Source organism: Dyadobacter subterraneus (assembly GCF_015221875.1).
Classification (GTDB): domain Bacteria; phylum Bacteroidota; class Bacteroidia; order Cytophagales; family Spirosomataceae; genus Dyadobacter; species Dyadobacter subterraneus.
The window spans coordinates 2,479,870-2,537,540 of record NZ_JACYGY010000001.1 but is presented as its reverse complement, the minus strand read 5'-3'; the positions used below and the strand labels follow the sequence as shown (position 1 = coordinate 2,537,540).

Annotated in this window: 41 protein-coding genes (2 of these 41 only partly in view); 19 read left to right on the top strand and 22 right to left on the bottom strand. The window is 40.2% G+C overall.

Annotation, left to right across the window (positions count from 1 at the left end):
- Positions 1-857 carry the 5' portion of a helix-hairpin-helix domain-containing protein gene (locus IEE83_RS10455; RefSeq protein ID WP_194120532.1) on the bottom strand. Its footprint begins 853 nt before the window's first position, so the window shows 857 of its 1,710 coding nt (coding positions 1-857); it begins with the start codon at positions 855-857; its stop codon lies beyond the left edge, outside the window.
- A 208-nt stretch (positions 858-1,065) separates the two neighbouring features.
- Between IEE83_RS10455 and IEE83_RS10450 the strand changes: the two genes are divergently transcribed.
- The 4 genes from IEE83_RS10450 to IEE83_RS10435 all read left to right on the top strand — a co-directional run bounded on the left by IEE83_RS10450 (position 1,066) and on the right by IEE83_RS10435 (position 5,853).
- Entirely contained in the window at positions 1,066-2,166 is a 1,101-nt protein-coding gene (locus tag IEE83_RS10450) for a Gfo/Idh/MocA family protein (RefSeq protein WP_194120531.1), read from the top strand.
- A gap of 39 nt (positions 2,167-2,205) precedes the next feature.
- The gene (locus IEE83_RS10445; protein WP_194120530.1) at positions 2,206-3,486 is read left to right on the top strand and encodes an AGE family epimerase/isomerase; all 1,281 of its coding nucleotides are present in this window, start codon (positions 2,206-2,208) and stop codon (positions 3,484-3,486) included.
- Positions 3,487-3,798: 312 nt separating this feature from the next.
- The gene (locus tag IEE83_RS10440; RefSeq protein WP_194120529.1) at positions 3,799-3,996 is read left to right on the top strand and encodes a CsbD family protein; all 198 of its coding nucleotides are present in this window, start codon (positions 3,799-3,801) and stop codon (positions 3,994-3,996) included.
- Positions 3,997-4,860: 864 nt separating this feature from the next.
- Complete coding sequence (locus IEE83_RS10435; RefSeq protein ID WP_194120528.1) at positions 4,861-5,853, top strand: 3-hydroxyacyl-CoA dehydrogenase family protein; 993 nt, start codon at positions 4,861-4,863, stop codon at positions 5,851-5,853.
- 77 nt (positions 5,854-5,930) lie between these two features.
- Here IEE83_RS10435 and IEE83_RS10430 read toward each other — a convergent pair whose 3' ends face one another.
- Both IEE83_RS10430 and IEE83_RS10425 read right to left on the bottom strand, forming a co-directional pair.
- Positions 5,931-7,169, bottom strand: a complete 1,239-nt coding sequence (locus tag IEE83_RS10430) for an alpha/beta hydrolase family protein (RefSeq protein WP_194120527.1) — start codon at positions 7,167-7,169, stop codon at positions 5,931-5,933.
- Between the two features lie 4 nt (positions 7,170-7,173).
- Complete coding sequence (locus IEE83_RS10425; RefSeq protein ID WP_194120526.1) at positions 7,174-8,517, bottom strand: right-handed parallel beta-helix repeat-containing protein; 1,344 nt, start codon at positions 8,515-8,517, stop codon at positions 7,174-7,176.
- A gap of 296 nt (positions 8,518-8,813) precedes the next feature.
- Here IEE83_RS10425 and IEE83_RS10420 point away from each other — a divergent pair, with 296 nt between their 5' ends.
- Entirely contained in the window at positions 8,814-10,139 is a 1,326-nt protein-coding gene (locus IEE83_RS10420) for a cytochrome ubiquinol oxidase subunit I (RefSeq protein WP_194120525.1), read from the top strand.
- A gap of 55 nt (positions 10,140-10,194) precedes the next feature.
- Positions 10,195-11,214 carry a cytochrome d ubiquinol oxidase subunit II gene (locus IEE83_RS10415; RefSeq protein WP_194120524.1) on the top strand — a complete coding sequence of 340 codons (1,020 nt, stop codon included), beginning with the start codon at positions 10,195-10,197 and terminating at the stop codon, positions 11,212-11,214.
- A gap of 120 nt (positions 11,215-11,334) precedes the next feature.
- Here the strand turns inward: IEE83_RS10415 and IEE83_RS10410 are convergent, their stop codons facing one another.
- Both IEE83_RS10410 and IEE83_RS10405 read right to left on the bottom strand, forming a co-directional pair.
- Complete coding sequence (locus IEE83_RS10410; RefSeq protein ID WP_194120523.1) at positions 11,335-11,907, bottom strand: NADPH-dependent FMN reductase; 573 nt, start codon at positions 11,905-11,907, stop codon at positions 11,335-11,337.
- A 22-nt stretch (positions 11,908-11,929) separates the two neighbouring features.
- Entirely contained in the window at positions 11,930-12,502 is a 573-nt protein-coding gene (locus IEE83_RS10405) for a YceI family protein (RefSeq protein WP_194120522.1), read from the bottom strand.
- A 286-nt stretch (positions 12,503-12,788) separates the two neighbouring features.
- On the opposite strand from IEE83_RS10405, the gene IEE83_RS10400 reads away from it, so the two are divergent.
- From IEE83_RS10400 to IEE83_RS10370, 7 genes are all read left to right on the top strand, one after another.
- Positions 12,789-13,367, top strand: a complete 579-nt coding sequence (locus IEE83_RS10400) for an RNA polymerase sigma factor (protein ID WP_194120521.1) — start codon at positions 12,789-12,791, stop codon at positions 13,365-13,367.
- 128 nt (positions 13,368-13,495) lie between these two features.
- Positions 13,496-14,581 (top strand): FecR family protein, encoded by a 1,086-nt coding sequence (locus IEE83_RS10395; RefSeq protein WP_194120520.1) that lies wholly within the window; start codon positions 13,496-13,498, stop codon positions 14,579-14,581.
- Positions 14,582-14,770: 189 nt separating this feature from the next.
- The gene (locus IEE83_RS10390; RefSeq protein WP_228101762.1) at positions 14,771-18,223 is read left to right on the top strand and encodes a TonB-dependent receptor; all 3,453 of its coding nucleotides are present in this window, start codon (positions 14,771-14,773) and stop codon (positions 18,221-18,223) included.
- 40 nt (positions 18,224-18,263) lie between these two features.
- Entirely contained in the window at positions 18,264-19,997 is a 1,734-nt protein-coding gene (locus tag IEE83_RS10385; protein WP_194120519.1) for a RagB/SusD family nutrient uptake outer membrane protein, read from the top strand.
- A 174-nt stretch (positions 19,998-20,171) separates the two neighbouring features.
- Entirely contained in the window at positions 20,172-22,409 is a 2,238-nt protein-coding gene (locus IEE83_RS10380) for an outer membrane protein assembly factor BamB family protein (RefSeq protein ID WP_194120518.1), read from the top strand.
- A gap of 85 nt (positions 22,410-22,494) precedes the next feature.
- Positions 22,495-23,865: an enolase C-terminal domain-like protein gene (locus tag IEE83_RS10375; protein WP_228101761.1), complete on the top strand. Its 1,371-nt coding sequence runs from the start codon at positions 22,495-22,497 to the stop codon at positions 23,863-23,865.
- A 148-nt stretch (positions 23,866-24,013) separates the two neighbouring features.
- Positions 24,014-25,924 carry a hypothetical protein gene (locus IEE83_RS10370; protein WP_194120517.1) on the top strand — a complete coding sequence of 637 codons (1,911 nt, stop codon included), beginning with the start codon at positions 24,014-24,016 and terminating at the stop codon, positions 25,922-25,924.
- Here the strand turns inward: IEE83_RS10370 and IEE83_RS10365 are convergent, their stop codons facing one another.
- Both IEE83_RS10365 and IEE83_RS10360 read right to left on the bottom strand, forming a co-directional pair.
- The gene (locus IEE83_RS10365; protein ID WP_194120516.1) at positions 25,925-26,320 is read right to left on the bottom strand and encodes an OsmC family protein; all 396 of its coding nucleotides are present in this window, start codon (positions 26,318-26,320) and stop codon (positions 25,925-25,927) included. It lies immediately after the preceding gene.
- Positions 26,320-27,213: a pirin family protein gene (locus IEE83_RS10360; protein ID WP_194120515.1), complete on the bottom strand. Its 894-nt coding sequence runs from the start codon at positions 27,211-27,213 to the stop codon at positions 26,320-26,322. The genes IEE83_RS10365 and IEE83_RS10360 overlap by 1 nt, the downstream gene beginning before the upstream one ends.
- A gap of 108 nt (positions 27,214-27,321) precedes the next feature.
- Here IEE83_RS10360 and IEE83_RS10355 point away from each other — a divergent pair, with 108 nt between their 5' ends.
- Both IEE83_RS10355 and IEE83_RS10350 read left to right on the top strand, forming a co-directional pair.
- Positions 27,322-28,209, top strand: a complete 888-nt coding sequence (locus IEE83_RS10355) for an AraC family transcriptional regulator (protein ID WP_194120514.1) — start codon at positions 27,322-27,324, stop codon at positions 28,207-28,209.
- 15 nt (positions 28,210-28,224) lie between these two features.
- Positions 28,225-28,485, top strand: coding sequence for an AbrB/MazE/SpoVT family DNA-binding domain-containing protein (locus IEE83_RS10350; RefSeq protein ID WP_194120513.1), 261 nt, complete (start codon positions 28,225-28,227; stop codon positions 28,483-28,485).
- A 4-nt stretch (positions 28,486-28,489) separates the two neighbouring features.
- On the opposite strand, the gene IEE83_RS10345 is transcribed toward IEE83_RS10350, so the two are convergent.
- Genes IEE83_RS10345 through IEE83_RS10335 form a run of 3 tightly spaced genes read right to left on the bottom strand, consistent with a single transcriptional unit; the run spans position 28,490 to position 32,514 of the window.
- Positions 28,490-30,079: an MFS transporter gene (locus tag IEE83_RS10345; RefSeq protein ID WP_194120512.1), complete on the bottom strand. Its 1,590-nt coding sequence runs from the start codon at positions 30,077-30,079 to the stop codon at positions 28,490-28,492.
- A 4-nt stretch (positions 30,080-30,083) separates the two neighbouring features.
- Positions 30,084-31,148, bottom strand: a complete 1,065-nt coding sequence (locus tag IEE83_RS10340; protein WP_194120511.1) for an HlyD family secretion protein — start codon at positions 31,146-31,148, stop codon at positions 30,084-30,086.
- Between the two features lie 4 nt (positions 31,149-31,152).
- A complete protein-coding gene (locus IEE83_RS10335) occupies positions 31,153-32,514 on the bottom strand; it encodes a TolC family protein (RefSeq protein ID WP_194120510.1) in 1,362 nt (453 codons plus the stop codon).
- A gap of 67 nt (positions 32,515-32,581) precedes the next feature.
- Between IEE83_RS10335 and IEE83_RS10330 the strand changes: the two genes are divergently transcribed.
- Positions 32,582-33,364 carry a helix-turn-helix domain-containing protein gene (locus tag IEE83_RS10330; RefSeq protein WP_194120509.1) on the top strand — a complete coding sequence of 261 codons (783 nt, stop codon included), beginning with the start codon at positions 32,582-32,584 and terminating at the stop codon, positions 33,362-33,364.
- A 79-nt stretch (positions 33,365-33,443) separates the two neighbouring features.
- On the opposite strand, the gene IEE83_RS10325 is transcribed toward IEE83_RS10330, so the two are convergent.
- Complete coding sequence (locus IEE83_RS10325) at positions 33,444-33,824, bottom strand: DUF983 domain-containing protein (protein ID WP_228101760.1); 381 nt, start codon at positions 33,822-33,824, stop codon at positions 33,444-33,446.
- A gap of 494 nt (positions 33,825-34,318) precedes the next feature.
- Between IEE83_RS10325 and IEE83_RS10320 the strand changes: the two genes are divergently transcribed.
- Both IEE83_RS10320 and IEE83_RS10315 read left to right on the top strand, forming a co-directional pair.
- Positions 34,319-35,074, top strand: coding sequence for an SDR family oxidoreductase (locus IEE83_RS10320; protein WP_194120508.1), 756 nt, complete (start codon positions 34,319-34,321; stop codon positions 35,072-35,074).
- A 75-nt stretch (positions 35,075-35,149) separates the two neighbouring features.
- Positions 35,150-35,731: a TetR/AcrR family transcriptional regulator gene (locus IEE83_RS10315; RefSeq protein WP_194120507.1), complete on the top strand. Its 582-nt coding sequence runs from the start codon at positions 35,150-35,152 to the stop codon at positions 35,729-35,731.
- Between the two features lie 43 nt (positions 35,732-35,774).
- On the opposite strand, the gene IEE83_RS10310 is transcribed toward IEE83_RS10315, so the two are convergent.
- Together IEE83_RS10310 and IEE83_RS10305 are read right to left on the bottom strand one after the other, a co-directional pair.
- Positions 35,775-37,442, bottom strand: a complete 1,668-nt coding sequence (locus IEE83_RS10310) for a serine hydrolase domain-containing protein (RefSeq protein ID WP_194120506.1) — start codon at positions 37,440-37,442, stop codon at positions 35,775-35,777.
- Between the two features lie 104 nt (positions 37,443-37,546).
- Positions 37,547-37,939: a hypothetical protein gene (locus IEE83_RS10305; RefSeq protein WP_194120505.1), complete on the bottom strand. Its 393-nt coding sequence runs from the start codon at positions 37,937-37,939 to the stop codon at positions 37,547-37,549.
- Between the two features lie 153 nt (positions 37,940-38,092).
- Here IEE83_RS10305 and IEE83_RS10300 point away from each other — a divergent pair, with 153 nt between their 5' ends.
- Positions 38,093-39,124 carry a hypothetical protein gene (locus tag IEE83_RS10300; RefSeq protein ID WP_194120504.1) on the top strand — a complete coding sequence of 344 codons (1,032 nt, stop codon included), beginning with the start codon at positions 38,093-38,095 and terminating at the stop codon, positions 39,122-39,124.
- A 57-nt stretch (positions 39,125-39,181) separates the two neighbouring features.
- On the opposite strand, the gene IEE83_RS10295 is transcribed toward IEE83_RS10300, so the two are convergent.
- The 9 genes from IEE83_RS10295 to IEE83_RS10255 form a co-directional block, all read right to left on the bottom strand.
- Complete coding sequence (locus tag IEE83_RS10295) at positions 39,182-42,973, bottom strand: metallophosphoesterase (RefSeq protein WP_194120503.1); 3,792 nt, start codon at positions 42,971-42,973, stop codon at positions 39,182-39,184.
- A gap of 26 nt (positions 42,974-42,999) precedes the next feature.
- On the bottom strand, positions 43,000-43,860 hold the full coding sequence (locus IEE83_RS10290; RefSeq protein WP_194120502.1) for an SdiA-regulated domain-containing protein: 861 nt from the start codon (positions 43,858-43,860) through the stop codon (positions 43,000-43,002).
- Between the two features lie 69 nt (positions 43,861-43,929).
- Entirely contained in the window at positions 43,930-45,162 is a 1,233-nt protein-coding gene (locus tag IEE83_RS10285; protein WP_194120501.1) for a Pycsar system effector family protein, read from the bottom strand.
- Between the two features lie 42 nt (positions 45,163-45,204).
- Positions 45,205-47,568: a GAF domain-containing protein gene (locus IEE83_RS10280; RefSeq protein WP_194120500.1), complete on the bottom strand. Its 2,364-nt coding sequence runs from the start codon at positions 47,566-47,568 to the stop codon at positions 45,205-45,207.
- A 185-nt stretch (positions 47,569-47,753) separates the two neighbouring features.
- Positions 47,754-49,034: an NAD(P)/FAD-dependent oxidoreductase gene (locus tag IEE83_RS10275; protein ID WP_194120499.1), complete on the bottom strand. Its 1,281-nt coding sequence runs from the start codon at positions 49,032-49,034 to the stop codon at positions 47,754-47,756.
- A 309-nt stretch (positions 49,035-49,343) separates the two neighbouring features.
- Complete coding sequence (locus IEE83_RS32915) at positions 49,344-50,291, bottom strand: DUF7674 family protein (protein ID WP_228101759.1); 948 nt, start codon at positions 50,289-50,291, stop codon at positions 49,344-49,346.
- A 224-nt stretch (positions 50,292-50,515) separates the two neighbouring features.
- Positions 50,516-52,894, bottom strand: coding sequence for an ABC transporter permease (locus IEE83_RS10265; protein WP_194120498.1), 2,379 nt, complete (start codon positions 52,892-52,894; stop codon positions 50,516-50,518).
- A 53-nt stretch (positions 52,895-52,947) separates the two neighbouring features.
- On the bottom strand, positions 52,948-55,389 hold the full coding sequence (locus IEE83_RS10260) for an ABC transporter permease (RefSeq protein WP_194120497.1): 2,442 nt from the start codon (positions 55,387-55,389) through the stop codon (positions 52,948-52,950).
- A 60-nt stretch (positions 55,390-55,449) separates the two neighbouring features.
- Positions 55,450-57,671 carry the 3' portion of an ABC transporter permease gene (locus IEE83_RS10255; RefSeq protein ID WP_194120496.1) on the bottom strand. It continues 163 nt past the right edge of the window, so 2,222 of the gene's 2,385 nt are visible here — the last part of the coding sequence; its start codon lies beyond the right edge, outside the window; the stop codon is at positions 55,450-55,452.

Genomic DNA, 57,671 nt, shown 5'->3' with positions numbered 1-57,671 from the left:
TCGCTATCAAAAAGCTCATATTTCGTTTGTCTCCACAACGAAGTCCCCGAGACTGTAACTTTATTTAAATGTTCAGCAGAAGCAGTTTCAAGAAAAAGCTCATTGACAAGATTTTCAGGCTTCACAGCCAATACTTCTATATCAACCGCAATATCCTGCACCTTTCCGCGCCATATAAAAGGAGAAGAAATTTTTTCATTAGGGATTAAAAATTCGAAAGCATTCAGAGCCTGATGTACCAGCAAAGGCGATTCTGTGCCAACCAGGATACGAATGGTTTCAACAATTTCAGCTTTACGCCTGACGTCACCCGCGATTTCAACCTGGTCAAAACTTTTTTTCAATTCTTCTGAAAGAAACTGGGCAACCGACTCGGCTTTATCCATCCGCAGCTTTCCTGCCTGATCTTTCAGAAATGCCAGTGATTCAAGTATCTTTTGTTCTGTACTTCCTCCAAAACCTTTTACTTTGGCAATTTTACCACTCTGGCAGGCCAGTTCAAGTTCATGTAAATTGTCAATACCAAGCTCCCGCCAAAGAACAGCAATTTTTTTAGCACCAATTCCCTTGATACTGAACATTTCAAGTACACCAATTGGCGTATTTTCGAGCAGTTCTTCCAACTCTTTAAAAGTACCACGCTGAACTATTTCGATAATTTTCGCCGCCGTACTTTTTCCAATTCCTTGCAGTTTTGTTAATTCTTCAAGTGAAAGGGCTGCTATTTCGCCATCCTTATATTTATCCAGATAGAAACCGGCCACGCCGTAACTTTTCACCTTGAAAGGATCAGCTCCGTGCAGTTCAAGTAATTTGGCAGTCAGTTCTAGTATCTCAACAATTTCGGCGTTGCTCATGGTATGCTAAATTTATATAATCTGCGAATTACGAAGTAACATCGAGCAAATGCAAATAAGATGTGACTGATTTTGAATTTTCCAGTTAATTAGCAGCTCACCAATTCAAATATTTTCTAATCATTATAAAGGAAATTGAGCCTGCCAGTTACTCCCAAAATTATAGTAGTTATTACCAAACATTGACTTAAATAGAAAAAACTTAAACATGGATACGAAAATTATCACTCCCTTTTCACGCCGCAACTTTCTTGCTGCCGGCGCTGGTATTATCACCGCGTCCATTTTTTCACCTTTCAGTATTGCTTTGGGAAAACCAAAAGAACGCCTGGGCATAGCATTAGTCGGACTGGGTTATTACAGCACCGATTTGCTTGCTCCCGCACTTCAAAAAACCAAAAATTGCTACCTCGCCGGCATCGTAACGGGTACGCCCGACAAGGCTGAAACCTGGAAAAAAAAGTACAATATTCCAGATAAAAATATTTATAATTATAAAAACTTCGATTCGATAGCCAATAACCCGGATATTGACGTAGTATACATAGTACTTCCGCCATCAATGCATAAGGAATTTGTAATCCGCGCAGCAAAGGCTGGAAAACACGTTTTCTGTGAAAAACCGATGGCACTGAATGTGCAGGAATGCGAGGAAATGATCAAAGTTTGTAAGGATAACAAACGCAGTTTGTCCATTGGTTATCGCTGCCAGCATGATCCGAACACGCAGGAATATATGCGCATTGCAAAGGAAAAAGCACTCGGAAATGTGCAGCTGATTTCATGTGCGGCCGGTTATAAGGAAAGTCGTGCCGACAACTGGAAAGTGAAAAAATCCATGGGCGGCGGCGCGATGTATGATATGGGGGTTTATGCGTTGCAAGGAGCCCGCCTGGCAGCAGGTGCGGAACCGATATCCGTGACGGCAGAAATTGTAATAAACCGTCCGGAAATATTTAAGGATGCAGATGAAATTACACATTTCCAGTTACAATTTCCCGGCGGTACAGTAGCAAATTGTACGGGTAGCCACGGCATCAGTACAAATTTCCTGAAAGTGAATTACGACAAAGGAACGCTGTATATGGATTCGTTTTCAGCATACACAGGAAATAAAGGGTATAGTACGCTTGGTGAAATTAATTTCCCGGTTGATAATCAGCAAGCTAAACAAATGGATGAAGATGCGCTGGCCATCATGCAAAGCAAGCCTGTGCTGGTTCCGGGAGAAGAAGGTATGCGAGATATCCGTATCGTTCAGGCAATATACCAGGCAGCACAAACAGGCAAAAGCGTAAAAATTGGATAACATTATTTAAACATAAAACCTGAAATCATTTAACCGCACATGAATGTAGAACAGCTTAAACAGTACCGCGACGAAGCGACTCAACATCTTACCACTGAATTACTTCCTTTTTGGGAAACCCGGTGTGTTGATAAAGAAAACGGCGGTTTCATTACCCATTTTGATTTTGAAGGAAAAGATTCGGGCGAAGACGAAAAATCTTTAATTGCCCAGACCAGGACAGTATTTACATTTTCATCTGCACACCGGGCAGGTTACGGTGAAGGCAGATATGCAGCCATTGCAAAACATGGTGTTGATTTTTTAATTGACAAAATGTGGGACAACGAATACGGCGGTTTCTACTGGCTTATGGACAGGAAAGGAAATGTCAAAATCGATGAAAAAATCGTTTACGGACTTAGCTTCGCGATTTACAGTTTAAGTGAATATACATTGGCAACGGGTGATGCCAGAGGTTTGGAATATGCTGAAAAAGTTTTTGACCTGCTTCAAATCCATGGTGCGGATACTTTTTATGGTGGATATTTTGAAATGTTTACCCGCACATGGGAATTAAAAGGCCCTGGTGCTGCCGGCGGTGATAGAAAAACGCTGGATGCGCATATGCATTTAATGGAGGCTTTCACCACTTTATATGAGGCAAGCGGAAAAGAGGTTCATCGCAGAAAGCTAGTTGAAATTATTCAGCTGCTGATCACCAAAATCATGCATCCGGTTTACGGCACGGGTATTCCGCAATTCTGGGCAGACTGGTCTGTGGCACCGCAAATTAAATTTGACATTATCTGGGGCTGGGACAGATTTTCGGAAGATGGGCTAAAAAGTTCGGCGGAAGACAATACAAGTTATGGCCATAATGTTGAATTTGCCTGGCTGTTGATGCATGCGCTGGATATTGCCGGTATCCCTTACGACGATTATCAAACTCAATTATTGAAATCTTTTGATCATGCGATTGCCTATGGTATAGACTGGGAATTCGGCGGCGTATATGTGGAAGGCTCTCATGCAGGAGAAGTTTACGACCGTGAAAAAGAATTCTGGCAACAGGCAGAAGTGTTAATCGGTATGCTGGATGCTTACCGGATTTATGGTGACGAAAAATACCTGAAAGCTTACGACGCGACACATCGTTTTGTTTTTGATAAAATGATCAATCATGAAGTCGGCGAGTGGCTTCCTTTGCTTACCCGCCAGGGAGAGCCAATCTGGAAACATATGAGTCACTCGTGGAAAGTTAATTATCATTCAGTTCGCTCGATGGTTCAAAGTATTGTCAGATTAAACAAATTACTGAAAAAAGCGGATCAGGAATAGTGGGTAAAATGGGCATCATTTTAAAATTCTAATGCACAGTTTTGGGAAAACAATGCTCAGAAAAACGATCCTGTTTTAGATATTTAAACAAAGCGAAAAGCTGATTTGGAATGGAAATATTCATTCTAAATCAGCTTTTCGCTTTGTTATTATATTGATAATCAAGACTATTAATTGAATAAAATTTAAGACTATACCATTTATCAATAGGACTGTACGGAGATAAAGCTTTGACCTGGCACAATTTATTTAAGATTAATAGAAATTACCTGAATAAAAAAGCATCAATTTTAAACTTAAACCAAGAAAGATATGAGCGCCTTCACACAACAAGTAAAAGGAAACTGGACAGAGCTTAAAGGTAAGTTCAAACAGCAATATGCCGATCTTACAGACGACGATTTATTATACGAAGAAGGAAAAGAAGACGAACTTTTAGGAAAACTTCAAAAGAAACTGGGTAAAACCCGTGAAGAAGTTGAGACAGAAGTAAACGACTGGTCCAAATAAATTTTAAAATTAAGGTTCAAATAAATGCCTGGGAGATGTTTTCTTCCGGGCATTTTTTTGTGATGATTTCAAAATTTTGCAAATTCCAAAATCGGCCATACCTATGGCATTTTAAATTCGAAGAATCATATTTAGAAAATCAATTATTAGTGGGCAATACATTAAATTTCAAAACATTAATATCAATCCACTCCAATTGTCTTTGCCACGGCCGGCCTTATGGCCCCTGAATTCATTCCGGGGAAATCAAACCAATTCGCTCAGCAAAAAATGCCATAGGCATGACCGACATTGTAGCCCCGGAATTCATTCCGGGGAAATCAAACCAATTCGCTCAGCAAAAAATGCCGTAGGCATGACCGACATTGTAGCCCCGGATTCATTCCGGGGAAATCAAACCAATTCGCTCAACAAAAAATGCCGTAGGCATGACCGACATTGTAGTCCCGGAATTCCATTCCGGGGGGAAGCAAACCAATTCGCTCAGCAAGAAATGCCGTAGGCATGACCGACATTGTAGCCCCGGAATTCATTCCGGGAAATCAAACCAATTCGCTCAGCAAGAAATGCCGTAGGCATGACCGACATTCTAGTCCCGGAATTCATTCCGGGGAAATCAAACCAATTCGCTCAGCAAGAAATGCCGTAGGCATGACCGACATTCTAGCCCCGGAATTCCATTCCGGGGGAAACAAACCAATTTACGACTTACAAAATGCCGTAGACATGGCCGATTTTCTATTTTCCAAATGCCATCTCTTTCGAAAAAAAATCTCCCATTGTCGCAAAACAAATTTGTAATGAATAACTTTAAGAACCACTCCTAGTCAGGAGGTTTTATCCAAACTTTATCCTAAACCTTATATGAATACCAATGAAATTCCGGTTGCTGTTGTCGGCCTTGGCCTGATGGGTTGCAGTATTGCCACTTGCCTCCTGATTGCCGGTCACCCAGTTGTCGCCTTAGCTCCGATTAGTAACGATCTTTTGTTTGCGAAAAAGCGAATTATTGACCATTTGGACAAAGCCGTAAAAAATGAAATCATTCCGCATACGACCGACTACTATTTAGCCAATTTGCTGATCACGGAAGATTATTCAGAATTATACGCAAGCAAACTTGTCATCGAATGCACGATTGAAGACATCGATATCAAAGAATCCGTCTATAAAAAAGTCGAGGCGGTTATTGCATCGGACGCGCTTTTGGTAAGTAATACTTCTGCTATTCCTATCAGTAAACTTCAAAAACTCACGCTGCATCCGGAACGTTTTCTTGGTCTTCACTGGACAGAACCTGCACATACAACCCGTTTTCTGGAAGTGATTTGTGGTGATGACAGCAACATTTCATATGGAGAATATTTATATGAACTTTCTCACCAATGGGGAAAAGAACCCATCCTGGTACGCAAAGACATTGCAGGTTTCATCACCAACCGACTGATGTACGCCATGTACCGTGAAGCGATAAATCTGGTTGAAAATGGATATGCGACGGTTGAAGATGTTGACAGATCTTGCAGAAACAATGCTGGCTATTTCATGACTTTTGTCGGTATTTTCCGTTGGATGGATTTAACAGGAGTTGCCGCATATCATACAGTGATGAAAAATTTGTTACCGACCTTGCACAACAGTCCGGAAGTACCTGAATTAATTTCTAAAATTGTTGAAGAAGGAGGCCGCGGCATTTCAAATTCAAAAGGTTTTTATGATTATGAACCTGGCGAAGCAGAAATGTGGGAAAAGACTTTTTCTGAATTTAATTATGAGATTCGGGAAATCGCCTTACGTTATCCGGCTGATATCGTTAAGCAGAAATTGAAACAACAGCAGCAACAGCAAAATCAGTAATTTTAATAAGCTATTAAAGAAGTAATGTCCATAGGTAATATCACCCTTTTAGGATTATTGCCATGGACGTTACTACTTCATTTAATAATAAATTCACTGGACGCCGAAATATTTCGGTGATCTTTTAAATAGAAAAATCCATACTTAAATCCTTCTTTTGGGACAGGACAGAAAAGTGTTTTTGTCTTAGGATCAATCTGCACTTTCTTGCTGCTCCAAACACGGGTTTCATTTAATGAAGTGGTATCGTTTGAGTAATAAAAATCAGCAGTCCAGATTGAAACCGGTGAAGAATAGGAAACATTCAGGACTGAATCTTTTTGTACAATCTGTTTCACTTTGGGCAAAGAAGGTGCATGATCGATCACACTTTCAAAAAAATAACGGATCTCATGCGGTTCCCAACCCGCTTCGTGGCCGTGATTCATATTAGGAATCAAACACATTGATCTCTGCGCCTCAGGAATAAGTTTATAAGTTTTATCGTACGGAACAACATTGTAAAATCTGTCTTTATTCCCGTTGACAAACAAAAATTGCGGTTTCGCGTAAGCCAAATAAGAAGACGGATCGAAATATTTCGTCCATTTTTTTCTAACCGCCGGCGACAGTTTTTCGAGAGGCACTTTAAATATATCTGATTCATCATAAAACGCACAGCCATAAACCGGAGCCGCTGCTTTGAAACGATTGTCCAGACTTCCCACCAGACAAGTAAGATAACCGCCCCAGCTTATTCCGGTCAAACATGTTTTGGAAATTTCCACTTCCGGAAAACTTAACAGCAGCGAATGGGCTAGTATTGCATTGGCCACGGCTTGGTAAGTCCACATATTTTTAAAATCACTACCCGTTTCAAGTTTTTGAAATTTATCCAGATCGCCCTGTTCCGGCCCAGGCATTGTGTAGGCTTTTACATCATCCTGTTTTCCTGAAAAATCCATTGCAATTGCCGCATATCCCTCGGCAGCCCATTTTTCAACCCATTCTTTAAAAGCCTTTCCGCCGCCTCCATGCAGCAAAACCACACCCGGAAACTTTGTTTTACTTTGTGGTTTACCAAGAATCAGATCCGGATTTGAGTAATAAGCAAAAACCTGCGTGGGTTTTCCATTATAATCCACTCCTTTATAAAATAGCGAATAGACATTTCCAGTTTTGTTTATCCATTCAATTTCAGGCGCTTTACTCAAAGTTTTCAGATCCCAGAGCAAAGTATCAACTTTGATAACCTTGTCGTCAATAACAGGAACCGATTTTTTTTGAGCATATACAAACTGAATGCTCAACACAACAAAGAAAATAAGCTTTTTCATGATATTACGGAAGATTTATTTCTATGAATTCATCGAAAATTTTGTTGTTTGTATTAGTAATTTCTTCCTTGGAAACCTTGTCAATTTTAATTGCGTCAGCAGGAATATGATAAATCTTGTTACCCGAAATCGATATTTGTCTGACATTGGAAAGATGAATTCCTCTCCCCTGCTTTTCTATTTCTCCTGTATGATGAATTATGTTATTGCTGATAGAAATTTGCCTGGAATTAGCAGTTTCAACTTTATCATTTCCGATTAAAGAAACCGCGCTTGCTCCAACATAACTGACCAAACAATTGGCTATTGTATCGTTTTTATTATAACCGGACAACATGATTGCATTTCCGCCTAAATCAGTAAAACTGCAACCTTTAATCGCGCAAGTCTCAGTACCATTTAAAAGCAAGGCGCCTCCTCTGTAAACATTCCAATCGCTGCCCGAAACGGCCTCTTTACTTTCCATAAATGAGCGTTCATTATGCCTGAATTCCAGGTTTTCCAGAATTACATTTCGAACCGGATGTTGTGCGGAACCTTGCAATTCGATACTATTTTTCAGATTTGAAACTTCAATCATTGCCTTTGATAAATTTGTATTTTTACTAGGAAGGAAATACAAAAAATGGAGTGATCTATCAAAATACCATTCTCCTGGTTTATCCAGTTCCGCAAAAATGTTTTCAACAAAATGAATGGATTTATCGGGATGAACCGGCTTATTGAATTGCCATCCACCGTCAAGTTCCACATTATCAGTATCATCGACACCTGTGATTTTATAATGCAGACTTCCCTTTTTATTTTCATCAAGCGCATGCACATAACCGCCAAACGGATTTCCCCAGCTTAAAACCCGGACATAATAAGTTGCATCCTCAGCGGTACCATTAAAAATTCCTGCCGTTGTATCCGCATTTGGATATCTCGCCATGGTTTGTAAAATGCCGTCGACATATAATCTTTCAAAAGAAATATCGGGAGGTACACTGGTCCTGTATATTCCATTTTTGAATAACTGCCAGTCCGGATTTAACTTTCTTCCTGCGCTTATGACTACTTTTTCTTTTCCAAAAGGCTTTATTTCAAGTTTTTCCGGAAGTTTCCCATTGGCTTTGATCACAATAGTTTCTGGCAAATAATAAGTACCATTTCTCAATTGAATACTTACTGCTTTCCCGGTAAAAGCTTCACTCGCCAGTAACGCTTTCTTCAAAGTTTTAAATGGTTTGTCAATTGTCCCGGTATTTTTATCCTGCCCATTTGGCGAAACATATATTTTTTGAACCTGACAAATCGCAGGCAAAGTCACAAGTAAAAAGTAAAAAATTAGACGAAAACGCAGCATTAACCAGATAATTTCAATTCAGGATTTATTCTATTTTTTTCAGATCAGCAAATCCATCCAATCACTTTATTTTAAAAGAAGTTATCCATTTTTCTTACTGCAAAAGCTGTATTAAATGTTGGTTTTTTTCATCAAATAAGTGGTTCTTCTGGTCAGAGTTGAGTAGCTTTGAAGCGATTCCTGTAAGTGACAATGATCTGTTTTTATGTTAATCAAAAATATAAAATTATAAAGATTTACTTTTTAACAGTCACAGGAATGTTTCTTAGTTTTACTCACCTTATTGCATCTCAAATATGGATAATTTCCTGGCTGCAAGATCCCAAATGGCCCTTTCTTTGGGCTTCCACATTATATTTTCATGTATCGGGATGGTCATGCCGTTTTTTATGGCAGTGGCACATTACTATTATTTAAAAACAGATAAAATTGTTTACAAAAATGTAACGAAAGCGTGGAGCAAGGGCGTTGCTATTTTCTTTGCAACCGGCGCGGTTTCAGGTACGGTATTGTCCTTTGAACTGGGACTTCTCTGGCCTAAATTCATGGAACATGCAGGGCCAATTTTCGGTATGCCTTTCTCTCTGGAAGGAACTGCTTTTTTTATTGAAGCCATCGCCCTTGGATTCTTTTTATATGGCTGGGACCGGTTCAACAAATGGTTTCACTGGTTTACAGGAGTTATTGTCGGTGTGAGTGGACTAGCTTCCGGAATCCTGGTTGTGGCTGCAAATGCCTGGATGAATAGTCCGGCCGGTTTTGATTTTGTTGACGGACAATATATCAATGTTGACCCGATAAAAGCGATGTTCAACAAAGCCTGGTTTTCACAATCGCTGCATATGTCGCTGGCTGCTTTTGCGGCTACTGGGTTTGCTGTCGCCGGTGTTCATGCGCTGATGATTATCAGGAGACAAAATGTCTATTTCCATACCAAATCATTTACTATTGCGGCTGTTTTTGGATGTGTAGCCGCCGTTCTTCAACCGTTAAGCGGAGATATTTCTGCAAAAGATGTAGCAAAAAGACAGCCGGCAAAACTGGCCGCGATGGAAGCACATTTCTTCACAGAAAAATCAGCCGGATTGGTTATAGGTGGAATTCCTGATCCAAAAAACAAAAAAGTAGATTACGGAATCAAGATACCTGGTCTGCTCAGTTTCATGGCGCATGGTGATTTTAGCTCAGAAGTTACAGGTCTTGATAAATTTCCGGAGAAAAATCAGCCGCCGGTTCCTGTTACACATTATGCTTTCCAAATTATGGTCGGTTTGGGAATGGCCATGATGGCGGTTTCATTTTTATATTTTTTCGCGCTTTGGAAAAAGAAAACCTGGCTCCAAAGTGACTGGCTCCTCAAACTTTTCGTAGCAGCCACTCCGCTAGGATTTCTGGCAGTTGAAGCCGGTTGGACGGTTACAGAAGTTGGTCGCCAGCCTTGGATTATTTACAATGTTATGCGCACAGCGGATGCGGTGACGCCTATGCCGGGGATTGGATACTCCTTTTATATGTTTACACTCATGTACTTTTCGCTCGCAGCCATCGTAATTTTCATGTTATACCGCCAAATCAAAATGGTACCCAAGCTCTACGATTTACCAGAAGGAGCACAAAAATAGACAGACACTCCACCATTCTACCATTCCAAAATTCAATCACTCACTCATTAACAACATGTTATACGTAGTCATCATATATCTCTGGACTTCCATTCTGCTTTATCTGCTGCTGGGCGGAGCAGATTTTGGAGCGGGCATTATTGAGCTTTTTACTTCGAAAGCCAATAAAATTCAGACCAGAAAAACGCTCTACGAAGCCATTGGTCCGATTTGGGAAGCTAATCATATGTGGCTGATCATTGCCATTGTAATATTGTTTGTCGGTTTTCCGGTCATTTACAGCACCATGTCAGTTTATCTGCATATTCCTTTAACGATTATGCTTTTAGGAATTATCGCCCGTGGAACGGCTTTTACTTTCAGACATTACGATGCCGTGAAAGACGATATGCAGGATCTTTATAACCCGATTTTTGCCTATTCAAGTTTTGTCACGCCCTTTTTTCTAGGCATTATTGCGGGAAGTGCAGTATCGGGGCATATTGATTTGAAAGCTGATAATTTTTTAGACGCTTACATTTTTAGCTGGCTGCACTGGTTTTCAGTTTCTGTCGGTTTGTTTACAGTAGCCATTTGTGGTTTTTTGGCAGCCGTTTTTCTGATTGGGGAAACTGATAATGAACATGACAGGTTACGTTTTATCCGCAAGGCTAAGGCTTTTAATATTGCCGCTGTCATTTGCGGTTCACTGGTTTTTGTTTCTTCGCTGATAGAAGATATTCCTTTGATCGATTGGGTATTTGGCAATATTGTCGGCATCATCGCTATCACCGCAGCTACGCTTTCCCTGGCAGTGCTCTGGTATCTGATGTACAAAGGCAAAGCAAATATCCTTCGTATTCTGGCTGGATTTCAGGTTACCATGATTCTTTTAACGACCACCTATCGTCATTATCCCAACATTGTAATTTTGAAAAATGGTGGATATCTTTCACTGATCGAACATAGCGGTCATGAAAAAACAATTGAGGCGCTTGCCATGGCATTATTGATTGGAAGTATTTTTATTCTGCCAGCTTTATTTTATCTCATTTACAGCTTTCAAAAGAAGAAAGTCGATTATGCGACGGATTAATATTTCAATTTGACTAAAAAATGTAACGATTATAAAACCAGAAAAGTCAGGCTTGAAAGCCTGACTTTTTTGATGATACTATTGGAAGAAGATTTTTAACAAAAACGAACCATTGTAATTTCAGCCTTTATCTTCCTTAATAATTTTAAGCCCTTTTGTCCATCTCAACAATTCTTTGAGCATAGCCTCAGCTGCTTTATACGATGATTCTCCCGGCGAAAACACACCTTCATCGGTGATATGCTGCGTAAACATCGGGAAATTTACCGCATCGTAAATAGGTACAATTTTAAAAGTAGAAAGATCCCCTTTCAAACTATTGGCTGATCTTGTGCCTCCTGATAAACCGCCATAACTGACAATCCCTGCTGCTTTGTATCCCCATTCATGATAAAGATATTCCAGCGCATTTCGCAACGGTGCGGGATAATTGAAGTCATATTCAGCCGTTACAAAAATAAAAGCATCGGCTTCTTCAATGGTTGCGCTCCATTTTTTGGAATGGGCATGTTCATATTTTTTCATCACCGGATGGTTGGCTTCATCCATCATCGGCAATTTTATTTCCCCAAGATCAAGGAGTTCAACATTGAAATCCGGGTGCTTTTTGGCAACCTCGGTAATCCAGGCCGCCACCAGCGGACCTTTTCTTCCGGGCCGCACTGTTGACGAAATAATTTTCAAATTGTACATAAATAAGGCTTAACGTTACAAATTATTGCTGTCCAAATTCACCATCTGCTGTGATACTAACCTCTTCACTTAACATAGGAGGAGCAAATTTTGTACCGAGCGCAAAATCAGCACGTTTGATCGTACCAGTTGCGCGAAATCCTGCAACAGGCTTTTTGTTCATCGGATTGGTAACCGTTCCACGGTACCAAAGTTCCAGGGTTACCGGTTTGGTAACGCCGTGAAGCGTAAGGTCGCCGGTTAATTGATATTTATCATTTCCTGTCTTTTTAACCGAAGTGCTTTTGAAACTCAGTTCAGGATTAGCCGTCGCATCGAAAAAGTCAGCCGATTTAAGGTGGTCATTTCTTTTGTCAATACCAGTGTTGATGGATGCTGTTTTGCCGGTCAATTCAAAAACCGCGTCACTGAAATCAGGTTTGGATGATTTAATGGTCGCATCAAAATCAGTAAAAGCTCCTGAAACTGTGGATACGCCCATATGCGTAATGTCAAATTTAAGCTGCGAATGTGCCTTATCAGATTTCCATGTAGTTTGTGCAAAACCGGCAAGCGAAAAAACTGACAACAAGAGAACAAGGGAAATTCTTTTCATAATGACATGAAGTTTAATTGTTTTGATTAGGTGATAAATTTAAATAAAAGCCTGTTAACAATTTATTACTATTCCATCTGATATAAATTGAAAATGATTCATTTCGCGATGCAAAGTACAAAAAGAAGATGTTTCATGTAATGTAACATTTTACTTCTCAAACATTTAAATTATAAATCTTAGACGAGTAAAATTAAAGTTACCTACCCTTTTATTTTGTAATAATTTAAAGGAAATGTTTTGACAAAGTAAGATGCAGAGTTTTTAAATTTATTCTAATAAAGTGATGGAAAAGGATACGTTGCTCTGGCAAAGATTTAAAGAGGGAGACCGCACGGCCTTTGAATCAATGATTAGAATATATTATCGGCCATTATTTGAGTATGGCAGAAAAATCATGCATGATCCTGATATGCTAAAAGACTGCATACATGATCTTTTCACTTCACTTTGGGAGAGAAGAGCTTCTATTGGAAATACAGATCATATCAAACCCTATCTTTTAACAAGCCTGCGCAACCGGATTTTTAAAGAAAAACAAAGATCTGATTTGCTTGTTACCATAGAAGACTGGCAGGAAGAGGCAATAATGTCGGAGGATGCTGTGGATATAAAGATTATTTCAACAGATGCTACCTTAGAAAATGAGCACAGGATACATCACATTATGCACACACTTACCCGTCGCCAGCAGGAAATCATCCATCTTAAATTTTACGAAAATCTGTCCAACGACGAAATAGCTGTCGTCATGGCAATATCCCGTCCTGCGGTTTCAAATCTGCTTCACCAATCGTTAAAATTGTTTCGGGAAAAATGGCTCTCCCTGCTTTGCATGATTATTATTCTATTCTTACTGTTCTGATAATCAAACATATAACTTCACCTTCAATTTATTTTTCATTTTTATTAAATTTTTTCAAGATTTTTTGATGATATCCGGGTACAATTGAGATTATACTAATGTAAGCTCGTTGTTTTTTGTGCTCTGATATGAAAGAATATAAAAATTACAATCTTGAAGATTTTCTACTCGACGATTCTTTTAGAAATTGGGTACTCGGTGAGGATGTACGCCTGGATGAACTCTGGATCGATATCAGCCAGCGATATCCCGAGAAACAAGCCATCATTTTACAGGCCAAGGACCTGATTCTGACCTGGCGCAAACAAAATTCTGCACTTACCAACGACGAAATCGAATTTCAGATTTCACGTATTCTAAAAAGTACCGAACAGGAGTCAATACCAGAATATAAAGTTGCAACCGTGAACTGGAAATGGTGGACGGCGGCAGCAACTGTTGTTTTAGCCTTGGGAATCGGCTGGCTGACCTGGCGGGGAATAAAACCTTCTCCACAACCTTTTACATACAACGCCTATGTGACGGAGAATCCCGTTCCGTTGAAGGAAATCGTAAATACAACGGATAAATCCTTGAAAATAACTTTGCCAGATAGCAGCATTATTGAATTGACACCAAAAAGCAAGATCAGTTATGCTCAGCCTTTTGTCATAAATAAAAAAAGAGAAGTTTTTCTTTCCGGAGAAGCCTTTTTCAGAGTAACCAAGGATGTGCAGAACCCATTTTTTGTTTACGCCAACGGACTTCTCACACGCGTGGTCGGTACCTGTTTTTTAGTAAAAGCATCTGGCGAAAATGTTGAAGTACTGGTAAGAAGCGGCCGTGTGTCGGTGGTTGCCATGAAAGATGTCAACAATCAGAAAAAACGAAATACCGAATTACTGCTCACACCGAATCAACAGGCTACTTTCTCTGCCAAAGACAATCTGATATCAAAATCCATTATTGAAATCCCGCTTGCACTGGTTAAGATTGATGCAAAACCAGATTTCAATTTTGAAAACAAGCCCATTTCATCTGTTTTTTCAACACTTGAAAAGGTATATGGAATTCCTTTTGTCTATGATAATACCATTATGAATAAATGTTTCCTCAGAGTAAAATTAAATGACGAGCCTTTCTTTACCAAGCTGGATATCATCTGCCAGACAATCGGCGCCAGTTACCGGATTAGCGACGGACAGGTAATTATCACCAGTGAAGGCTGCCAGTAACACCATCCTTTTTTAACCCTTTAACCACTTAAATCTATGCAAGAAAAATAATCCTTTTAAAGAAAATCCGATAATGGGTTCAGCATTACCGGATTTGTAACTCCCTGATTTCCAAGCAAGGCATGATGCTCCAGAACATGGAGCCAGAGAGAGCTTTGTGATTTGTCGTACCCAAAACCATCGAAATTTATGAAAAAAAATAGTATTCCGCTAAATTATTTAGTGACAGCGATGAAAGTTACCCTGGTACCCTTTTTAGTCTCGCTTTTATTTACCGGCCTTTCCTTTGCCAAGGATGGGTTGGCACAGGAACTTTTGAAGCGTCCCATTTCCATTAAGGCGGATGAGGAAGAATTAAAAACCGTTCTTAGTTCCATCGAAAAAACAACAAAGGTAAGATTTTCATATATCCCTTCTCTTGTCCAAAAGCAGAAGGTCAGTATTTCCGCAAATAACCAGCGACTGGACGCGGTATTGGAAAAACTGCTTATTCCTTTACAAATCAAATATACAGTATCCGGAAACTACATTATACTAAACAAAAAAACCGCCGTAGCACCCGTACGTGCTGATAATCTGGAAACACTGGCTCCACTGCCCTATCTGCATTCCCGCGAGGTTTTCCTAAAAGGAACAATAGCTTCTGCGGACACAAAGGAACCACTTCCCGGAGTCAGTATTGTGTTGAAAGGGACATCGCAGGGAACCACAGCCGATGCCACAGGAAATTTCGAGATTACAGTTCCCGGCCCGGAATCAGTTCTTGTTTTCAGTTTTGTAGGTTATGAATCGCAGGAAATTCTGGTTGGAAACCGTTCCAGTTTGCAGGTTTTGCTGAAATCGGATGTAAAGGCATTGTCCGAAGTTGTCGTGGTAGGTTATGGTACTCAAAAGCGTTCAGATCTGACAGGTTCAGTGTCGTCTGTGAAGGCTGAGGACGTCAAAAATCTTCCTGTACGAAGTGTTACCGAAGCACTGCAAGGTCGTGCGGCTGGTGTGCAGGTTACAAGAAATGATGGCGCGCCTGGTTCAAGTTCGGACATTGTTATACGTGGTGTTGGTTCTATCGGAGGTATGTCGCCTTTGTATATCGTGGATGGAATCCGGATGTCGGCCGGAAGCAATTTTAATATGCAGGATATTGAATCCATTGAAATCCTGAAAGATGCCAGTGCGGCAGCTATTTATGGAGCCCAGGCAGCTGGTGGCGTTGTTTTGGTTACAACGAAGCGTGGAAAAACGCTGGATAAAATGACAATTAATTTTAATGCCTATTACGGTGTCCGAAAGCCGTTGAATCTTTATAATATGCTGAATACAGCAGATTACATCAAAGCGAAATCGGCATTCGGTGTGGCTACCAGCAGTTGGGGTGATCCAAGTACGCTTCCTGACAACGACTGGGTTAAAGATCTGTATAACAATGCAAAAGAACAAAGTTATTCTCTTTCCATGTCTGGGGCAACGGCCAAAACCAACTATTATTTATCGGCAAATTACCAACGTGAAGGCGGTACGATGATCGATAACTATTTCGAACGTTACGGTCTTCGCTCCAATACTGATTTCAAAATCAGCAGGAAACTGAAAGTCGGCGAAACTTTGTATGCCTGGGCTACAAAAACCAATCCGATGGTAAGTAATACGTTTCCTTTCCGTTCTGCACCCGTTGTTGGCATTTACGATCCGACCAATACGTACGGCGGCTGGGCTAAAACCGGAACATTTTTTACCGGTCCAAACCTTGTGGGCCAGGAATATCAGAACCATATGCAAAATGGAACTTACGCTCTGGAAGGAAATTTATATGCCGATCTGGAAATTATTAAAGGTCTAAATCTCCGTTCAACCGTTGGGCTCTCCTATTACAACGATAATAATTACAGATTCAATGAAGCTTACGATTATGGTACGGTCGCAAACCACACAGCTTTTTTAAGCAAAGACAACAACAGTACCAAAAACCTTACCGCCAACTTTGTACTTACCTATACAAAAAATTTTGGTAAACATGAAGTGAAAGCCATGGCGGGTTATGAAGCGTACAAGTCTGATAAAAGTTCATTGCATGCAGAGGCACGTGGATTTCCTTATGTGACGTACAATCTTGGACTTACTAATAACCCAAGCAGCTATGTAGCAAGCGGAGGTGATCTGCCGCAGACGCGTCTGCTTTCTCAATTCGGCCGTCTTAACTACGCATTTGCTGATAAGTACCTGGTGACCGCCACAATTCGCCGCGATGGTTCCGACCGTTTTGGCCCTACCAATAAATTTGGTGTCTTCCCCTCAGCTTCTGTTGGCTGGAAAATGAATGAAGAAGCTTTTATCCGCGACAACCTGACTTATGTTTCTAACCTTAAAGTAAGAGCAAGTTATGGTAAACTGGGAAGTACCAGCAATATTCCGCAATATACCTATCAGGCTTCTTATGGAGGTTCGGGCGGAACAAACGCGCAGGGATTACCAGATGGAACACGGTCGAAAGGTTACTCACTGACAGCCCAGCTTGCTAACCAGAATATCAAATGGGAATCAGTGCTTCAGACAGACATCGGTTTGGACGTAGGCTTTTTGAAAAATGCCCTGAATGTTACTGTTGACTGGTATAGCCGCCAGACTCAAGACATGATTTACCAGGTTCCGGTGCCAAGTTCAGCAGGTTTCAGTACGACATCGGTTTTCACAAACATAGGTAAAATGAGTAATAAAGGGCTTGAAATTGCTGCCGATTATCGTGGTAAAAAAGGTGCTTTTACATATGGAATTACGGTTAACACCTCTTTCAACAGAAACCTTGTCAAGAAACTAGACGGCACAAATAACAATCCGATCAATGACGGTTCTGCCGGGGATTATCTGGAAAGTGTCGTAGCTCGTACGCAGGCCGGACAGCCAATGAGCCAGTTTTATGGTTATAAAGTAGAAGGAATTTTCAAAACAGATGCAGAAGTTCAGGCACTTAATGAAAAGGCACAGCAGGCAGCAGGCGGCGCAAGCGGGGTATATTATCAGGCAGCGGCAACTGGTGCGGGAGATCTTCATTTTAAAGATGTAAACGGCGACGGAAAAATAACCACTGCCGACAAAACTTTCATTGGAAATCCATGGCCCAAAATGACCTATGGTCTTACGCTGAACGCAGGCTGGAAAGGATTTGAAGTCACTGCATTATTTCAGGGCGTACAAGGTGTAGATGTTTTCAATGGTAATAAATATTACACACAGTTTTTTGTGGGTGATTACAACACTACCAAGGATATTTTCAACACGTCATTTTTCAATGGTAACGGCTTAACCAACCAGCCACGAATCGGATACAAAGCGCCCGACGGAACTTATGTGCGTGACCCTAACTCGAACTATACGCGTATTTCTTCCTTTGCCATTGAAAACGGATCTTTCTTAAAACTGAGAAATTTACAGATCGGTTATAACATTCCCAAAAGCGCACTTCAGGCTTTGCACATTTCGGATCTGAAAATATACCTGCAAGGACAAAATCTGCTGACTTTCACAAAGTATTCAGGACTTGATCCTGAGGTACTAGGCCGGAATGGTACTACCGGAAGAGGTATTGATGCGATCTACTCTTATCCACGGACGGCGCTCTACTCTCTGGGTATCAATTTGACTTTTTAAGGGGCCAGTATTATAAGTAACCGAAAACGATATTTCCAAAATGAAAATAATACAAAAGCTTTTCCTCTTTGCCTTTCTGATAGGTTTGGCATCCTGCTCTGACGATTTTGTAAACGTTGATAACGCCGGAGCCATTTCTGTAGCCAGTTATCCAAACTCGGTTTCTGACCTTGAACAGCTGCTTACAGGTGTTTATGGAACCCAGCATGCATCTGGTATGTATGGTCATCATATGCTCGTGAAACATACCTGGATGTGGGATCACACGGCCGATCTTAGCTGGCAGGGATCACCGGACTGGATCGGACTTTCCCAGAATAATTCAGTTTCCAGTTATCCCTTCCTGCAAAATACGTGGACTGATGCGTGGCGTGGCGTTCAACGCTGCAACACACTTTTGGCTGCTATTGAAACGTACAGAGCCAAAGCATCCGCAACCGATATCCCGAATGTAGATTTGATCAAAGGACAAACCCTTTTCCTTCGTGCATTTTTCTATTTCCATCTCACAACCGCCTGGGGCGAAACCTTTATCGTAAATGGTGCAGGGGGAGAAAAAATGGGCGTTCCCATCCTGACTACTACCTCAGCAAGTTTGGCTGAAACACAGGTTTCCCGAAATACGGTCAAAGAATGCTGGGATTTTATTATCAGTGATCTTAAAGCTTCTGAAACACTTCTTGCTGGAAAAACCTGGACGAACACGGCCGACAAACATAAAGTAAGCATCTGGGCAGTAAAAGCATTCCTTTCCAAGGTGTATGTTTTTACGCAGGACTGGGCAGATGCCAAAACCTACCTGAACGATGTAATTACCAACAGTGGAAAATCGCTTGTCCCTTTTGATACTTACAAAACGATGTTCAACGGACAAAATGAATTCAATGCAGAATCCTTGTATGAATTGAATTTCAATGTTGATTTGACTTATACCGGTACGAATGATTTGTCGATGGGTTGCAGTATCGGGATGGTTATAGCGCCAACATACGTTGGACCAACCGGGGCCGCAGCGGCTTCTGCCTGGTCAAATGTATTTCCGCATGCAAAAAATCTTACGCGTTTTGGATTTAATCTTGGACACTATTTTCCTGCTGGTGTAACAACGGCAAACATTGCCAATGTTGATCAGTCTTATATAACCAGATCCATTGCTGCCCGTAATGCCAAAACAGTCGATCCGAGGTTGTGGGTAGCCTGTCAGCAGCCGTATGTGGATTCCATGGTTGTTAATGGTGTTAAAAAACCAATTTCACACTATCTTGATATTACAGAAACGGACATGGAAGCATGGAGTTTCCGGAAATACACAAATATTACCGGAACGGAGGCTGAGGTGAATATGGCCAATGGCAATAATATCCTCTGGCTGCGCATGGCGGACATGTATTTGCTTTATGCTGAAACACTTACGCATACGGGTGACAATGCCACGGCCTTGGAATATATCAATAAAGTCCACCGGCGAGCATATAATTTGCCAGTCAATACTCCATCAGCCGTGGATTATGCCAGTCTCACCGCCGCCACAAAAGCGACCGATGATGTCCTCAAAAACGACCCTTTGAAATACGAGCGATGGGCAGAATTGTTTGGAGAAGCCGGATGGTGGTATGACGTATGCCGGTGGAAAATCGGTCCAAAGGAAGCTGCATATTATCAAAAAATTCGTGGTGGAAATATCCAGTGGAACGATGCCAGCGACTATGCACAGCCAATTCCGATCAACGAACTTAATGCGAATGTAAATATGAAGCAAAATCCTGGTTATTAAATAAATAAAGAAACCAGATCAGCCGTCAGCCTGATCTGGTTTCAAATTTAAAAATCAAAATTGTAACTGTTATTTCCTGTGGTAATAAACTAACCCAAAGCAGCTTAAGTATATTTTTTGATTTAATAAGGGAGCACTTTATTAACCCGGAAATGAATAAATGATAATTGTTTTATGACCCATTTTTTTGTTAATGTTCGTGGAAAAAATTATCAAAACTTATCACTGCTCATAGTTGGTATACTTTGTCTGTCAGCTATTTGCATTTCATTTGTAAGTGAGGATAAAATAATTACCGAAGGTGAAACTGGTAACAACTGGCCCAGTTATGGAGGAAACAAAGCTGGAAACCGTTACTCCCCTCTTGATCAGATTAACACTCAAAATGTTGCTTCGCTTAAAGTTGCCTGGCAATATGACGCGGTCAAAAGACAGCAAGGAAGTCCTGCACCAAAACGGCAGATGGAAATCCAGTGTCAACCTATTGTAATCGACGGTGTTTTATACGGAACTACTCCCAATCTGAATCTTTTTGCATTAAAAGCAGATACCGGTGAGGAACTCTGGAGATTTGATCCCTTCAAAGACAAAACACCAAGATTCCATGTAAGTCGCGGGGTGATGTACTGGGCAAGTGGTAACGACAAACGCATTTTGTATACCGCTGGCCCCCAACTTTTTGCACTTAATGCTGCCACAGGAAAACCGGTTGAAAGTTTTGGAGAAAACGGTATCGTTGATCTGCGGGAAGGCACTTCTGACAATCTTGACAGGGATAAAAGTAAAATGTCGGTTGATGCTACCAGTCCGGGTGTGATCTATAAAGATGTACTTGTAATTGGTTCTAGGGTATCCGAGTATGGTGACGCTGCTCCTGGAAGTATTCGTGGTTTCGATATTAAAACCGGAAAATTGAAATGGGTTTTTCATACCATTCCCCAGCCGGGAGAAAAAGGTTATGAAACATGGCCAAAGGATGCCTGGAAAAAAATGGGCGGTGCCAACAACTGGGCCGGTATGGTGTTGGATGAAAAAAGAGGCGCGGTCTATTTTGGAACGGGCTCACCATCCGTTGATTTTTATGGTGTGGACAGAGAAGGAAAAAATCTTTACGCCAACTGCGTGATTTCTTTGAATGCAGAAACCGGGAAATTAAACTGGTATTATCAAACGGTTCATCATGATTTATGGGACCGGGATATTTCCTGTCAGCCGAATCTGGTTCGGGTCAAAAACAAAGGGAAATTGGTTGATGCAGTGGCTCAGGCTACAAAAGACGGTTTGTTATTTCTGTTTGACCGTGATACCGGACTTCCCTTATTTCCAGTAGAAGAACGTTCTGCGGCCGCGAATTATAAACTTCCCGGCGAACATCCTTGGCCGACGCAACCTTATCCTACAAAACCGGCACCTTTTTCCCGTCAGGTTTTTACCGAAAATGAAATCACAAATATTTCTCCCGAAGCAACTGCTTTTGTCAAAGCAAAATTTGATCAGAGCCGTTCCGGAAATAAATATATGCCACCAAGTAAAGAAGGAACGCTGTATCTGGGCATTGGTGGTGGCGCTGAATGGGGAGGAAATGCGGCCGATCCTGATGGAATTCTTTACCAAAATGGAAACGAAATGGTTTGGGATTTAAAAATGCTCGATTATAAAGTACCAAATGCGGATGAAGGAATTACCGGAAAGTCTCTTTACATGCGCAATTGTGCCGCCTGTCACCGCGCAGACCGCATGGGAAGCGGACAGGAATATCCAAATCTGGTCAGTATTGGAAGTCGTCTTTCGAAAGAAGATATTAATACAATTATCAAAAGCGGTCGAGGCAGAATGCCATCTTTTCAGCATATTCCAGACAAAGAGCGTGAAGCAATTGTCAATTTCCTGCTTGATATTGATAACAAAACTGTTGCCTCCACAGATAATCACAGCGCGACAGCTGCACCGGAAATGGCAACCAAAAAATCTGATTTTCCATACATTCCGCCTTATATCAACAACGGCTGGACGAGATTTTTTGACCAGAATGGTTACCCGGCTATCAAACCGCCATGGGGAACCCTGAATGCCATTGATCTTAATACAGGTGAATATTTGTGGAGAGTTCCTCTCGGAGAATTTCCGGAACTTACGAAAAAAGGTATTCCCATAACCGGTACTGAAAATTATGGCGGGCCAATCGTCACAGCCGGCGGACTGGTTTTTATCGCTGCGACCAAAGATGAAAGAATCCGTGCTTTTGACAAGAAAACAGGAAAATTGGTCTGGGAATATCAGCTTCCTGCCGGTGGTTTTGCAACGCCCATTACTTATCAGGTTAATGGAAAACAATATGTGGTGATCGCAGCCGGAGGTGCTAAAAACGGACATAAACCGGGTGGTTCCTACATTGCTTTTGCATTACCTTAAATTCATTCAAAAAATCATTGAACAAATAATAACTAAAACATAACTTTTGGACCAACCTTTCGCCAAACCAATAAACCCATTACTGATGTTTAAAAACAAAAAAGATAATTCCGATTTTAACCGCCGTGATACCCTGCGAATGATTGCAGCGGGATCAACAGCTGGATTATTAAGTCTGTTTGGAGAAAATTCACAGGCCCACGCAAGAGAGCATTACAGCACTCCGGCTTATCAAAAAGGTCTGGCTCCGATCAAAATAAAAAGCGTAAAAGCGATTGCAACCGCTCCGCAAGGCTCTAACTTAATTGTGGTAAAAGTTGAAACCACCGAACCTGGTTTGTACGGATTGGGCTGCGCCACTTTTACGCAACGTGCTGTTTCTGTGGTAACTGCTATCAATACATATTTGAATGAATTTTGTACCGGCAAGGATGTCGACAATATTGAAGATATGTGGCAATCGACCTATGTAAGTTCATATTGGAGAAATGGCCCTGTGTTGAATAATGCATTAAGCGGACTGGATGAAGCACTCTGGGATATAAAAGGAAAACGCGCCAACATGCCTGTCTATCAATTACTTGGCGGAAAAGTGCGTTTTGCAATTCCATGTTATACGCATGCCAATGGAAATTCGCCGGAAGCAACGGCCGATAATGCTCAGGAAATTATGGATAAAGGTTTTAAATATGTACGGATTCAGCAGGGCGGATATGGAGCCGTTGGCAGCACGGAACAAAAGCCGGATTTCAAAGCCGCTGGTTTTGGTGGAGAAGGTGACAGTTTTATGAATGAGCGCGCTTACCTGAAATCAGTTCCAAAACTTTTTGAAGTAGTACGCAAAAAATGTGGCGATGAAGTGGAACTGCTTCATGACGTGCATGAAAGGGTTCAGCCGATGGATGCGATCAACATGATCAAAGCCGTCGAAGAATACCGTCCATTTTTCATCGAAGATCCGTTTTCTCCGGAAAATATGGGCTGGTTCAAACAACTTCGCCAGAGCACAACCGTACCGATCGCGATGGGAGAATTGTTTAACAATGTCAACGAATTCCGCGATCCGATGGCCAACCAGCTATTTGATTACATCCGCTGTCACGTTTCGCAGATTGGTGGTATTACGCCTGCTATGAAAGTGGCGCGGCTGGGAGAATGGTTTAATGTAAAAACGGCCTGGCACGGTCCAGGTGATGTTTCTCCGGTTGGACATGCCGCTCACGCGCACATTGACCTGGCCATCTGGAATTTCGGAATTCAGGAAGCAGTAAGTTTTAACGATAAAACCCAGGCCATTTTCTCCGGTTGCCCGACAATGAAAAACGGCTATATGTCTGTGAATGAAGCGCCGGGACTAGGCGTTGATATCAATGAAAAAGAAGCGGCCAAATACCCGATAACAACCAAATCAAACTGGCAAGTTCGTAAATTCGACGGCACGATCATCAGGCCTTAGTTTGTTGTTAGGTTACACAGAGGGCCCCAGAGTTAAGGAAAGGAGCACAGAGGTAAAATAATGTAAGTAAAACGCTGTGTACCTCTTTTTAGCTCTGTGGTACGCTGTGTAACCTGCTCATTTGTTAACCATTAAAAATAAATTATCTGTGAGCAGAAAGCGACTTTTGCTTTTTAAAGTACTGGCAATATTTTTTCCAGTTATCGTTTTGGTTTTATTGGAGTGCGGGCTAAGATTATTTGGTTATGGCCTTGATCTTGGTCTTTTTGTTGATGATCCGAACCATCCGGGTTATCTGGTGATGAACCAGCATACTTCAAAAAAATACTTTGCACAGCAGCAAAATGCCACGATTGGGAATTATGAACCGTTCACAAAAAAGAAAGTAGCAGGCACTTTCCGGATTTTTGTTTTGGGCGAATCAACCACAATTGGTTACCCGTACATGCACAATGGCTCGTTCCACCGCTGGCTGCAATACAGGCTTACGCATACTTTTCCTGAAAAAGAATTTGAGATTATAAACCTTTCCCTTACTGCCGTCAATTCCTACACAGTTCTGGATTTCGCGAATCAGGTTGTTGATTATGAGCCAGATGCTGTGCTGGTTTATACCGGGCATAACGAATATTATGGTGCGATGGGCGTTGGTTCCACAAGTTTTGCGGGTTGGAATCCTACTTTGATCCGTTTTATTATTAAAACCAGAAATCTGAGAATTATTCAGCTTGCCACCAATGTTCTTGCCAAAATAAAATCATCAGCTTCAAATGAGAAACTTGACCTTCGTGAAAATCTGATGAAACGCATGGTTTCAGATCAGAAAATCGCTTTAAATTCTGAAAAGTTTGAACAGGGAATCCGGCAGTTTGAAACGAATATGACTGATTTATGTAAGGTGTTTTCAAACAACAATGTTCCGGTTTTCATCAGTACGCTGGTTAGTAATGAAAAAGATTTAAAACCATTTATAAGCGAATCCGGCAGTAACTCAACTTCTGCCTTACACCAATATCAGCTTGGTAATGAATCTTTTAAACAGAATAAATTTCCGGAAGCAGAGAAATATTTTATCGCAGCCAAAGAACTTGATCTTTTAAGATTCCGCGCTCCGCAGGCTATGAACAAGATACTGAGAGAATTGGCTGCCAAATATCCAAAAGTCAAACTTGTTAATGCGGAAAAAGTTTTCCGGGAAAATTCAGCTCATAGTATTCTCGGTCATGAAACGCTGCTTGAACATGTTCATCCTAATCTGTTTGGTTATGCATTGTTGTCTGATGTTTTTTATCAGTCTTTGAAAAAAGAAAAGCTGATCAGCAGCGATTGGAAAAATGAAATATCATTTAATGAATTGAGAAATCAAATGCCGATTACGCCAATCGATTCGCTCAAAGCAGTTTATGAAATGATGATGTTAAAAGAAGGTTGGCCGTTCAATGAGCCAATGCCGGCAGAAATTCCGCATGAAAAAACGATTGAAGAACAACTGGCCGGCGGACTTTCTGTAAAACAAATTTCCTGGGACGGAGCTTTATCGGAGTTATTAAAAGTGTATTTGAAAGAAAATAATCTCAAAGGTGCCTTGCAGATCAATGAAGCTTTTACACTTGAATTCCCGCTCAATCCCACCTTTTTTGTGCAGGCAGGAATGCTTTCCGCAGGCTTAAACCAAAATGAAAAATCAGTTTTTTATCTTAAAAAAGCATTTGCTCTTCGAAATGATTTCAAAACTGCGCAAACGCTTTTTATCACACTTCTGAAAGAAGACAAACCGGAAGAGGCCATAGTATATCTCAATTATGCAGCGGCGCATAACGAGTCTAATTTCAATATGACTGAATTACAAAATCTTGTTGGTGAGATTATTAACCTTAAACAAAGATATCAGCTTGATTCTTCTAATATCGATCTCAGCAACCAGATCGCGCTGAATTATCTCAAATTTGCCAACGCCAAAGCGGCTGAAAAATACATTAATAAGACGCTGAAAAAAGATCCTTCAAACGCAAATGCTTTGCTTTTAAAGGATAAAATCAAATCGGTTTCCGGCAAATAATCAGCTTAATGTTGTATCGATCGTAATGGTATGTGTCAGCGTATTATGAATCGGACATTTATTCGCGATAGCCAATAATCTTGTTTTTTGTTCTTCACTCAATTCACCAACCAGCTCTATTTTTCTGTTCATTTGAGAAACATTGGCCTGAACATCTCTTGAAAATTCCACATGCACGTTAATTTCTGTTAATTCCACCCAGCCCTTCCGGTTTGCATACATCCTGAGTGTTCCACAGGTACAAGCAGCCAAAGCCGACGCCAGCAATTCTTCGGGTGAAAATCCAAGATCCATACCGCCGGCAGAAATGGGTTCATCTGCAATCAGACTATTCGTGGCTGTTTTAATTTCGGTTTTATAAAGCGCGCTTCCGATGCTTGCGAATACTTTGGCCATTATTTATGTTTTAGATTGTTGTTTTCAGCGGGTAATGGTACAAAATCTGTTTCTCCCGGCACTGGCTTGAATGTCTGTGCAAGCCAGTTTTCCTTAGCTTTATCAATCAATTCCTGACTGCTAGCCACGAAATTCCAATAAATAAAACGTTCTTCCGCAAAAGGCTCGCCTCCAAAAATATAAACGGTTGTGTTTTCAGCCATCGTGAATTCACAAAGATTTGTGTCCATCGCAACTAAAAGCTGTTTGGGAAGATAGGTATTTCCCTCGGCCTGGATACTTCCTTCCAAAATATAAATTCCTGCTTCTCCGTAAAGTTCATGACCGATCTTAACAGATTTAGCTTCTTTACTTTTTATTTCCAAATAATATAGCGGACTAAAAACCGGCACGGGTGATTTCTTACCCATCAGTGAACCTGCAATCAGTTTGAAAGAAACAGAATCAACTTCCCAATGTGGTAAATCAGATTCGGAAGCATGGAAAAATTCCGGTTCCATTTGTTCCAGTTCCTTTGGCAGCGCAACCCAGATCTGCAAACCATGTAACACTTTATCCGAATGACGAAGATATTCCGGCGTCCTTTCCGAATGCACAATTCCGGCGCCGGCGGTCATCCAGTTTACCTGTCCGGGCATGACTTCCATTTCAGTCCCCAGACTATCCTTGTGCATCACATTGCCCTCAAAAAGATAGGTGAGCGTCGACAAGCCGATATGCGGATGCGGCGGAACGTCCATATTTTGGTGGTCGTTCATATTAGCCGGTCCCATATGATCGATAAAAATAAATGGTCCGACCATCCTTTTTCCACTGAATGGAAGAAGTCGCCCGACCATAAAATTTCCGATATTCCGGGGACGCTCTTCAATGATAAGATTTATATTAGACATATTTCTGACCTCAAACCATTTTTACGTTTAGTGGCAAAAGTTAAATATTAATATTGGATTTGAAACAAAAGTTATTGGTAGATTTGACAAACAGATTACGATACAACCATGCAAACCAACATTCCCAGAATTGATATTAACTCGCTTTCAGAACATAAGCAGGATGATATTCTGATAAGCCGGTTTGCCGAATATCTGGCGATACATCCCAATCTGACGTCGCCGCATCGTCACAGTTTTTATCATTTGCTTTTTTTTACAGAAGGAGGTGGTATGCACACGATCGATTTCAACCATTTTGAAGTAAAACCTTATCAGATCTATTTCATGATTCCCGGCCAGGTACATTCCTGGGATTTCAAGGGTCATGTGGAAGGTTTTGTTGTTAATTTTTCGGGTGATTTCTTCCAGTCATTTCTGCTTCGTCCCGAATATCTGGCTTCGTTTTCTTTCTTCAATGGCATTTCTCAGGAAAGCGTAATCAATCTTTCCAGGCATGTTCATCAATCTGTAAATCAGCTTTTTGAAGATTTAATAAAACAGTCAGGACAGAAAAATGTTTTTCATGACGATATGATCCGAGTACTTTTGCTGCAACTTTTTATAACCGTTGAACAAAGCACTTCATTACACCGGCAGCAGAATATTCCTTTTAAAACGAATGTGTTATTAAGTAATTTCCACAAGTTGATTGAGAAAAACTTCATTGAAATCCGTCTGCCCGGAGAGTATGCTGAACTGCTGAATATTACTCCAAATCACCTGAACGCATTATGTAAGGAACATTTAGGAATGCAAGCCGGTGAAGTGATACGCAATCGTGTAGTTTTGGAAGCCAAAAGATTACTGGTCAATCTGGGGCTGAGCGTGTCCGAAATTGCTTATAAACTTAATTTTAACGACAATTCTTATTTTACTAAATTTTTCAAAAAGGAAGTGGGAATGAGTCCTGAGGTTTTCAGGAAAAAGTCTACTTTTGAAAGTGGGAAACATTAGTTTATACACATACCTATGAAAACAGAAATATTCAAAATTGGAAACGATTACGGCATTATCATTCCATCAAATATTTTAAATCAGTTAAAGCTCTCGGCAGGTTCCAGGGTTAAACTTTCCTTAAAAGAGGGTGCAATATTACTGCATCCTGATATTCGTACAGGCTGGGCAGAGGCAGCAAAACAAATGTCGGAAGCAGGTGACGATGGTTTATTGATCAACGATTTTCCAAGTGAGTTTGATAACAATGAATGGAAATGGGAAGGTAACCAATAAAAAATCAATAAGGCGCCGGCTGCCGTGATCTCACATTCAAAACCGTCTGACTCAAATAAGGATACAGCGAAACAAGCAGCATTACGGCAATAATTACCCAGCAAATGATCGAATAATAATCCATTGCATAGCGCAGCATCATTTGTTTATCAACCGCTTTACTCAGCAGACCATTGGCAATTTTCATCGCCTGGTCTTTTGCAATACCGTGGCTTTCCATCGCCAGCTCATAACCTTTCAATCTCTCCAGTGCAACCGGACTCAGCGCAGTAATCTGATTCCGAAAATCTTCCTGATGCGTGCTTTTTGAAAAAAGTTGAAATGACGTAATCATCGCCATACTCATCGTAAAACCGATAAAACGAAACAGAATTCCAGCCATAGAAGCAGAAGCTCCAATCTCGGCAGGAACGGAAGAAACGGTGAAAAGAATAATCGGCGTCATAAGCGTCCCGGCTCCTAGCCCCTGAACAATCAACGGCAAAATGAAAGTAGAAGCATCAGCCTGCGTGGCAAAAAGAAAATACATCCAGCCGTGAAATAGCAATAAAAATGCAAATCCGCTAAGCCAGATCATTCGCATAGGCTTTTTCATCAGAATGAGTCTGGATGAGACAAAAACGCTGATGATAACGCCGACCATATTAGCCAGCATTAATTCTGCCACATGTATAGGATCCATACCCAAAACGACATCGAAATAATTTGATGTAATATTGAGCGAACCACGGCAAATATAAAACGGAATAAGCAAAGCAGCCCCGATCCGAAAATTGGAATATTTGAAAACAGCCAGGTTGATAAACGGTCTTTTCAAACTTAATTGCCGGAAAATAAAAAGAGGTAAAAGCAACAGAATAGCTCCGATACAAGCCCAGATATGCATACTTTCAAGCCAGTAATTTGTTTGTCCATAAATTAAAACGTAGCCAAACAAACATAAAATCAGTGTGTAAAAAACGAAGCTGCTCAAATCAAGTTGGTATAATGGGAATTTCCTTACCAGCCGCACGTTTTTCAACATACACATCAGAAGAGCGCATCCCGGTAAAATCATAAATATCAAAGCCTGATAAAGCGACTGGTAATCGGAATATTCTATGATCAGTGATGCCAAAAGCATCACCAGCGGAGAAGAACAAACGAGCATTCCATAAAAAATGGAATACCCGATTTCTCTTGCACGTTCAGTAGAAAGTTTCCGAAAAATCAGCGTCAGACAAATGCTGTTTATACCGCCGGTAAATATTCCCTGCAAAAAACGGGTCAGGAAAAATACAAAAGAACTATGTGTGAAATAAGAAACGTAACACGTCAGCAGCAACAATATTACATTGATGATAAAGTACTGTTTGGCTGGTAAATTATTAAAAAAGCGCTGCTCCAAAGAATACCAACTCGCCAACGCTGCATAATAAACGATGGTGGAATATTGTACATCAATCGGCTCAATTCCATAATAACCGGCCGTTGCGCTGACATTACTTGTAAACAATCCGAACAGTGCCAAGAGCGGAAAAAGCACCACAGCAATTCCAACTTTAACCAGCCATTCCGGAACCCAGGACTTAAATAATGAAGCGTGATTTGTCATAAATTCAGATTCCTTTTTTAACAAGAACCATCGCATTCATCCCGGCCCGAAGATTTTCTATTTTAGTTTTTGCATCAGTCAGCAAAATTCTCACAGGTATTCTTTGTGTAATTTTCACAAAATTTCCTGTTGAATTATCGGGTGGTAAAAGCGAGAATCTTGAACCTGTTGCGGGTGAAAGTGAGACAATTTTTCCGTTGAAATGTTCACCCGGTAATGCATCCGTTTCTATATCGACCATTTGTCCGGTATGCATATGACGAATCTGTGTCTCTTTGAAATTTGCAATTACCCATTTTCCTTCCTGCTGATCAACAATGTAAGCCAAAGTCTGTCCGGCCTGAATCATTTGTCCGTTTTGAATGGTCTTTCTTCCCATTTTTCCATCATATGGTGCAGTCACAACGGTGTAGGAAACATCAAGTTTGTTGCGATCCAGAATCGCTTCTCTTCTTTTTATTTCAGCCTCAGCTACTTCCTGCTGTACTTTAATATCGTTTACTTTTGACAAAGATGCCTTGTAAGTATCCTGAAACGATTGATAATCCGCCTTGGCAACTTCAAGCGCCGTTTTAGCATTTTCAAATTGCTGCTGCGTTACTGCTTCAACCTGCAAAAGCTTTTCATAACGGGCAAATTCCTGCTCCTGGTGCCAGAGTTTTGCTTTGGCTGCCGCAATTTGTCCTTCATTGACTGTTGCATTTTTGGAAGAAGTTTCAACGGTACTTTTTAAAACCGAAATCTGCGCTTTTGCATTTAGCAACGCCGCTTCCGCCTCTTCCTGCCCAAGCTGATATTCCCGGTTATCAATAATCAGAAGCGTATCTCCTTTTTTTACAGACTGATTTTCTTCATACCGGATATCACGGATAAACCCTCCTACCCTGGACGTTACCGGATTGATATATTCTTCAATCTGCGCGTCCTCTGTTTCTTCATATTTCCAAAGATCCCATAGAGTTTCGCCTCCCCAGGCACAAAGTCCGAGCAGGATGAAACCGGCAATCCAGGCGGTTATTCTGGTGATTAATTTATCTGAATTGTTAAATTGATTTTGCTGTGTGCCCATTTTCTTAAAGATTGCCGATCGTTTTCATGAGGTAATAATATTCGAGTTTGGCCCGTATCTGAGCCGAAGTAAGGTCAAATTTTGACTGTAATAATTGCGTATCCGCGTCCAGCAAATCCGTCAAAAGTGCCAGTTGATTAAAATACGTATTGTATACAATCCGGTAAGTTTCACTGGCCTGGTGGATATTTTCTTCTGAAACTTTTACCCTTTTCAAAGATTCATTGTAGCGCACATAAGCTTCATTCACCTGAACACGCAGCGCGTCTTCCTCATTTGAATGAATCAAATGCTGCTTTTCAGCCTGTATTTCAGCGGATTTCACTTTGTGTTTATTCTGATAAAGCGAAGACAAAGTATAGGAAATTTTCACGCCCGCCTGACCGAGCCCATACAACGCGCCCGCATACGGATACAGGAAAATCTGTGGATACGTGTAACCGTATTCTGCATATGCCGTAACTTTTGGCAGATTACCTGATTTGACAATTTTCAAAGCAAGTTGTTTCAGCTCTGTTTCTTTTTCAGAAATACGAATTCCGTATGCATTGGAAAACGCATCAGTAAGGTATTCGTCGTACAACTTGATGGAATCTACCTGGCTTTTGACATCTTCGGAAGGATTTAAAAAAGTATTTTCCGGCAGCCCGATCAATACGTCTAGTTTCTGGTTGTTGATAGCAATAGTATTTTCGATTTCAACCAAAAGCATTTTTTGTTTTGACAACGAAAGTTCAGCCCGAAGCACATCGCTGCGCAGGATCACACCATGTTTAAACAATTCACGTATCTGATCAAGCCGCTTTTGTTGTTCATGAATATTGGCATTCACAAGATCCTTGAAAAGCAGATTTCTTTCGAGTTCTAAATAATATGCCGTTGCTTTGAATTTTATATCAGAAACAGTCATGTCTTTTTCAATAGAAGAAATTTGATTTTCCACTTCCTCCTCTTTAACCTGATTTTTCAATTTCTGACCATTGTAAACCACAACAGAAGCTTCCGTATTCAGCTGAAAATAATTGTGAAGAACAGGAAAGTAACTGGGCGTGTTGAGAATACCATTTTCATAAATGGGCAGATTAGAAATTCGTGCATACTTTGTCCCTGTATTGATTTCAGGCAAACGTTCCGCCTTAGCGTCTTTGAGGTTTTCTAAACTGGAATTTATTTTTAACTGACTGATTTTAACACTTTTATTTTGCAGTTCAGCTTGCTGCCAGATTTGCTGCAAGGAAAGTTTCAGCGTGTCCTTTGGAGTGAGGTTTGTTTCTGCAAATGTATTTTGAAATGCAACTGAACAAAGTAAAAGAGAAGAAAGAATTAATTTATGACGGTAACACATATATTGGATTGATGACAACACAAAGGTAATTTGTTACCCAAAGAAGCCTTTTCTATATATTGCCAAATATTTGTCAATTCCGGCCATCATGAATATTTCCGAACAGTTAGTCAATATCGATTTAAACCCCGAATCCAGTTATGTTTTGCATGACCGTATGGAAAATTTGTTTCCTTACCATGCGCATCAAAAAGGACAACTTACTTATGTTGAGGGCGGTATCGCTTATTTAAACACAAAAGATAAAGCCTATTTTCTCCCGGCCAGACATTTCATCTGGATACCGCCGGGACTGGAACATTTTGTCCAGCAAAAAAACAGGTCTTCGGTTGTAAGGAATCTATATTTTAACATGGCTGACAATCAGGTTGAATCATTTTATGACAGAATGGGCATTTATCCGGCCAATAATCTATTGCTCGAAATGTTACTTTTCACAGAAAATTGGAGTGGGGAAATTATCGTGGATACATTTGAAAATCAGTTTTTGACAACCATAAAAAATCTGTTACCAAAAATCAGTAAACATCCGCTTCCCATTATTTTACCAACAACAAACCACGAAAAGATGCAGCCGATCATTAATTACATTCAAGACAATCTGGAAGCGCCTTTGCATCTTGATGTAATTTCAAAAGAGTTCGGTATGAGCCCGCGTACATTTTCCAGATTATTCCAGTCAACTTTGGAAACATCTTTTTTGCAATATTTAAAGTTGTCACGGATGATCCGCGCCATGGAACAGCTGTTGCAAACCAACAAAACAATCAGCGAAATCGCATACGAAACCGGCTACAACAGCATCGCCACATTCAGTAATACATTTTATGGACTAGTAAATGTAAGACCATCTGAATTCCAGAAATTTTAATTTTATAACAAAAATTCATTTGGCAATAAATCCTAACCACAGATTTACCACCAAATGAATTTCACAATCAATCTTCAAACTATCTTTTATTAGCAGCCTCTTCCGGAGCGGGAGCTATAAATATTGCCAACCAGGCTCTTCTGGCCATACGGTAAAATAGCGGAGTTAAAAAAATCAAAACCGGGATGATGCTGTATAGAAAATAATCCAGATATGGTTCAAAAAAATGAATGAACACGAAAAAGTAGATCAGCATGAAAACAACATAAAACGCATAGCTCATATATAATGCGCCCTGATAAAATCCAGGTTCCGGCACCAGATTTTCACCACAATGCGGACAGTTTCTATTCATTTGATCGAATTTGAAACTGTAAGCGCTTTTAGTAACAAAAAAATCGCCCTGACCGCAACGTGGACATTTATTAAACAATACGCTGTAAACTCTGTTATTTTTCATGATTTCTAAACATTAGAAGCCTTAATCAAATTTATATTCACTCCGGTTGGGGAGTATTTTCATCTATTAATTCCTGCAAGTACAACAAGTTTTAATCGCCTCATTTAACTTATTACAAATGTCGGAATACAGTGGTAAACCTGAAAGTACAGATGGTGTAATCTATGGTATAAATCAACGATTCTGAAATTTTACGCCGGGAGATTTTCACCATTCATTTTTATCGATAAAAAGAACATATCAAACATGAATCTGTTCATTTCTCTGGTGAACCTGCCTATATACCTTTGATACAACGCTTTACGAAACGATAAAATTAGAACGGAACAGTCTGTTCCGAAAAAGATAAAACTGGAGTGTTCCAGACTTTCTTCTGGTGTTTTTTAAGATACATTTTTTTCGACAAAAAAACTTTACATTTAATTAGGAATGATCATTCCGTAATTATTACCTTTACGGAACAATCGTTCCATATAAATTTTAATACATAAAAAATGAGCAATCTTCAAAACAAAGTCGCAGTAGTAACCGGTGGAAATAGTGGAATTGGTTATGCCACAGCCAAAGAATTTGCAGCACAAGGTGCGCAGGTAATCATTACCGGAAGAAATAAAGAATTTCTGGATCAGGCATCCAAAGAATTAAATGTGACCGGATTTGTTGCTGACCAAGCCAATCTTTCCTCGCTGGATAAACTGGTAGAAAGTGTGAAAAACAAATTTGGCAACATCGATATTTTGTTCCTTAATGCCGGCCTTGCCACTTTTTCGCCTTTGGAATCTGCAACGGAAGAACACTACGACGACATTATGAATATCAATGTAAAAGGTACATTTTTCACAGTCCAAAAATTTCTGCCGATACTGAATGATGGTGGCTCTATTATTTTTAACACCTCGATAAATGCCCATGTAGGTATGCCCAATTCAGCAGCATATGCCGGAAGCAAAGGAGCGGTTTTATCTTTCAACAGGGTATTTGCCACAGAACTTGCGCCAAGAAAAATCCGTGTTAATGCCGTTTCTCCGGGTCCGGTTGAAACGCCGTTATACGGAAAGTTAGGTTTGAGCCATGAAGAAGTCGCTGGCTTCGGAGATGTGTTAGGTAAAAAAATTCTATTAAACAGATTTGCTCAGTCCGAGGAAATTGCAAAAACCGTTTTGTTCCTGGCTTCATCGGACTCGTCGTTTATTACCGGAACTGAGATCGTCGTTGATGGCGGATTAACTGTAAATGCGGTTTTGAATTAATTTCAGGTCCAAATACGGAACAATTGTTCCAAATAAACTAACTTTGCTGAGTGATTCAGCAAAGTTTTTCAGCATATGGCACGTACAAAAGAATTCGATCAGGAAGCGATATTGAATAAGGCGGTTGATCTGTTTTGGTATAAAGGCTACAACGCTTCTTCCATGCAGGACGTGGTTGACGCATTGGGACTTAGCCGATCCAGTATTTACGACACGTTTGGGGATAAACGTAAGCTCTACATTGCTGCTTTGGAAAGGTATCGTGCTCAGGCAGCCGGTGGATTGATTGATATGGTCAACCAGTCAAAAAATACCATGGCTTCGCTGGAAGAAATTTTTAAAATGCTGGTTCACGACAGTTTTACCGACAAACTTCCCAAGGGCTGTTTTATGGTGAATAGTACCGTCGAGCTTGCGCCGCATGATGAAGAAATTGATAAAATTGTACATGAAAATATGCAGGATATTGAAAATGCCTTTTTTCAGCTCATTGTAAAGGGCCAGGAATCAGGAGAAATCTCAAAAGATAAAAATCCAAGAGCTGTTGCCCGTTTTCTTTTCAATACGATTTCCGGATTACGCGTTGCAGCAAAATCAGGCGTGAAAAAAGATATTTATAATGATATCGTCAGTGTTGCGCTTGAAGGAATAAAATAGAAGATCCGGACCAATCTGCTCATTTTAGATAGTCCGGATCTGATTATTTTTTCTTGTTCAAAATATTTTCTCTTACGATTTCAAGAATCTTTGTGTGATACAAAAATGCCTTCTGCAAATCGTTATCATCCCAAACTACATTATCAAAAGCAATGACACTGGTTTTTGTATCGGGGAAATAAAAATCCATGGAAATAAATCCGGGTGCAAAACCTGTTTGTCCGAGTTGCAGAATACCGTCCTTCGTGTCGTGCGTGATGCCGTAACCATATTCAACGTTGCCAAATATTGGATGATTTCTTTTCGCCTCCGGTTTTTTAGCTATCATCAGTCGGTATGTTTTCAGAGATAAAATCTTTCCCTCATGCAAACATTTATTCCAGAGCAGCAAATCGTGCGCTGTTGAAATAAAGGAGCCTGCGGCCACATAGTTTTGAAATGTTGTATTTTCAACAGCGAGTTTCCCGTTTTCCTGTTCGGTATAACCATTTACGAGATTTTGGTATTGCTTCACATCCGGGTGAAATGTGTTGTACATTTTACATTTCTTAAAAAGTGCGGCTGACAAAGAGGCAAACGATTTCCCCGACGTCTTTTCAATAATCCGTGCCAACAGCTCATAACCAATCTGGGAATATGCATATTTTGTACCAGGTTTAAAATCAAGCGGTTTATCCAGCACCGATATGCCATGCATATGTGTCAAAAGCTGGTCCACAGTAACTGAATCTACCCATGACTGCGTTAATTCGGGCAAATAATTACGGATGGGAACATTGAGTTGAACACGACCTCTTTCATATTCTTTTAGTAATAACACTGCAGTAAATTGCTTACTGATTGAACCGATCACAAACTGGTCATCGAATTTTAGCGGCTTCTTTTTACCGATATCTGAGAAACCCTGAACTTTGGAATACCTGGTAAATCCATTTTTTGAAATTAGCACAATTCCGTTAAACGGCTTTTTGGTTGGCGCCCTAAGCAAGGAATCAATTCTATATGCTAAATTCAGACTTGTACTTTGGGCAGATTTCTTAACCGGCGAATTTTTCCGGGCAGGTACGGTTCCATATTCCTGTTTGGCCCATTTTGAAGATGGTTCGAGCCATTCTGGTAGTGCTTTGAAAAGAAATCCGTGCTTCAATCCCGTATTCAATTCAATCTCTTTATACCGGCTAATGGTATTAACCGATTTCAGTTTCATATTGGTGCATGACTGACCAATTGTATCACTTTTTTCATAAATGGATAAAATATTCCCGCTGAAATTTATATCCGGAATTTTAACAATATCTTCCTCTCCACAGCCCCCGATAAAAACATAATTCAGATCTTTATTTTTTGCCAGGCTTGAAACAAACTGTGCAATGTAACCGCCTTTGGAAGTGCCGATAACAGTGATTTTCGAGGGTTTTATGCCTTTCGATAATAAGCTGTCAATTTGATTAACAACTTTTTGTGCATACAATTTTACATCTGTTTTCCCCGGACGTTTTTCACTGATAACTACAAAATTTTGTTTTGTATAATAATCCAGAATCTGGTCATATTCAGCTATTCCATAATCCGGATGCTTTGCGTCTAAATCGTTTTCTTCGATGAATTTATTATGAAGAAAAAATACGTACTGTTGCGCCGAAACTAAATTGGAACATAGGAAAAGGCAAAATACCAGTAGAATTTTTTTGAGGTGTGAAATAATTTTCATTGGCTAATTGAAGATTGTTAAGTGACAATAAAGGTAAACTCTGCCGCTGTAACTTTCCTAGAAGCTTAGTCAATTAATTAAGAAATGTCAGGTTACATTGATTTTCAGTCCTCAGTTTCAGAACGCCTCGTGCGAACAATATTTACAATCATAAAAATTTGCCCGAGCACCAAAAGGCCGGCTGCAATAATGGCAATCAGAGTCATTGTTTGCATGTCATCGCTTGGTTTTAATACCAATATTAGAACAGGAATCACGGTCAGGATGTAATGAATATATCCTAACGGATTTTGCAAAGGCACTATGAATCTGGCATAAATAAAATAGAGCGTAAAGCAGGCAATGCAAATAAGAGAAAGCAGTTGAGCGAAAAACTGTTGTGAAATTACATAGTAAGTATCATAAAGCTGAATATCAATTTCAGATTTGAGAAACAGAAAATTCGCCAGTGAAACAAGGAAGGCTGTGGCTATGAAAAGTGTTTGCGGTTTGATCATGTTTTGTTCCTTCATTTCAGATCATTATCAGACTATAAGCTTTAAAAATCAGAGGGAAATTTTGTGTTCCAAAAATTCAAATATCACATAAAATTTTAATTTATTTCTTATAATTTAGTCAGACAAAAACCTCTATCAATTTTCCTCCCAACTATGAAACAACTCTACTTAATCCTCTTTTTATTTTTTGTCTCTGTAAGCGCTTCCCTGGCGCAGGATCATTATCTGGAATTAAATCCAAACTGTCCGGCAATTCAGTCACCCTTTACCAAAGTACAAGTTATTGATAATCTGGCAAATAAAGATTTGCTGGGATTTGTTCAAAAAGGAGCCTTTAACCGCCGGGAACAAATCCGTTATGATGGTTCGATAGCCGATACATTGGGGAAATATTTCATAACCAACAACAGTTCGGATGAAAAATCACGGGAACTTGTTGTTGTGATAAACGAATTATTTCTTAGTGAAACCACCGGGACTTTTAGGGAAAGCGGAAGTCTTAAACTGTCTATTCGTTTGTTTTCAGAGAATCCGGATGGAAATTTTTCTGAGCTTTTTTCCATCGACAGCGTCTATACCGTTAAAGGAATGGACGTAACCAAAAAATTGCTTCGTTCCGTAAATGACCAGTTTTGTAAAATTTCAGAAAAGGCGGCGGGATTTCAGCAGAAAAATTTGGAGAGCAGTCGCAGCTACACACTTTCAGATCTGTACATGCTGGATCATCTGGAAAAACTTTCCGTTCCCTTCTACGTGGCTGAAAAACCGGTTGGAGGCATTTATCGCCAGTACAATGCCCTCAAAGTAAATAAACCAGACGAAGCTTGTGAAATTTTCGTGGATGATGCAAATCCGAAAAAAATCAGGGTTTATAAATTATACAAAATAAAAAACCGGAAATTCAGATTAGATACCGAAGGCATTTATGCGGTTTGTAATGGTGAAAGAGTTTATAAAGCAACCCCTTTTGGCTTTTATGAAGTCCGGAAAACAGGAACCGATTTCTTCTACGATCGTCCTGCGTCTATTTCCGAGGCCAACAACGGTTCGGTTGTCGGCGCAGCTGCATTTGGCCTGGCCGGCGCAGTGCTTGCTTCCGGACTAATGGATAACAGGCCAAAAGTTTACAGATTTAAGATTAACTATCGCTATGGAAACTCTATTCCGGTAGCTGCTATTCAATAAGAAACCTGGCAGAAAACTGATTTTCTGCCGGTTTCTTCCAAATATATTTTGATCAAATTAAAACCAGAATCCTACCTGAAAGGCAATTCTTGGTTTTTCTTCCTGTTTTTCCTTTGGGATAAATGCGCCAATTGACAAGGTGAGAATATCTACCGGAGCTACCCAGATTCCGCCTCCATAACTGTAATGCCAATCTCTATTGGGATCATTATCCAGCCAGACGCGGCCATAATCAAAACTACCGAAAATCCCGTAAGTCAATGGTAATGTTGGATTTATACTATTGCCTAATCTGACTCTCAAATCATTCGAATGCCAAAGGCTGCTTTTTCCATAAAAACGCTGTGTTCGGTATCCGCGTAGTCCCTGATTTCCACCAATCGTTGGCATTTGGAAAAATTCATATCCCTTTCCAAAATTAAGACCCGTTCCGATCTGTGAAGCAAAAATGATATTTTCCTTTGTATCCAGACTGAAAAACAAAGCAATTTGCGCTTTCAAACCCGAAAAGCTCTTATCCTCTTTCAGGTTTTTGGTATAATTCATTCCGGCATTAAAACGTAATCCGGAATGTGGTGAAAAGATATTATCGACGCTGCTGAAATTAAACAAAAGCTGTCCGCCGCTATAATATTTTGTTTTGAAAACATCATCGCTTAGCTGATTTGCATCGCTGGTAATAAATCTTCCACCTGTTTTCTGAACATCCGAAACCTCAAAAACAGGTCCTAAGGTCACAAAACCGCTGTTTCCGGCAAAATGTTTCTTGATGGCCGGATACACATGAAAAGCACTTTGACGAACCCGGTAAAAATTAGGATTATCAACCGGACGTTCCGAAGTATTTCCCAAGCCGGCATAATTAAACGCATAAGCCGGGCCGTGATAATAAGTATCAAGATAAAAATCAAAACTTTTGAAGGCGTTCAGATAATCACCGGTATAGTAAAGTTTGACGGCTTTGGTCGCGAAAGAATAACTTCCGCCAAACCGTTGCTGCGATTTGTAAGGCTCTTTTTTGAAACCGTATTTGATCATATTAAAATTGGCACCGATCAAAAATCCGTCATCCGGGTTGTAGCCAACAATCGGAAGCGGAACGGTGATATCATAATCACTTTCCGCGCTTCTGCGGTCATACACATTGTAACGATAAAGTGAAGTGCGCTTGTCCTTTGTCTCCGGCCCGCCATTTATTTTATTCTTGCCTAGATCATCATATACAATCGTCTTTCTGCCAACGCCACGAACAACCGAACTATCGGTAAAAATATCTTTCCCGGTTCCTCCAATCAGCCTGACTTTTATTCCTTTGCTGACATCGCCCGTTACAATAAATTCATCGTCATCCCCATTACCATAAACGTTGATTGTTTTGGTGATTCTATTATCAAAAATTCGTTTGTAATTTTGTTGTTTGATCCCGCCTTTCTTATTGAGTTCCGAAACAGTAACACTGGTATGCTGATCGTCAATTCGCTCTATCTCAAATCGTTCATTTTCCTCAGTACCAATCACATTTACAGATTCACTGACAAATTCGTAATGTTTTCTGGCAAGTTCCAATAAATTATCTCGTCTTGTTTTAATACTTTTGATCGCGAGCGGTGCGGCCATTTCCCGTGCTTTATCAGGCCAATCAGTGAAAGCATTTTCGATTACCTCATCCGTCATGTTTTTCTGAACGTAGCGCACCTGCTCTTCCCAATCTTCCCAGCTCAGTGAATTCAGAAAAGTACGGTCAAATAAACGCGCGCTCCATGTAGTCCATTTCATACTTGGTACTTCCGGACCGTAAACCTGCAATTGGCGCAGGAACGGCATGGTAAGTCTTGCCGCATTTGTAAACAGTCCGTCATATTTAGAAAGCGCCTGATCTCTATCACGTGGAATTGGCCGGTATAAGTTTGTGCCGTCAGGTTGTTTAATATCCGCCCAGGTCCACTGGTCATCGTGACGGTCCCAGTCTCCGACGATAATATCCAGAAAACGCGTTTTCAACGCCCACTTTTCATCAACCTTATATTTATTACTTTCAAGAATATTTTCAAGCAAATCAGGCGTGCTGATTATTTTGTCAGCGTTACCAAAGAATGGCGAATCCTTCCATTTTTTTCCATCCGGCCGCTCTTCCACCAGACTCAAACTTCCGCCAAAAACCTGATTAAAATCTCCTAATGCAGGCTGCGAAGGAACATAATAGATTTTCGGATTGGTATGATAAACCTGAATCGCATCAGCCAGTTTTGGTATAGCCAGCGGTGCAAAAGGCAGCGTAGAAAGGAAATTTTCCTGAGCCAGAAACTGAGCAGCAAGCATTTTGTTGAAAGGATATGGCAAAAACCGGCTGACGTCTTTTGTCATATCTCTCATAACATATTCCTTCCCATCCTTTGCTCGCACACGGAGCGAATTTGTCTGGTTTCCCCCACCCTGTTTGATTGGAATAACGCCACCCTGATATTTGTCGAAATCCAGAACCGGAAACGGATATTTCACCATATACAGATTTCTGTGGTGCTTCCCGAATAGAAAATTATGAAAACGCTTAACCGGTTTTATTTCGTTTTTCAAAACAAAACGGCTGGTGCTATCCTGATGTTCCTCGTACTCTTTGTAGGCAATTGTCGGCTCTTCCTTAACTACCGGAAGTTTATCTTTTATCTTTTTCTGATAAACCATTTTTGCACTTTTACCGTGCTCGTCTACTTCCCAATATTGTACCCAGGTTTCGCCGCCTTCATAAAATGAAAGCGTGCTGTAACCCAAAGCCGTGGAAGCGAACTGGGAGCCTTTGCCCATTCCAATCGGACTGGTTTTGGAGCCACTTCCGCTAACGATAAATTCCTGACCGTCGTTTTCGATAAACTGTAAGGCATGTTCATGACCGCTGGCAAAAATGAAATTTCCATTTTTCCTTGCCGCGGCAAGAATTCCATCACGCATATCTTTGTACAATTTGTTATGCGTATCCTGGCGCGAACCAACAGTACCACGAAAAAGCGCGCTCAAACTTCCAATCCCGGGAAGTGGAATGTACAAATTTGGATTCATTTCCGTAAGCGGGAATATGTGCTGCTTGATTGTAAATTTTCCACCATGTGGACCATACGTAAATGGCGGATGGTGCATCGCAATTACCACATTTTTGTTCCGGTATTTACGGATTACATTTTCAAAAATAAATTTGAAAGTTGCCCGGTTTTTAATTTCACAGCCATCGTTGATCTTGGTATCCTTGTCCCAATCACTTAACCACCATTGAGAATCCACGACGATAACGACCACATTATCATTAAGTTCAATTACTTCCGGACCAGAACAGCCATCTTGTGGAAGAAAATAATGCTCGTAATCATCCTTATCAGTTTTACCTCTCCGTGTATTGAGATAAGATTCAATAAAATTTTCCTGGCGTTTCAATCCCTTTCTTCCCCATCCGCGCCAATCATGGTTTCCGGGAATAAAAAACGGTCTTCCTTTAAAATCATCCAGCGTTTCGAGTTGGGAAGTTATGCGGTATTCGGCCACTTTTCTTTTGGCAGAATCATCCGAAGGCGGCATGCCGTATTCGTAGATATTATCTCCTAAAAATAAAGCTGAGCTATTTTTAGATTCTTTGGCAAGTTTTTCTTTAAGATATAAAAGAACAGGTGCCTTATTTTCCGGTTTGTCATTTCCTGCATCTCCAACCAGATACATCGTATGTTTTAAAACCAGATCAGGCGCAGGCGAACTTTGATCCCAACTTTTACCTTCCTTTGAATATTGCAGTTTTTTGTAGCTGGAACAGGACGAAATAATTACCAGTACGATGATAAAGCATATTGAGGAGACTTTTAATTTCATATCAAGTTAAGATAAGTTCACTAATATTATTTACTTAACTTTTTAAATTTCAGAATGTTACCTTCGGCAAAATCATCTCCCTCATTTGAAATATAAAGATTGCCATTTTTGTCAAAAGCAATACCTTCCGGCTGCGTGAACATATTACCGTTGAGCGCAAGAGCCTGCTGCACTTTCCAGTTTTTATCTGTTACAACCAATAATTTGTTAACTGCTGAGATTATATACCAGTCTTTTGAAAACGGATTTTGAGCCATTCCGGAAGGTCTGAAACCTCTTTCCACTTTTCCGGTCAATTCCCTAATTTCCTTTACGCTGATCTGGAAAGGTCTGGGAACAGCAACACTATCGCCGGTGTGAAAAACATATCCGGTAATACTTTTTTTGGAATCATCCTGCCCGCAGTTTTTACAAAGAACATACAAACTGTCTGTATCTTCATTTCCGTAAATACTTTCATATTCACCTTTGGGCAATACTTTTTTCCATTCCTTTGTGCTGTCAACTTCCTCATATACAGACTCCCAGAAAGGAAAAGTATAAAGCGTTCCATTACTTTTAAGCACCACAACCCGGTCATTGATAATGGCCAGGTCTTCATAATCTCCCTTTTTGCCAAACTTGGCGTGATACTGTTTTTTTACACCCCAGGCAAGACGGAATAATTTTCCTTCTTCATCCTGAATGGCATAAACCGTATCAGCATTTCCTTTCTGAAAAGCGATTCCTGAAATTTCGAAAAGGCTTTCAGGCATAAAAAACTTTTCCGGACTTTCAAGATTGTAATCTTTCAAGGTCTGTTCATTTTCATGCGAATTTGAACAACCTGTAAAAAGAGAAATCATTAAAATGGCCGAAGCCAGTATTTTGTAAAAGTTATAAGTCATATAAATTTAATTTCCGCATGTGTTAAGTAACACTTGAAATCGACCTTCTGTTTAAAATCCAACATTGAATTATTTTCCAAAGAACATAGAGGCAATCACAAAAGAAACAACTGATGCCACGATACCAAACATGAATACGTTATAACCAACGCGCAGCAATCTGTATTTTCTCCCTAACACAACACCCTGGGAATAAACATCTTTGGTCAAACTTCCGTATAAAAAATCGCGGTCGTTCATCATCGCCTGCATGCCGGCAGCATAATCTGAATACGCCATTCTGTAAAAATTACCAAAGAAAAGCAGATTCACTTTTTTGTCTGTTATATCCTGTTCGGTAAACGTTCCATGCGGAATAGTGGGACGCGTAGCCAGGATAGAAAAAACCATGGTGATCACACAAATCGTGAGCAACAAAATCGTCGGGAAAATCAGGTATGCATTATCTTCCAGCTTTCTAAGCAAAATACTCAGTAACACCGAAATGATAATTGACGTCGTCGTGATCATGATATGTGCCTTATTATCAGCCATATCACTCAACCTCTGATGATTATTGGAACTGATACGGAACATCGTTTCAATTCCCTTTTCAGGCCTGTCAGACTTTCCTTTTTTGTCCTTATCTTCTTCTGGTTCTGATGCCATTTTTGTATCATCTATGTATTTAAGAAGATTTATCGGCGGTTCCGGTTCTTTCACTTTTTCCGTTTCTTTATCTTTTAATCTCTGAATATTTTTCTGTTTTACATCATCCAGCAAGGCCCGGCAATAATCTGTCTGATAAGAATGCGCTTCCAGAAACGCTATCGTGTGTTTCCGCCATTCCTTTTTATCTATTTTTTTGCCCAGCCACATTTCCTTTTCCTTCCGCATCAGCTTGTTTTTTTCAACAAACTCATCTGTCCCCAGATGGTATAAGTCTGCATCACAAACAATCTGTTGAAGAAATACCAATGGTTTTTGTGGAATACTTGTTGCCAAGATACAACCCTGGATAGCCAGAATTACCTCTTCCTTAACTTCCTGTTCTTCCAGATAAACCTTTGCAAGTTCTGCACCACGCTGTTCGTGTCCTTGCGCACCTCCTGTGCAATAACCGATATCATGAAACCAGGCGGCGGCCACGACCACAAAATTATCCTTATCATGCAGCTCATAGTGTTTGGAGATATCTTCCGCATGTTCAACAACTGCTTCGGTATGCTTCAAATTGTGATAAACTAACGCTTCAATCTGCTGGGTTTTGAAAAAGTGTTTAACATGATGCTGCACATGTTCAAGGACCTTATCGTAATTCATATTATAATTTTAAATTATCTGACATAGTAAGGATTAAGGATTTCAATTCCACTCGCCATCCAGATTTACTCCGATGCGTAAAGCTCTTAATCCGGTAACACCTTGTAATTCTTCAAGTTCTAAATATTCCAGATCGTTTTTCAAGGTATTTTTCTCCTGAAGATATTTAATGTAATTAACATATTCTTCGGCGGATTTGCTATTGAAATATACCAGTGCGATTTTTCCGGGCTGTGTCAAACGTTCTCCGGTTTCTTTGACGTGTACTTTGTCAATTCGTTTTTTGATGACATGGTAACGGATATTGTAAGAACCTTCCACATCAAAACGTCTTTCGTCGTCTCTGAAACTGATGTCAATACTGTTTGAATTTATAAAAATCAGCTGCGTTGTTTCCAGCGGATTTTTCATCTGAGGCATCAACTCATGTGTAATTTTCGCTATTGCCGCCATGGAAGTCAGCTGCCACAAACGAATATTATTCAAATACAGAATATTGAAATTTTTCTCCGGCGCAATTTCCTGTCCGATGTAAATATCATATTCCACGCCATCCGTTCTGAATTTCTCAAAATAACATGGATAGGACTGCTGAATTTCACTTTTAAACAGTTCAAGATAAAGATTGACCGCCGAGTTAATGGTTTGCATGGAAGATTCCAGCGCATTTCTGTTAGCGTAAGCAATGCCGGTATCTTTATCCACTACCTGATAGTACTCTTCAATACTTTCGGTAAGCTTTTCTTCACTTTGTCTAAAATGTTCCAAAAACGGATATACCTCATACTCAAAGAAATCCAGAACCTTTACCTCATCATTTTCAGTCGACTGGTCCGAAATCTTTTCCATCCACTTTTTACATTTGTAGATAATTTCATCAGCCAGTCCAAGTCCAACATTTTCTTTTATGGTTTTGAGCACCTTAATCAAAGCACCAAACTGGACCTGCAAATCAGTATGCAAAGCCGTGTTTCTTTCAACTGTCGAGTTTCTGATATCTATGGCTCCGTACAGCGGATACACATTTTTGAAATGAATACTTTCAATCGGCGTTTTGGGAAGCTGGATGGTATTATCACGAAGATAATGCCAGGCAACTTCCTTGAATTTCCACTGAACAGCAGGTTGCAGGGAAGTGAATTTTTCCTTAATTACATTTTCAATTCTTGACTCAAATTCATTAATATTATTCTGCAAAAGCTGCCCGATCAACGGAAGCGCAGGTTTTAGACTTGAAAGAGCATGCTCATTTAACAAATCTTTTTCTTTGCTGTAAACTTCCAGCACACCCACCAGACGTGAAGCATTGTAAACCGGAATTAAGGCATATGAGTGAACTCCATGCGTTTTTAAAACCTTCAAAAAATCACCATGATCTTCTCCGTCATTCAGATCTTTATAAAAATGAACGGATGGATTTTTGAAAAATTTGTCAGCCAGATACAGAAAATCATTTTCTTCCAAACCCTGTTCAAGAGAAGTCTGTACCAAAATGCTATGTGTGCACAAGTCATCACTGAAAACGAGTTTTTCATTGACACGGAGCTCAGGAAGCAGGCCAAATTTAACCTCGTGACTTCCAATCAGAAGACTTAGGGAAGCAATTATTTTTTCGTAATAAGACTGCGCGGTTTCCCGTACTGGATTCAGAATTATATTTTTAATGTTTTCAACTGCCTGATCTGCTGTAACATCCGTAAGCGTAATGACAGAAAAACCTTCGAATTTAAACATCGAAAGCGGCAGTATTTCTGCCAGCGAATTCCAGTCAAAATCCCGTTGAGATTGCTTTTGAAGTGTTTCAATACTTAGTTCTGGCAGCGGTCCTTTGGGCGTCACCTCTATGAAATCCTTACCAAGATCCAGCTTGTAATATTTGGATAAACACGTTTTATCATCCCGGATCGAGAGAATCATTTCATTGTTGTGATATGAAGGAATGCCATAAAAACGTTCGAGAATAAACGAATAGAGCATCTGCACTTTTTGTTTTTTCTCAATGCTCAGATCAATATCCCGAAGCAAATCACATTTGGTATGCCCGGTATCCTTGTCCGCCAACAAATCATGAAAGGCAGATGTTTCGTAAAAAATCGTCGGTTTCAGTGGTACGCTTAACGCCCATAAGGTCTCCTTTTCATCAGCGATGACAGGCACAAGCATGTTATAAACCAGACTTAACTGCTCTTGAAAATCCCCTATATCAGATAATTCAACCTTCCCGGCAAATCTTGGATTTTCGGTGAATCGGTCTAATACAAACTCAAAAAATTTCTTCTTGACGGTTGTCTCCCTCGCAATTCTTTCTTTTATATAATCTATGAATTTTTTAAAGGAGAGTGATACATCAATCTGCTCAATTTCCTGAGGAACATTTTGCGATATATCTAAGATGGTTTCCTTCATTATTAAGTCTTTTCAGTGGATTCTATTTCGTTTTTCACTTTGTTGATATAAAAGAAGACGAACGAAAAGCCCAATTACTTTTAATTTTCCTGTTTTATTATTACAGAAAAAACGCCAGACGTCCGAAGAAATAATTCTTACCGACATCAGCGTTTTAACTATATTAAAATGAACAACAAACCGGGCTATTGAATTCCTTCCTGACTTTTATTTTGCCGGGAAGGCTTTATGATCATCCGTAACGACTGGTCTTTTGTAAAATACGCAATCATCCAGTTATAAAAAGTCCTGATACGATTCCGGTAAGTTATCAATGAAAGAAGGTGAATAAACAACCAGATCAGCCAGGCAAAAAAGCCCTTTAAATGCAGTTTTGGTGTTGGCAAATCTACCACCGCTTTGTTTTTACCGATAATGGCCATAGAACCTTTGTCCAGATATTCAAACGGCTCAGGCGCTTTTCCTTCTGCAATGCGTTTAAAATTTTTGGCAAGTTTTTTGCCCTGCTGAATGGCAACCTGCGCTACCTGCGGATGCCCGCCTGTAAAATGCGGATCTGTAATCTGAATGCAGGTATCACCGATCGCGTAAATATTGGTGGTGCTCTGTACTTTGTTGAACTGATCCACGATCATGCGCCTGCCTCGTCCGTAACTTTCGGTTGGAATTCCTTCAAAAACTTTTGCGGTAACACCAGCAGCCCATATCAGGTTTTTGGTTTCAATCGGCTCACTGTTATCAAATACGACAGTATCGTTCACGTAATCCTTGACATGCGTATTCAGTTTTATTTTCACACCAAGTCTGCGCAGATCATCGTAGGTATTTTTCTGTGATTTTAAGCTCATTGGCGACAAAAGTGCCTCTCCCCCATCCACCAGATAAATCTCACTTCCTTTTCCGGCAAGTTCAGGATACTCCTTGCGAAGAATTCCGTTTCTCATTTCTGCAAACATTCCTGAAACTTCCACACCTGTGGGTCCGCCGCCAGCGATTACAATGGTCAGCAGTTTTTTGGTTTCCTCCGGATCAGTGCAGACAGATGCCATTTCCATTTGCTGTAATAATTTATTACGCATTTCAATTGCATCGTCAAGTGTTTTCATCGGAATCGCGTTTTTCTTCACGTTTTCCATACCGAAATAATTCGTTTCCGCGCCGGTAGCAAAAACAAGATAATCATATGGCAGCTCGCCATTATCGAGTACAATTTTGTTTTCAGCAGGAATTACCTTTTGCAACTCTCCAAGCCTGAAATGCAGATTATCTTTTCCTGAAAACAATTTCCTGAAAGGATAGCTGATACTGGACGGTTCCAGAAAAGCGGTGGCGACCTGATAAATTAGCGGTGGAAAAAAATTGTAGTTGTTTTTATCTACAAGAATTACTTCAAACTCGTTATGGTTGGCCAGGGAAAGTGCAAAATTTATTCCTGCAAAACCGCCGCCTATTATCACTACTTTCATTATCAATTCTATTTTGATTAAAAAATAATCTGATCAAACTTTCCGTTTGGCATGGGTTTCCCCAATTATCGTTCCAAAGAAATTTTCATACAGATGTTTGGCCAAAATCCTATTTTTACGCAGTAAAAGGGACAGTTTCCGGCAACAGACGAAGATAATAAAAGAAAGGAGTATTCCAGAAAGTTTTCGTTTAATCCCGGTCACCAGGCTGTATAAAACTGCTGGTAAAAAAGGATCAAAATCATACTTTATGAAATACTCTGAAAAGGTGTGATTCGATGTTGGTATGAGTAACCGGGAAAATTATAATTAATTCTCCCCGGTTTTTAGATTTTCAGGCGTGAATAACATGGCTGTGCAAAAACAGTTTTTACAATCTTTACTTTTCAAAGTCTGGTAGTTTACGCAGCTTTTACATCCTTCCCAGAATTTCTTTTCTTTGGTAATTTCATTGAAAGTTACGGTTTCAAAACCTAGTTTGGCATTCATTTTCATGACGGCAAGCCCTGTTGTGATACTGAAAACCTTTGCATTGGGAAAACGCTGACGGGACAGATCAAAGATTTTTTCCTTTATCGCTTTTGCAATCCCGCATTTACGGTAAGCAGGCGAAACGATCAGACCGGAATTGGAAACGAATTCTCTGTTTTGCCACACTTCGATATAAGAAAATCCGACCCATTCATTTTTTGAAGTTAATGCGATAACCGCTTTTCCTTCTTTCATTTTTTTGATGATTGAAGAAGGTGATCTTTTTGAAATTCCACAGCCGCGTGAAAGCGCCGAGGATTCCATTTCATCTGTGATTTGTTTGGCATAAACCGCGTCTTCACAAGTGGCCAATCTGACTGTTATATCCCTGAAAAGATCCGGCTCCGGTATTTCAACGGGTTTTGCTGGCACGGGAATATGTTCCAGTTCTTTCAGATAAATCGCATAAAAATCATCTGGTATGAAAAATTTTAATCGTTTTTTTTCTAATTCATCTTTTTGAAAAAATGTGGAAAATGAAGTGATAAAGCTTTTTTCGATGGCATTTCGAATGATAATATCACCCTGATTATATAAATGTTTGGCCAGGGAAAAACACTTTTGCGACAAACTTAGATTGTAATCCAGAACCGCTTCTTTTGAGAAATCCAGAAGGCGCTGGACTGCTTTGAAAATATCAGTAGAGAGAGAACTTCTTTTGTATAAACGGGTCAACTGCGGAAACTCAGATTCAATAAGTTTTGTGCCTTCGTACTGCGATATCATGATTAAACTGTTAATATTTATTTTATAAAAAAACAGTTTATCCTAATCTTATACCAAAAGATCAAATCAGATTTAATTATTTATAAATCAACGTTTTGTACAAAATTTAAGAAAAAATAAACCCGATAACCCTTTCAATTTGATAGACCTTTATCAATATGAAAGACTAAATAAAAGCCGGAACAAATGAAGATCATTTATCCCGGCGATTGTATAAAACAGTATTACTCCGTTTTCAGTGATTTGATCGGATCAGTCAAAGCCGCTTTGATAGCCTGATACCCCACCGTCAACAAGGTAAGCAGGGTAACCGAACCTCCGGTAATAAGGAAAACGCCGACTCCCAGATCAATACTGTAAGCAAATTCATGCAGCCATTGGCTCATCGCCCAACCAATCAGCGGAAACGCGATCACAATCGCGATGGCAATAAGTTTTAGAAAATCCATCGAAAGCATCATTGCTACATTTCCCACCGTAGCGCCAACTACTTTTCTGATACCAATTTCTTTCTGACGTCTTTGGGCTGTAAAAGCAGCCAAACCGAATAAACCCAGACAAGAAATTAAAATAGCCAGCCCTGCAAAATATTGGGACAAAAGACCGATTCTTTGCTCGGAAACGTATAAGGCGCGGTAATTTTCGTCAAGAAACTGGTAGTCGAAAACCAGTCCGTGGTTATATTCCTGGAAAACTTTTTCTATCCGGGCTATGGTTTGTTTTTCAGCTCCGGCGTTTATCTTGACCATAATATTGGGCATGACCGGATAAACCTGAAAAAAGCAGGGCTTTACAGTTTCATATAAAGATTCAAAATTGAAATTTTTAACCACACCGACAATCTGTCTTTCCTTGCCCCAGAATTTGATCGTTTTGCCGATTGGATCTTTCAAACCCATACTTTTAATAGCGGCTTCGTTAAAAACAATCTCGTTATAGGCATTTTGATTTTGGGAGAAACTGCGTCCTTCTTTCAGCTGCATGCCGAGTGTTTCCATAAAATTATAACCCACTTCCAGGTTCGAAAAATCAATGTTTTTGCCAGGTGTTTTTCCCGGCCAATCAAAGTCAGAAATCGAGCCGTGAGCACCGGTAAGATTGTGATAATAACTGGAAGCATTAATCACGCCAGGAATATTTTTGATCTCTCCCAGAAAACTTTCTGCCGCTTTCAGCTTCACAGAATCCATTTCCAGAGGGATCTCAAAGTGAATAATATTATCTCGATTATAGCCTAAATCTCTGGTCTGGATATATTTAATCTGTTTGTAAACGACCAAAACAGAAACGATAAAGATCACAGAAACAGCAAACTGAAAAACAACCAGGCCCTTTCTTACCCAAAGCTCACCGACAGAAGTTTTCAGCTTCCCTTTAAGAACCGCAGCGGGATTAAAACCTGAAAGATATAATGCGGGGTAACTTCCAGAAATAAGTCCTGTCAGAAATGTAATGGCCAAAACAGTAAGGATCAGTACCGCATTAGGATGTATCTGAATATTTTTTCCGGTTATTTCATTGAACTGTGGCAGCAACAAAAGAACTAACACCACCGCAAAAATCAGGGATAAAAATGCCATCAATAACGACTCACCCAGATACTGAAAAATAAGTGAGCTTCTTAATGCCCCAACCACTTTTTTGATACCAACTTCCTTGATTCTTCCGGAAGCTTTCGCCGTCGACAAATTCATAAAATTGATACAGGCAATGATCAGAATAAAAAGTCCTATAATTGAAAAAAGCCTGACATAGGCGATTCTTCCGCCTGATTGCACACCATTTTCAAATTGTCCGTGCAGATATTTGTCGGAATATTTGATGGCAAATAATTGCGTTGTTGATTTGTTATCCTTTGTTGTAAGATAACTTTTGATTTTGGCATTGAACTGATTGATATTCGTTTCTTTTTTCAGAACGACAAATGTACTCGGATCACTGTTTCCCCAGAATTTCATCCCCTCCCGTTTTTCAGCAAAAAGATCAAAATTGAAAAGCACGTCAAACTGATTTGTAGCATTAACAGGATTATTCCTGAATACGCCGCCAATGGCATAGTTCCCGCTGAATTCTCCGTTATCCCATTTGATTGTTTTTCCAACAACTTCATTAGTAGTATGAAAAAGTTTCAACGCCAGATCCTGGGAAACAGCAATGGTTTGAAGATCTGAAAACAACAAATTTTTGTCTCCTGACACAAACGGACAAGTAAAAACGTCGAAATAATTCTTGCTTATAAACTGCCCACCCGCTTTCAAATGCGTTTCATTGAAAGTGATAACGCCCTTATTTGAAAACCAGGAAGCCGGGACAACCGTGGCGGACTTTTCAACTTCCGGCATTTCTGATGCCAGCGCATTTGCCAGTAAACCGGGTGTATTGCTGCTGGTTTTGATACCGTCGTCGTTTGAATAATTAGCCATAACCTGAAATAACTGGCTATCCTTTTCATTGACTTTGTCAACATGCAACTCGTCGTTGACCCACAAGTAAATCAGCAGCGTACAGGCAAGTCCGGTTGACAAACCAACCAGATTCAACAGCGTAAACTGGCGCTCTTTCAAAAGATTTCGCCAGGCGATTTTGAAATAGTTTTTAAGCATTTGGTGGTTAGTGTTTGGCTAATAGTACATTAGGAATATTCCTTTAATTATTTCTATTCACTCTTCAAGCTTTTTACCGGATTCATCAACGCTGCTTTTATTGCCTGAGAACTGACCGTAATTAAAGTAATCAATAAAGCTCCGATGGCTGTTACGGCAAAAATCCACCAGGAAATTTCAGTGTGATAATTGTATTTCATCAGCCATTTATTCATAAAATACCAGGAGGCAGGTCCGGAAATCAGAAAGGCTATGACGACAAGCAACACAAAATCCTGGGACAACATTTTCCAGAGATTAGCGACTGTTGCACCCAAAACTTTTCTGATCCCGATTTCTTTCGTTCTTTGTTCAGCGACAAAAGATGCGAGGCCAAACAAACCAAGACAACTGATAAAAATGGCTATTGAAGCGAATAAAGTAGCGAGTTTGCTCATCCTTTCCTCTCCGGCAAATTTGACGGCATATTCCTGATCAGCGAATTTATAATCAAACGGAGCTGTCGGAACCAGCTGTTTGAAAACAGCTTCAATTTTGGGCAAAGCTACACTGGTACTAACATTTGGGTCAATGCAGATGTTGATCCAGTTTGGAGCGCCAAAAAGAAAAAATACAGTGGGTTTAATATTTTCAAATGGTGAGATCATTACCATGTCTTTCACTACGCCCAGCACTTTAAATTGCTTTTCAATATTGTTGGTCATCCATGAACTTTGCCAGCTAATGATTTCTCCCACAGGGCTTTCAACAGATTTATTTGCCAGCTTTAATAGTCTTGCAGCCGTTTCATTGATAATAAAACCGGCAGTATCGGAGGCAAGTTCTTTTGAGAAATTTCGCCCTTCGACAAATTGCCAGCCAACTGTTTTGGCGTATTCTGTGCTGACACTTAAAGTTGCAAATGCTTCCTTTTCACTGATAAATTTTCCATTGGATCTGAACCCTCCGTTTTCTGACCAAACGCCTGTAATCGGACTTTGAGATTCTGCGATTTCTGTCACGACGCCTGTATTTTTCAACTCAGTTCGTAGAAGATTTGTTTTTCCATAAAAATCGCCCGATTTCATTTCAACCATTAGCAACCCTTCACGAGAATAACCAACCGGGCGATTTTTAGCAAACTGAATCTGGCTATAAATTACTATCGTACAGATTATCAATGTGATGGATACCACAAATTGAGTCACAACCAAAACTTTCCTGGGCAATGCGGCTAATAATCCTCCCTGAATACGAAGTGACCACGAGCCTTTTAATACTTTAACAGGCTGAAAAGACGTCAGGTATAGTGCCGGATAACTTCCGGCCAAAAGTCCTGTAACCCATATAAAACCAAGACTGAATAACCAGAAATAGAGATTTCCCCATGGGATAATCATCTGTTTGGCTGAAAGATTATTGAACCAGGTCAAAGAAGCTGCCGTAACACAAAGCGCCACGAAAAATGAAAGAATAACAACAAGAAATGATTCCGTAAAAAATTGTCCGATCAACTGACTTCTCAGTGAGCCAACCGCTTTTCGGATACCGACTTCCTTTGCACGTTTTTCTGAACGGGCGGTGCTAAGATTGATGAAGTTAATACAGGCCAGAAAAATCACAAAAAAACCAATCAGACCTAGCATCCAGATATATTCCACCGGTCCGCTATCAGCAACACCGTTTTTGAAATCAGAATATAGATGCCAGTTTTTCATAGGATGAATCCACATTTGCGGATGGGTAGCTGCCTCCTCTTTCATACCATCCAAGTGTTTGATCACATCCAGTTCCGAGTTTTTTATACTCGCACTCGCTTGTGCAAAACTGATTTCAGGTTTAATCTCTACAAAAATGGCCACAGCGTGATTATCCCATTTCTTCTGTTTCATGTAAGCATTAGTAGCCACAAAATAATCCCAGGAAGAAAAGAAATCGACACCCGAAAACTGGGAATTTTTAGGAAAATCCTCATAAATGCCGGTAACTTTCACATTTCTGTCCGTGCTGATTTTAAGCGGTTTATCCATGGGATCAGCATTACCAAACAACGCCTTGGCGGCCGAAGCAGAAAGCATGATCGACTGCGGATCAGATAATCCTTTCCAAGTACCTTTCAGCATTTTAAAAGAGAACATTTCAGGAGCATCCGGTTCAATAAACATTCCATTTCGGGATAGTTTATTTTCTCCCGCGGTTAGTATATTTTCACCGGGATTTGTGGAAACTACAATATGCTTGAAATTGCTTTTGTAGTTCGATTTGAGCTCGTTGATATACGGATACGGAAGATAAGACCAGGTGCTTTTCTCCCCGCCAAAATTTTGATTCACATAAATCTGACCGATCCTGTCGTAGTTTTCATGGGATTTATTGAAGGACAATTCATCATAAATCCATAAGCCGATTAGCATAGCTACGGACATGCCAACAGCCAGTCCGCCAATGTTGATCACAGAATAAATCCTGTTTTTCACAAGATTTCTAAAAGCAATTTTAAAATAGTTTTTTAGCATCTGGCGGTTGGCGGTTAGGCATTAGTGTTTAGCTAATAGCGCGTTAATAATAAATTTTTCCTATTCACTTCTCAAACTTTTTACCGGATCAAGCAAGGCCGCTCTTATGGCTTGATAACTTACTGTCATCAGTGTAATAATTAATGCACCGAGACTGGCGAGAATAAATATCCACCAGGAAATTTCCGTCCGGTACTCATATTTTTGCAGCCAGCCATTCAGAAAATAAAGCGCAATTGGCGTGGAAATAATGCAGGAAATAATGACCAGTACGACAAAATCAGTTGAAAGCATTCTCCATAAATTTGCCACCGAAGCTCCGAGAACTTTACGCACGCCAATTTCCTTGGTACGCTGTTCAGCCGTAAAAGATGCAAGGCCGAAAATTCCTAAACAGCTGATCATTATGGCAAGTATGGCAAAAAATGTTGTCAGTTTTCCGATGCGCTCTTCATTAAAAAACTTGGTGGCGTATTGTTCATCAACAAAGCTGTATTCGAATGGAGAACCAGTATCGTACTTTTTGAAGACACTCTCAATGGTTGCCAAAGCCGACGATGTGTTGGTCTGAGGATTTAATTTGATATTGATAACGCCACCCTCGCCCGAAGATAAATTGTAGAAAACCGGAACTGTTGGCGCATATGGAGACTGGATCACCATGTCTTTAGTCACACCAATAATTTTGTAAGGCGTACCATTCCAGGTAAGCATTTCACCGACCGGGTTTTTCAATCCCATAAATTTAACAGCAGCTTCGTTGACGACCAGTGCAGAAGAATCCGTGGCAAATTCTTTGGAAAAATCCCTGCCGTCTTTAAATTTCCATCCTACTGTTTTGCCATAATCGTGTGACACTTCATTGAAATTGAAATCCACGGATAGTGACGGATCTTTTCCTTTCCAGGCGAATCCGCTTGTGGACGACCAGGTTTCTGTGGTAGGACTGCTGGATTCGGCTATTTCAGCAATTGCTCCTGATTTTTTCAATTCGTCTTTGACCGCATCAAAATGATTGTGAATGTCCGGCGTAGTCAAACTGATCGTTATCAAACCATTACGATCATACCCTACCGGTCTGTTTTTGGCAAATTGGATTTGACGAAAAACGACCGTTGTTCCGATGATTAAAATAATAGAAACTGTAAATTGAACTACCACCAAAGCTTTTCGTGGAATCGCAGCAAACCTGCCCGCTTTAAATGTACCTTTTAAAACTTTTACCGGCTGAAAAGAGGATAAATAAAGTGCCGGATAACTTCCTGCGATCATGGCAGTTAACAAACTAAAACCAATTCCTGCAAGCCAGAAAAGAGGATTGCTCCATAATATTGCAAGCTTTTTGTCGGCCACGTCATTGAACTGTGGAAGTATCAGCAAAACCAGCACCATGGCCAAAACAAATGCAAAGCCTACCACAATCAGCGATTCGCTAAAAAACTGTAAAATCAATTGTTTCCGTACCGACCCTATTGCCTTGCGGATACCCACTTCTTTTGCTCTTTTTTCAGAACGTGCAGTACTCAGATTCATGAAATTAATGCAGGCCAGAAGCAGTACAAATGAACCGATGATTCCAAAAAGCCAGACAAATTCTATCAAGCCGCCAACCCGCTTTCCGTCCTTAAATTCCGAATACAAATGCCATTCTTTCATTGGATTAAGAAAAACTTCCGGCTTGTATTTCAGCTGTTCGGGATGGATATTTTTTACTTTGATATCCTTAATTTTAGCCGACACTTTTTCGATATCAGCATTATTATTCAGCTGTACAAATGTTTGGTAACTATTTGACCGCCAAGGATCATCATTTGTTTTCATCCATGGAGAATCGATTTCGTACAGACTCCAAGGCGCCATGAATTGCATCCCGCGGAATGTAGAATTGTGCGGAAGATCTTCATACACGCCAGTCACTTTTACATCCAGCCGATTGTCTATTTTCATAAGCTGGTCAACCGGATCTTTGTCTCCGAAAAATGCTTTTGCAGTTGATTCCGAAAGTAAAATTGAATGTGGATCATTTAAACCGGACATACTTCCGTTGAGCATTTTTACCGTCAGCATTTCCGGCGCTTCCGGTTCTATATAAGGTCCGTTTTTCGCCAGTTTTTTTTCTCCATGAGAAAGAACGTGTTTGTTGTTCCAGGTGGCCCTGACAACATATTTAAAATCACTTCCATAATTTTTTTTCAGCTCCGGACCTAGTGGAAATGGCACAGCATTTTGTGTTTCTACTTGTCCGTTATAAGTCTGATGCTGCATGATCTGGGCAACCTTAT

Bases quoted from the DNA above. Each gene is read 5' to 3' on its own strand.
- IEE83_RS10400 (WP_194120521.1), top strand. From the start codon at position 12,789: ATGGAAAAGGATACGTTGCTCTGGCAAAGATTTAAAGAGGGAGACCGC.
- IEE83_RS10380 (WP_194120518.1), top strand. From the start codon at position 20,172: ATGACCCATTTTTTTGTTAATGTTCGTGGAAAAAATTATCAAAACTTA.
- IEE83_RS10265 (WP_194120498.1), bottom strand. From the start codon at position 52,894: ATGCTTAAAAACTATTTCAAAATCGCCTGGCGAAATCTTTTGAAAGAG.
- IEE83_RS10320 (WP_194120508.1), top strand. From the start codon at position 34,319: ATGAGCAATCTTCAAAACAAAGTCGCAGTAGTAACCGGTGGAAATAGT.
- IEE83_RS10355 (WP_194120514.1), top strand. From the start codon at position 27,322: ATGCAAACCAACATTCCCAGAATTGATATTAACTCGCTTTCAGAACAT.
- IEE83_RS10360 (WP_194120515.1), bottom strand. From the start codon at position 27,213: ATGTCTAATATAAATCTTATCATTGAAGAGCGTCCCCGGAATATCGGA.
- IEE83_RS10450 (WP_194120531.1), top strand. From the start codon at position 1,066: ATGGATACGAAAATTATCACTCCCTTTTCACGCCGCAACTTTCTTGCT.
- IEE83_RS10340 (WP_194120511.1), bottom strand. From the start codon at position 31,148: ATGGGCACACAGCAAAATCAATTTAACAATTCAGATAAATTAATCACC.
- IEE83_RS10305 (WP_194120505.1), bottom strand. From the start codon at position 37,939: ATGATCAAACCGCAAACACTTTTCATAGCCACAGCCTTCCTTGTTTCA.
- IEE83_RS10410 (WP_194120523.1), bottom strand. From the start codon at position 11,907: ATGTACAATTTGAAAATTATTTCGTCAACAGTGCGGCCCGGAAGAAAA.
- IEE83_RS10350 (WP_194120513.1), top strand. From the start codon at position 28,225: ATGAAAACAGAAATATTCAAAATTGGAAACGATTACGGCATTATCATT.
- IEE83_RS10315 (WP_194120507.1), top strand. From the start codon at position 35,150: ATGGCACGTACAAAAGAATTCGATCAGGAAGCGATATTGAATAAGGCG.
- IEE83_RS10260 (WP_194120497.1), bottom strand. From the start codon at position 55,389: ATGCTAAAAAACTATTTTAAAATTGCTTTTAGAAATCTTGTGAAAAAC.
- IEE83_RS10285 (WP_194120501.1), bottom strand. From the start codon at position 45,162: ATGAATTACGATAAGGTCCTTGAACATGTGCAGCATCATGTTAAACAC.
- IEE83_RS10385 (WP_194120519.1), top strand. From the start codon at position 18,264: ATGAAAATAATACAAAAGCTTTTCCTCTTTGCCTTTCTGATAGGTTTG.
- IEE83_RS10295 (WP_194120503.1), bottom strand. From the start codon at position 42,973: ATGAAATTAAAAGTCTCCTCAATATGCTTTATCATCGTACTGGTAATT.
- IEE83_RS10375 (WP_228101761.1), top strand. From the start codon at position 22,495: ATGTTTAAAAACAAAAAAGATAATTCCGATTTTAACCGCCGTGATACC.
- IEE83_RS10345 (WP_194120512.1), bottom strand. From the start codon at position 30,079: ATGACAAATCACGCTTCATTATTTAAGTCCTGGGTTCCGGAATGGCTG.
- IEE83_RS10390 (WP_228101762.1), top strand. From the start codon at position 14,771: ATGAAAAAAAATAGTATTCCGCTAAATTATTTAGTGACAGCGATGAAA.
- IEE83_RS10425 (WP_194120526.1), bottom strand. From the start codon at position 8,517: ATGCTGCGTTTTCGTCTAATTTTTTACTTTTTACTTGTGACTTTGCCT.
- IEE83_RS10430 (WP_194120527.1), bottom strand. From the start codon at position 7,169: ATGAAAAAGCTTATTTTCTTTGTTGTGTTGAGCATTCAGTTTGTATAT.
- IEE83_RS10445 (WP_194120530.1), top strand. From the start codon at position 2,206: ATGAATGTAGAACAGCTTAAACAGTACCGCGACGAAGCGACTCAACAT.
- IEE83_RS10405 (WP_194120522.1), bottom strand. From the start codon at position 12,502: ATGAAAAGAATTTCCCTTGTTCTCTTGTTGTCAGTTTTTTCGCTTGCC.
- IEE83_RS10365 (WP_194120516.1), bottom strand. From the start codon at position 26,320: ATGGCCAAAGTATTCGCAAGCATCGGAAGCGCGCTTTATAAAACCGAA.
- IEE83_RS10435 (WP_194120528.1), top strand. From the start codon at position 4,861: ATGAATACCAATGAAATTCCGGTTGCTGTTGTCGGCCTTGGCCTGATG.
- IEE83_RS10420 (WP_194120525.1), top strand. From the start codon at position 8,814: ATGGATAATTTCCTGGCTGCAAGATCCCAAATGGCCCTTTCTTTGGGC.
- IEE83_RS10300 (WP_194120504.1), top strand. From the start codon at position 38,093: ATGAAACAACTCTACTTAATCCTCTTTTTATTTTTTGTCTCTGTAAGC.
- IEE83_RS10275 (WP_194120499.1), bottom strand. From the start codon at position 49,034: ATGAAAGTAGTGATAATAGGCGGCGGTTTTGCAGGAATAAATTTTGCA.
- IEE83_RS10395 (WP_194120520.1), top strand. From the start codon at position 13,496: ATGAAAGAATATAAAAATTACAATCTTGAAGATTTTCTACTCGACGAT.
- IEE83_RS10415 (WP_194120524.1), top strand. From the start codon at position 10,195: ATGTTATACGTAGTCATCATATATCTCTGGACTTCCATTCTGCTTTAT.
- IEE83_RS10330 (WP_194120509.1), top strand. From the start codon at position 32,582: ATGAATATTTCCGAACAGTTAGTCAATATCGATTTAAACCCCGAATCC.
- IEE83_RS10310 (WP_194120506.1), bottom strand. From the start codon at position 37,442: ATGAAAATTATTTCACACCTCAAAAAAATTCTACTGGTATTTTGCCTT.
- IEE83_RS10290 (WP_194120502.1), bottom strand. From the start codon at position 43,860: ATGACTTATAACTTTTACAAAATACTGGCTTCGGCCATTTTAATGATT.
- IEE83_RS10280 (WP_194120500.1), bottom strand. From the start codon at position 47,568: ATGAAGGAAACCATCTTAGATATATCGCAAAATGTTCCTCAGGAAATT.
- IEE83_RS10325 (WP_228101760.1), bottom strand. From the start codon at position 33,824: ATGAAAAATAACAGAGTTTACAGCGTATTGTTTAATAAATGTCCACGT.
- IEE83_RS32915 (WP_228101759.1), bottom strand. From the start codon at position 50,291: ATGATATCGCAGTACGAAGGCACAAAACTTATTGAATCTGAGTTTCCG.
- IEE83_RS10440 (WP_194120529.1), top strand. From the start codon at position 3,799: ATGAGCGCCTTCACACAACAAGTAAAAGGAAACTGGACAGAGCTTAAA.